The sequence below is a fragment of the Mycobacterium sp. IDUB_5 genome (assembly GCF_055419565.1).
The window spans coordinates 229,412-280,449 of sequence record NZ_JBVAXX010000005.1 but is presented as its reverse complement, the minus strand read 5'-3'; the positions used below and the strand labels follow the sequence as shown (position 1 = coordinate 280,449).

The following is a 51,038-nucleotide window of genomic DNA, read 5'->3' as shown; positions in this document are numbered from 1 at the left end:
CGGAGAGGTCCAAGCCGCCCCAATCGACACCAACACCGTGCTCGGCCACTACACCCACTTCGGCAACCTGCTCGACCTCTGCGGTGTCGCGGTCCCGGTCGGTGTCACCGAGAACGGAAAGCCCTGCAGCGCGATGCTTCTCGGCGCTGCTCTCACGGACGACACCGTGCTGCACCTCGCTGCGCAGATCCTCGACGAATCACGACCCGTCCGTCATGTCTCCCCCACCTCGATTCCCGCAGAGGAGCTGCTGTGAACCCGATCCCGATCGCAGCGGAACCGTCGCCGTTCCCGCTCATCGCCGGCAAGACCGCCCTGATGCTCATCGACATGCAACGGGACTTCCTGCTGCCCGGTGGTTTCGGGGAGAGCCTCGGCAACGATGTCGGCCGTCTCGCCACCGTCGTCCCGCCGCTGGCGGCGCTGCTGGCCGCGGCGCGCTCGGCCGGCGTGATGGTGATCCACACCCGCGAAGGCCACCAGCCGGACCTGTCGGATTGCCCGCCGGCCAAGCTCCGTCGCGGCGCGCCGTCCCAGCGGATCGGCGACCCGGGGGCCTTCGGCCGCATCCTGATCCGAGGCGAGTACGGCCACGACATCGTCGACGAACTCGCGCCGATCGAGGGCGAGGTGGTGATCGACAAGCCGGGTAAAGGCGCCTTCTACGGAACCGACCTGTCCGACGTACTGACCGACGCGGGAATCACCCAGCTGATCGTCACCGGCGTCACCACCGAGGTATGCGTCCACACCACCACACGCGAGGCCAACGACCGCGGCTACGAGTGCCTCGTGGTGTCCGATTGCGTCGGTTCGTATTTCGACGAGTTCCACCGTGTCGGCCTGCAGATGATCACCGCGCAGGGTGGCATCTTCGGCTGGGTCGCCGATACCGCGGCCGTCATCCCCGCACTCCGACAACTCACCACCACGGCCGCCTGAGGAGATCCGATGAGCACTGACGTCACGACAGGCCCTCAGATGGGGACCCCCGAGGAGAAGTCCGCGCCGCTGCCGTGGTGGTCGCGCGGCGATCTCAACGCGTTCTTCGGCCTTGGCTTCAACATCCTGGTCAACGTGCTGACACTGACCGGCCTGATGATCGGCGTGGTCAAGATTCCCGCCGGTGACGTCCTGGGCACCGTGCTGCCCGCTCTCGGTGTCGCGCTGATCCTCGGTAACCTCTACTACACCTTCCTGGCGCGCCGACTTGCCAAGAGGGAGAACAGATCCGACGTCACCGCACTGCCCTACGGTCCCAGCGTCCCGCACATGTTCATCGTGGTGTTCGTCGTGATGCTGCCCGTCTACCTCAACACCGACGACGCGATGCGGGCCTGGGAGGCCGGACTGGCGTGGGCGTTCATGATCGGCGTGATCGTGATGATCGGTGCGTTCGTCGGCCCCTACATTCGCAGGCTCACTCCGCGGGCGGCCATGCTCGGCACGCTGGCCGGCATCTCGATCACGTTCATCTCCATGCGTCCCGCCGCGCAGATGTGGGAAGCCGCGTGGATCGGTCTGCCCGTCCTGGCGATCATCCTGATCGGCTTCTTCACCGACATGAGACTGCCGTTCGGCATCCCCGTCGGGTTGGCGGCATTGTTGGTGGGCACCGCAATCGGCTGGCTCGGCGGCTACATGTCCGCACCCGATGTCAGCCAGGCCGTGTCCGATATCGCGATCGGTGTCCCGGATCTGCGCATCGACATGCTGGTGTCGGGATTGTCGAATCTCGCACCGCTGCTGGGGACCGCGATTCCGTTGGGCGTCTACAACTTCACCGAAGCGATGAGCAACGTCGAGAGCGCGGCTGCCGCCGGTGACAACTACAACCTGCGCAGCGTGTTGCTCGCCGACGGAGCGGGGGCAGTCGTCGGGTCGGCGTTCGGCTCGCCGTTCCCGCCCGCCGTGTACATCGGACACCCCGGGTGGAAGGACGCCGGCGGTCGGTCGGGCTACTCACTGGCCAGCGGCGTCGTCATCGGAATCCTCTGTTTCCTCGGCCTTTTCGGTGTTCTCGACGCTCTGCTGCCGGTTCCGGCGATCGTGCCGATCTTGCTCTACATCGGTCTGCTGATCGGTGCGCAGGCGTTCCAGGCGGTCCCCCGGTTGCACGCGATCGCAGTCGTGGCCGCGATCCTGCCGAACCTGGCTCAGTGGGCCAGCGGCCTGATCGACAACGCGCTCAACGCCGCCGGCACATCGGCCAGCAAGGTCGGACTGGAGGCGCTGGGCAATGCCGGTGTGGTCTACGACGGACTGCTGACGCTCGGCGAGGGTGCGGTGCTCGTCGGCTTGATCCTGGGCACGATGGTCACGTTCATCCTGGAGAAGAAGTTCCTCTTCGCCGCGATCGCGTCGGCCGTGGGCGCGGTGCTGTCGTTCATCGGCCTCATCCACGCGCCTCAGGTCGCGTGGGCGGCGAATCCTCAGGTGGCACTGGGCTATCTGCTCTTCGGCGTGGTCTGCCTGCTGTATTCATTCCTGCCGGGCGCGAAGGAGCCCGTCGAGGTCGACGAGTCCGACGTCGTCGCCGGTCACTGATCCGGGTCGGCCGCCCCCTCGGCCACGAACGGCACCGACGCGTGCTCGTCCAACACGATGTACATGCGCCGCCACGGGTCATCGCCCTCGAGGCGCCACTGGTGACCGGACCCGGTGGTGTCCTCGGCCAGCAGCACGTCGCCGGGTGAGAGCCGGAACTGCTCGCCGTCGCGGGTGGTGAACAGCAGTGTGCCCGCCAGCGTGACGACCAGCTGGCGGACCGGCGCGGTGTGCCAAGCCAGCGTACCGCCCGTCGCCGTCTCCTCCACCGTCACCGACGTCGTAGGGACGCTCGCCGACACCAGATCGTCGTTGCGGCCCGGCTGCATGTCCAGGCGGCCGATCTGCACGTGTGATGCATCGTCGGTGCCGGTCCACAGACGTACGCAACGGATCATGGCGTCACCGTAGCCGTCGCTGAATTATCGTGCCGGGTATGAGCGCACCGCCGATCGAGCCGTACTACGACCTCGGCTCCTACCATCGGCCGACTGACACGCCGTCGCCGAACGCGCAGGTCTGGTTCGACCGGGGCATGGTGTGGGCGTACGCGTTCAACCACGACGAGGCGATCGCATGCTTCGAGCGGGCGCTCGCACTCGACCCTGAATTCGCGCTGGCGCGGTGGGGCATCGCCTATGCGATCGGGCCCAACTACAACAAGGCATGGGAGGCGTTCGACCCCGTCGACCTGACCGCATCGGTGGCGCGGGCGCGTTCCGAACTCGCCCACGCCGCCGACGGGCGCGCCAGCGCGGTCGAGCGGGGGCTGATCGACGCGCTGACGGCACGGTTCCCCACCGACGATCCCGGCGATGCCGAGGCGCTGCAGGCTGGCCATGCCGCCTACGCCGACGCGATGACCGCGCTGGCGCAGGCCCATCCCGACGACGTTGACATCGCAGCGCTGACCGCCGACGCGCTGGTCAACATCACTGCGTGGGCCCTGTGGGACACCCGCACCGGGGAGCCGGCGCCGGGATCACGCGTCATCGAGGCCATGCGGATCCTCGACGCGGCCCTCGCCACGCCTGCCGGACGCGCACACCCCGGAATCCTGCATCTGTACGTCCACGCGATGGAGATGTCGAGCTCACCGCAGAAGGCACTGCCCGCCGCCGACCTGCTGAGAGGACTGGTGCCCGACGCGGGCCACCTGCAGCACATGCCCAGCCACATTGACGTGCTGTGCGGCAACTACCACGACTCCGTCATCGCCAATATCGCTGCGGTGCAGGCAGATCGACGCTTCGTCGAACGCTCGGGTCCGCTCAACTTCTACTCGCTCTACCGCGCCCACAATTTACACTTCGTGGTCTACTCGGCGATGTTCGAGGCCAACCTGACCACTGCCCTGTGGGCCGCCGACGAACTGTCGGACCAGCTGACCCTGGAGCTGCTGAGCATCCCGTCACCGCCGATGGCGGATTGGCTGGAGGCGTTCGTGCCGCTGCGCGTGCACGTGCTCGTCCGCTTCGGCCGGTGGGACGACCTGGTCGCCATGCCGCTGCCCGAACACCCCGACCTGTACTGCACGACCACCGCGACCATCCACTACGGACGCGGCGTCGCCTACGCCGCCACCGGACGGCTCACCGAAGCCCACGCCGAGCGGGAGGCGTTCACCCGGGCCTATGCGCGAATCCCGGAGAGCCGCTACCTCTTCAACAACACCAGCCGGGACATCCTGGCGGTCGCGGCGGCCATGCTCGACGGCGAGATCGCCTACCGGGCTGGTGAATTCGACGATGCCTTCGTACACCTGCGCAAGGCGATCGCGCTGGACGACGCCCTTCCCTACGACGAACCGTGGGGCTGGATGCAGCCCACCCGCCACGCCTACGGTGCCCTGCTGCTCGAACAGGGCCGTATCGAGGAGGCGGCCGCCGTCTATGCGGCCGATCTCGGTCTGGACCCGACGCTGGCCCGGCCGTGCCAGCACCCGGGCAATGTGTGGAGCCTGCACGGCTATCACGAGTGTCTGACCCGGCTGGGCCGCGACGCGGAGGCGGCGATCATCGCCCGCCAGCTCGAGCTCGCGGCCGCCCGCGCCGACGTCCCGATCCGCGCCTCGTGTGCCTGTCGCATGGATGCGTAGACTTCGCCTGTGTCTCTGAGCGCGGCGGACGTCGATCACCTGCGCCGCTGCGTGGACCTCGCTCGGCAGGCGCTCGAGGCGGGTGACGAACCTTTCGGCTCGGTCCTGGTCGACGCCGACGGTGACGTGCTCTTCGCCGATCACAACCACGTCGCCGGCGGGGACGCCACCCGGCATCCCGAGCTGGCGATCGCGCTGTGGGCCGTCGAGAATCTCAGCCCGGCGGACCGCGCTGCCGCGACCGTCTATACCAGCGGCGAGCACTGCCCGATGTGTGCCGCCGCCCACGCATGGGTGGGCCTCGGCCGCATCGTCTACGCGGCCTCGTCGGCACAACTGAGCGGCTGGCTGCACGCGTGGGACGCGCCAGCACCGCCGGTCGCCGCACTGCCGGTGAGCGCCGTCGCGCCGGACGTGCCGGTCGACGGCCCCGCCCTCGAGCTGGCCGACACCATGAAAGCGTTGTACGAGAGGGCGTTTCGCCGATGAGTGAGCCGGACTGGGTCACCCACGCCATCTGGTGGCACCTCTATCCCCTTGGCTTCGTCGGCGCCCACCCGGCCGATCCGCCGCCGGGGCCCGATGAGCATCGACTCCGGCGGATCGTGGACTGGTTCGACTACGCCCGCGACCTCGGCACGTCCGGCATTGCGCTCGGTCCCATCTTCGCGTCGCAGACCCATGGCTACGACACCACCGACCACCACCGCATCGACGGGCGCCTCGGCGACGACGGCGACTTCGACCACCTGGTGACCGAAGCTCATGACCGCGGACTGCGCATCCTGCTCGACGGCGTGTTCAACCACGTCGGCACCGACTTCCCCCGCTACCGTGACGCGCTCGCCGGCGGCGACACGTCCTGGTTCCGGGTGCGGGACGGCGAGTTCGCCACCTTCGAAGGCCACGGCGGCCTGATCGCGCTCAACCACCGCAGTCCCGAAGTCGTCGACTACGTCGTCGACGTGATGTGCCACTGGCTCGAGCGCGGCGCCGACGGATGGCGCCTCGATGCGGCCTACGCGGTGCCCGACCGCTTCTGGGCGCAGGTCCTGCCGCGGGTGCGAGAGCGGCACCCGCAGGCGTGGTTCGTCGGTGAGGTCATCCACGGCGACTACGTGGCACGGGTGAGCGACTCCGGCTTCGACTCGGTGACCCAGTACGAGCTGTGGAAAGCGATCTGGAGCAGCCTCAACGACGCGAACCTGCACGAGCTCGACTGGGCGCTCAAGCGCCACAACGAATTCCTCGACGCGTTCGTGCCGTTGACGTTCATCGGCAACCACGACGTCACCCGCATCGCGAGCCAGCTGGACAATGCCGACCACGTCGACCACGCGCTGGTGATCCTGATGACCACCGGCGGCACCCCGAGCATCTACGCCGGCGACGAGGTCGCTTACCGCGGGATCAAAGAGGAGCGCTTCGGCGGCGACGATGCGGTGCGGCCCGAATTCGGTTCCCCGCTCGAGGGAGTCGGCGCGCACGGGCATCAGGTGCTGGCCGCCCACCAGCATCTGATCGGAGTGCGCCGCCGTCACCCGTGGCTGCACACCGCACGCACCGCACCGCTGCAGGTGACCAACACCGGCTACGTCTACGTCTCCCGAGGCGGCGGTGACATCGACGACGTGCTGCTCGTCGCCCTCAACGTCGCCGACGAACCTCTGCCGGTGTCCTTGCGCGAGTTCGGATTCGGTGCTGCCCAGGTGGTGGCCGGGTCCGGCGCACCGCCGGCGGAGACGATCACCGACACGGCGGTCCCGCCCCACGGGTGGCTCGTCCTCGCGCCGTGCTGATTTGACCCCGGGCTGATCTCAGCGCAGCAACTCCAGCGTCGCCGCATCCTCCTCGCCGCCGTAGAACGCCTCCACCACGTCGGTGAACACCGATCCCCCACCCGCACGGGCGAACAGCGTCATCGACGAACGCACCTTCAGATCGTCGGGATAGCCGAGGATGTCGCGCGCGGTCCGGCCGCGGTGGGTCAGCAGCAGAAGGGTGCACTCCTGCAGGCGCGGTCCGAGCACCGGATGCTCGAGGTAGGCGGTGGCTTCCTGGAGTGACGACACCCCGAACCGGTAGGCGGTGGCACTGTGCCCCAGGCCGCGCATCTGGGGGAAGACGAACCAGATCCAATGGGTGCGCTTGCGACCCGCGCGCAACTCGGCGAGGACCGTCTCGTAGACCCCGTCCTGGGCGTCGGTGAAGCGCTCGAGGTCGAACGGGTCGGCATCAGCTGGCGTCATGTCTGTCGTCATGTTCCGGCCTCGAGTGTGCCAGAGCGGCGCCGTTGATCACTGCGCCGAGTCGCAATCGTTAGCCAACCGCGACCGCGAATGGCTGTGTCGGGCAGTCGATCGGGGACGCCGACCGTGTTCCATGGCGGATGCACACGACGGCACGTTTGCGCGACATGTGGACTTGTAATGAAAGGTGGGTTGGTTGCCGTTATGAAGTTGAGAGAGAAGTTTCGAGGTCGGTGGGTTCGCCGGATGGCGGCCGTCGCCCTGGCTGTCACCACGCTGCCCGGGCTGATCGGCTTCGTCGGGGGATCGGCGACTGCCAACGCGTTCTCCCGTCCGGGGCTGCCGGTCGAATACCTGGACGTGTTCTCCGCGTCCATGAACCGCAACATCCGCGTGCAGTTCCAGGGCGGCGGCCCGCACGCCGTCTACCTGCTGGACGGCCTTCGCGCGCAGGACGATTACAACGGCTGGGACATCAACACCCCGGCGTTCGAGTGGTACTACCAGTCGGGTCTGTCGACGATCATGCCGGTCGGCGGCCAGTCCAGCTTCTACAGCGACTGGTATCAGCCCTCGCGGGGCAACGGCCAGGACTACACCTACAAGTGGGAGACGTTCCTGACCCAGGAGCTGCCCGCCTGGCTGGAAGCCAACCGCGGCGTGTCGCGGACCGGTAACGCGGTCGTCGGCCTGTCGATGGCGGGTAGCGCGTCGATGACCCTTGCCATCTACCATCCGCAGCAGTTCATCTATGCGGCAAGCCTTTCCGGGTTCCTGAACCCGTCCGAAGGCTGGTGGCCGATGCTGATTGGCCTGGCGATGAACGACGCGGGCGGCTTCAATGCCGAGAGCATGTGGGGACCATCGTCGGACCCCGCGTGGAAGCGCAACGATCCGATGGTCAACATCAATCAGCTGGTGGCCAACAACACTCGGGTCTGGGTGTACTGCGGCACCGGTACCCCGTCGGATCTCGACTCGGGTACGGCCGGGCAGAACCTGATGGCGGCGCAGTTCCTCGAGGGCTTCACCTTGCGGACCAACATCAGCTTCCGCGACAAGTACATCGCGGCCGGCGGCACCAACGGGGTGTTCAACTTCCCCGCGCAGGGCACGCACAGCTGGGGCTACTGGGGGCAGCAGCTCCTGCAGATGAAGCCGGATATCCAGCGGGTGCTCGGAGCTCAAGCCTCCGCGTAAACCCTCACACTCAGAGAGCCTGCCGTTTCCCCCGAGCGGCAGGCTCTCTGCTGTGTGCCGGTCAAAGATGACCAGCATGTGACCACCGCTGAGCAGCCGGGTCTGTTGCGTTTGAGGCGACACCGCCGGGGGGTATCTCGGGGCTGGTCGGATGCGACGGTCGCGCCGATGCCGATAAGCCCTCTGGAGACAGCCGTGATCCCGTTCATCTGCCCCACCTGCGGTTCGGTCGACATCGACATCGATTTCGACTCGGCCGGTTGCGGCTCCTGTGTCACCGGCGCCAAGGACGTCGCCTGAGCGAGGTCAGTTCTGCCGGGTCGGCCGGATCGTGAGGTCACCGATCTCCACGTCGTGCGGCTGCTCGATCGCGAAGGCGATGGCGCGGGCGACCGCATCGGCGGGCAGGCCGAATTCGTCCATCTGAGCTCTGATCTGGGCGGCGAGGGCGGAATCGGTGACCGAGCCGTCCAGCTCGGTGTTCACGAAGCCAGGTGAGATCGACGTGGTCCTCACCACGCCGTCCGTCGACTCCTGACGCAGCGCCTCCATCACGGTGCGCACCGCGTTCTTGGTGGCCGCGTAGACGCCCATCGTGGGAGTGATCTTGATGCCCGCAGTCGACACCGTGGTGACGATGTGCCCGTGCCCCTGTCGGCGGAACACCGGCAACGCGGCGGCGATGCCGTACAGAACGGCGCGAACGTTGACGTCGATCATCGCGTCCCAGCCGGCGACATCCCCGGCGGCCAACTCTCCGATCGTCGCGATGCCGGCGTTGTTCACCAGGACGTCGAGCCTTCCGAACCGGTCGACCGCGGTGTCGACGACGCGTTGCACGTCGTCGGCCACAGTGACGTCGGCAGGAACGGCGACCGCGGCGTGCGGCAACTCGCGCACCAGCGCCTCCAGCCGGTCCGTGCGGCGGGCAGCCAGAACCACCTGCGCACCCCGGGCGGACAGCAGGCGCGCCGTCGCCTCGCCGATGCCGCTGCTTGCGCCCGTGATGGCGACGACCTGGCCGGTGATCGGGTCAGTGGTCACGGGCGTAACACCACCTTGCCGCGGCTGTGGCGGGCGGCCAGTTCTGTGTAGGCGGCGCGCACCTCGTCGAGGGGGTAGACCGCAGCGATGGGCAGGTCCACTTCGCCGCGGGCGATGAGGCCGGCCAGCTCGGCCAGGTCTTCGATGCCCGACTCGGCGCTGCCGACGGACTGGACGCCGAACCGTTCGACCGCCGCGAAGTCGATGATCGTGTCCACGCGCGTGGGTGCCACCCCGAGTTCGGTGACGGCCAGCTCGACGTACCCGCCGCCGAAGAGATCGAGGAACGCGTCGACCCGGCCGTCCGGCGCGGCGGCCCGCAACCGCTGCGCGAGGCCGTCACCGTAGTTGACCGGGATGACGCCGTGGTTGCGGAGCCAGTCGTCGTTGGCCGGGCTCGCGATGCCCAGGACGGTCGCACCGGTGCGCACGGCGAGCTGAACGGCCAGGGTGCCCACACCCCCCGCAGCCGCCGACACCGCAACGGTGTCCCCTGCGGTGAGCCCGAGCGACCGCACCGCCGCGCACGCCGTCGTCCCCGCGACGTTCAGCGATCCCGCCTGCTCCCACGACAGTCCCGCAGGTTTTTGGGTGACCTGGTCCGCCGGAACTACGACGTAGTCTGCCTGACTGGACCGCTCGTGTGAGAAGCCGAGGACTTCGTCGCCCGCGGACACACCGGTCACATCCGGCGCCACCTCGACGACGACACCGGCCACGTCGCTGCCCTGACCGGAGGGGAACGTGGCGGGCCACCGATCGTGCAGAAAACCTTCTCGGATCAGGGCCTCACCGGGGTTGATGCCCGCGGCGCGCACCTCGATCAGCACCCGCCCGGGGCCGGGCACAGGTCGCGGAACGTCACGGACCTCGAGGACATCGATGCCGCCGTAGTGGTCGAATTGGACTGCTCTGCTCATGGGAGCTACGACCCGCGTCGGCCCAGGACTATTCCGCGCTCGAACCGGTTATCAGTCAACTCGTGGATTTCGCGCAGCGCACCGTCGATCTCGCCCGCCAGAACGTGCTCGAGGGAGGTCGGCCCTTCGCCACCGTCATCGCCCGTGACGGGCAGGTGCTGGCCGAAAGTCCGAACCTGGTGGCGCAGACCAACGATCCGACCGCCCACGCCGAGATTCTGGCGATCCGCGCCGCCTGCACAGCCGTCGGGTCGGAGCACCTCACCGGCGCCACCATTTACGTGCTTGCCCACCCGTGCCCGATGTGTCTCGGCTCGCTGTACTACTGCTCCCCCGACGCCGTCGTCTTCCTCACCCAGCGCGACGAGTACGCGCCCTACTACCAGGACAACCGCAAGTATTTCGAACTGGCCACGTTCTACGACGAGTTCGAGAAGTCCTGGCAGGACCGTCGCCTGCCGATGGAGCACCGGCCCCACCCCGACGCCCTCGGCGTCTACCGGCTCTGGCAGGAGCGCCGACCGGAGGCCTGATCCGCTCCGGATTCAGCTCTGCGCGATGTGGGGCGTCGCGTTGATGATCGGGACCCGGCGCGGGAACAAAGTCCGGTAACCCAGGGTTGAGCGCATCAGATTCAACTTTGGAGGATTGATGGCTGAAATTCTGCAAGTTCCGGTCTTGTTCGTCAGCGAGCCGATCGTGCTGCCGGGAATGGTGGTGCCGATCGAACTCGATGACGCCGCCCGGGCCGCCGTCGACGCGGCCCAGGCTAGCAAGACCGGCAAGCTGCTGATTGCGCCCCGGCTGGACGACCGCTACCCCACCTACGGGGTGCTCGCGTCGATCGTGCAGGTGGGCCGGGTTCCCGGTGGCGGCGCAGCGGCGGTGGTGCGCGGTGAGAAGCGCGCTCACATCGGCACCGGCGCCACCGGCCCCGGCACGGCGCTGTGGGTCACCGTCGACGAGGTCGCCGACCCGGAGATCACCGACGAGACGCGCGCGCTGGCCGCCGACTACAAGACGCTGCTGCTGGCGATGCTGCAGCGCCGTGAGGCGTGGCAGATCGTCGACGTGGTCAACAAGATCACCGACCCGTCGGCGCTGGCCGACACAGCGGGCTACGCGTCCTACCTGTCGGATGTGGAGAAGCGCGAACTGCTCGAGACCGAAGACGTGGCCGCCCGGCTGCGGCTGCTGATCGGCTGGACGAGCGATCACCTGGCCGAGACCGAGGTCAACGACAAGATCGCCGAAGACGTGCGCGCTGGAATGGACAAGCAGCAGAAGGAATTCCTGCTGCGTCAGCAGCTCGCCGCGATCCGCAAGGAACTCGGCGAGGGTGAACCCGAAGGGTCCGACGATTATCGGGCTCGTGTTGAGGCGGCCGACCTGCCGGAGACGGTCCGTGAGGCCGCGCTGCGCGAGGTCGGGAAGCTGGAACGCTCCAGCGACCAGAGCCCCGAGGGCGGCTGGATCCGCACGTGGCTCGACACCGTGCTGGACCTGCCGTGGAACGTCACGACCGAGGATTCGGCGGATCTTGTTGCGGCCCGAGCGATCCTGGACGCCGACCACCACGGGCTGGACGACGTCAAGGACCGGATCGTGGAGTACCTGGCCGTGCGGGCCCGTCGCTCACAGCGCGGCATGGCCCTCGTCGGTGGCCGCGGCTCCGGTGCGGTGATGGTGCTGGCCGGGCCTCCCGGCGTCGGCAAGACGTCGCTGGGTGAGTCCGTCGCGCGGGCACTGGGCCGTGAGTTCGTGCGCGTCGCGCTGGGCGGCGTACGCGACGAGGCCGAGATCCGCGGGCACCGGCGCACCTACGTCGGCGCGCTGCCGGGCCGCATCGTGCGTGCCATCGGCGAAGCGGGATCGATGAATCCCGTTGTGCTGCTGGACGAAATCGACAAGGTCGGCTCGGACTACCGCGGCGACCCGTCGGCAGCCCTGCTGGAGGTGCTGGACCCGGCGCAGAACCACACGTTCCGCGACCACTACCTGGACCTGGATCTGGACCTCTCCGATGTGGTGTTCCTGGCGACGGCCAACGTCATCGAGAACATCCCGCAGGCGCTGCTGGACCGCATGGAACTGGTGCAGATCGACGGGTACACCGCCGACGACAAGGTGGCCATCGCACGGAACTACCTGTTGCCGCGTCAGGCCGAGCGCGCCGCGTTGACCGCCGAGGAAGTGACGGTGACCGACGAGGCGCTGCGCAAGATCGCCGCGGACTACACCCGGGAGCCGGGAGTCCGCCAGTTCGAGCGATTGCTGGCCAAGGCGATGCGCAAGGCAACCACCAAGCTGGCTGCCGACCCGTCGCCGATCACGATCGACGAACCGGATCTCGTTGCCTACCTGGGGCGTCCACGCTTCACGCCGGAATCGGCGGAGCGCACCGCGGTGCCGGGTGTCGCGACCGGACTGGCTGTCACCGGCCTCGGCGGCGACGTCCTCTACATCGAGGCCGGCTCGACCGACGGCGAAGCGGGATTGGCGCTGACCGGTCAGCTGGGCGACGTGATGAAGGAATCGGCGCAGATCGCGCTGTCCTACGTCCGCGCGCACGCCGCCGAGTTGGGCGTCGACCCGAAGGCGCTGGACCGCCGCATCCACGTGCACGTGCCTGCGGGTGCGGTGCCCAAGGACGGGCCGTCAGCCGGTGTGACGATGGTGACGGCGCTGGTGTCGATGGCGACCGGACGCAACGTGCGCTCCGATGTCGGCATGACCGGTGAGGTGACGCTGAACGGGCGGGTGCTGCCCATCGGCGGGGTCAAGCAGAAGCTGCTGGCCGCGCAACGGGCGGGGCTCTCGACGGTGTTCATCCCGCAGCGCAACGAGCCCGATCTGGACGACGTGCCTGCCGAGGTGCTCGAGGCGCTGAAGGTCCGGCCGATGACGGATGTGGCCGACATCGTCGCGCTGGCTCTGGAGCCTGCGGCCGAGGCGGTCACGGCGGCGGCCTGACAACCGATAGGCGCGAGCAGACGCGAACTCGCACGGAATCACGCGATCCCGTGCGAGTTTGTGTCTGTTCGGCGGAAGGAGTCCTCATGCCCGTACGTGGTCACCCGCTGCGCAAGCTGGGTTTCCTCACCATCGGACGGTTCGACGTCGACGACCCGGGGCCGGGCATCGAGGAGACCCTCACGGTGATCGACCGAGCCGAGGCGCTCGGCTTCGACAGCGTCTGGCTTCGCGACAGGCATCTGCAGCCCGGCATCTCCTCGCCCGTGGCGATCATGGCGGCCGCCTCGCAGCGCACCAGCCGCATCGAACTCGGCACAGCGGTCATCCCGCTCGGCTTGGAGAACCCGTTCCGGCTCGCCGAGGATCTCGCCACCGTCGACATACTCTCCGGCGGCCGCATCAATCCCGGGGTGTCGGTCGGCACCCCCATGATGTACGACCACTACAAGGCTGCCCTCTATCCGGAATCGTTTGACCTGCAGGACTTTTCGAAAGATCGCGTGCTACGCCTGCTACGCTGCCTGCGCGGCGAGCCGGTCAGTGACTTCGCCGGGACGGTGGGCATCGAACAGTTCACCGACCACATCCAGCCTCACTCGCCCGGCCTGGCCGACCGGGTGTGGTACGGCGGCGGTCTGGCCTCGGCGACGTGGGCCGGGGCGCAGGGGATCAACTATCTGACGAGCTCGGTGGTCAGCATCGAGGGCTCGACGTCGCGGGACTTCGCGACCATCCAGGCCGAGCAGATCGACGCGTTCCGGTCCGCGCACCCCCGGCCCGAGCAGGCGCGAGTGTCCCAGGGCCTCGTCGTCATCCCCACGGACTCGGCCACCGAGGATCAGATCCGCCGCTACCGCGAGTACGCGGCCGGCCGCTTCGAACGAACCACGGCACCGCAGGGAGTGCGCGGCATGCTGTTCTCCCCCGACTACGTCGGAACCTCCGACGAACTGGCCGACCAGCTGTTCGACCACGCCGGCTTCCAGCGCGCCGACGAGGTGGCGTTCGCGCTGCCGTTCAGCTTCGAGGCCGCCGATTATGCGCAGATCATCACCGACATGGCCGAGAGGCTGGGCCCTGCTCTGGGGTGGACCCCGGCCGGCCCTTGAGCTGCGCGCGCTCGCCGGGAGAATGGACCCGTGGCCTACGACACTGATCTCGCCGAGCGGGTCCGGGAACTGATCAGCGCCGAGCGCGGCCTCGACGAGAAGCCGATGTTCGGCGGATTGGCGTTCCTGCTCAACGGCAACATGGCGGTCTGTGTGAGCGGCAAGGGCGGCCTGATGGTGCGGGTACCGCCGGACGAGACCGACGAGCTGCTCGCCGACGACCACGTCGAGCCGATGGTCATGGCCGGCCGCCCCACCCGCGGCTGGGTGCGAGTGAGTGCCGACGGGGTGACGGGCGACGCCGCGCTGCGCGGCTGGGTTCGCCGGGGCATCGACTACGCGACCAGCCTGCCCCCCAAAGAGAAGGTTCGCGCGCCGCGGCGCGGGTAGCCGACTGACATGAGCACAGACGACACCGTGCGCCGCCTCCTGACCGAGGCCGGTGACACCTATGCCGAGCAGGCCGGAATCACGTTGGCCGACAAGCCCATGCCGCTCTTCGAGTTGCTGGTGCTGTGCATGCTGGCCAGCAAGCCGATCGACGCGAACATCGCGATGCGTGCCGCCCGCGAGCTCTTCGGTGAGGAGCTGCGCACCCCCGATGCGGTGTTGGCCGGCGAGCGCCGGACCGTCATCGACGCCTTCGGTCGCGCCGGATACGCCCGCTACGACGAGAGCTCGGCCACCCGTCTCACTCAGATCGCGACTGCGGTCAAGGAGGACTACCACGGCGATCTGCGCGGTCTGGCCGAACGCGCCGCCGGCGATGTCCGCACCGCCAAGGAGCTGCTCGAAGAGTTCACCGGCATCGGCGACACCGGCGCCGACATCTTCCTGCGGGAGATCCAGGACGTGTGGACCTGGGTCCGGCCCTACTTCGATCCGCGCGCTCTCGGCGCGGCGAAGGAGCTCGGCCTGCCCGACGATCCCGCCGACTTGGCGCGTCTGGCCGTCGGCGCGTGTGCACCGTTGGCGGCGGCGCTGGTGCGGGTGTCGCTGGATCGGGCCGCGCGCGACGCGGTGCTGGGCTGACCCCCGCGGGAGAACCGGGGTGGCATGCTGGGGCACCGACATGACTGTGATCACCCGACTCTGCGTTGCGGCAGCGCTCGCGCTGTCGGTCGCCGCCTGCACCGGGCCGACCGTCATCACCACCGACGACACCGTCGCCGCGCCGGCCGCCGCACCACCTCCGGCTCCCGAGACCACCCGGCCGAGCAACGCCCACCTCGCCAACGCCTTCGCCTACGCCGCCCCGCTCGACGGCGCGACCGTCTACGCCTTCACGACTCCGAGCGGACGCTGGCAGTGCCAGATCACCCCGCGAATGCAGGCCTCGTGCGGAAAAGCGGGCAGCGCCGCCAGCGCGATCGGCATCACCGGGGCTCCCGACGAAGTGCCCGGATCCGACGGCGACACCACCGCACCCACCGCGATCCTCGTGGACCGCAGCGGCGACCCGCAGTTCGCCGCGCTGCCCGCACCCGCCGTTGCCGACGCGCCGGAGTTGCCGTTCAACCGCATCCTGGCCGTCGCCGGGTTCCGCTGCAACGTGCAGGAAGCCTTCGGGGTGTCCTGCCTGTCGGAGCTCTCGGGCAAAGGCTTCACATTCTCCGCCGACGGATTCACCACCGCCTACACCGACGTGCCCGCCACCGCGCCCTGACTAAGGTGAGCCCCATGTCGGGCCCAACACCAGCTCCAGTCACCGTGACCGTCACCGGAGCCGCAGGCCAGATCGGCTACGCCGCGCTGTTCCGCATCGCGGCCGGGGCGATGCTCGGCCACGACACCCCCGTCGTGCTGCGTCTGCTCGAGCTGCCCGACGCCGTGCGCGCCGCCGAGGGTGTGGTCATGGAACTCGACGACGGCGCCTTCCCCCTGCTCGCGGGCACCGAGATTTACGACGACCCGGTGCGCGCCTTCGACGGCGTCAACGTCGCGCTGCTGATCGGCGCCAAACCCCGCACCAAGGGCATGGAGCGCGCCGATCTGCTGGGCGCTAACGCAGCGATCTTCGCCACCGCGGGCCAGGCCCTGGGCGCCGGCGCCGCTTCCGATGTCCGCGTGCTGGTGGTCGGCAATCCCGCCAACACCAACGCGCTCGTCGCGGCCGCGCATGCCCCCGACATCCCGAAAGATCGCTTCACCGCGCTGACCCGACTCGACCACAACCGCGCCGTCGCCGCGATGGCCCGACACGCGGGAGTACCCGTCACCGAGATCAGCCGAATGACGATCTGGGGCAACCACTCCCCGACCCAATATCCCGACATCTTCCACGCGATCGTCGGTGGCCGCGCCGGCGCCGACTATGCCGCCGACACCCGTTGGCTCACCGACGATTTCATCCCGACGGTGGCGCGGCGCGGCACCGCGATCATCGAGGCACGCGGTGCGAGCTCGGCGGCATCGGCGGCCAACGGCGCCATCGACCACGTCGACGACTGGATCCACGGGACCCCCGACAGGGACTGGACGTCGGTGGCGCTACCGTCGCCCGGCGCATACGGCATCGACGAGGGGCTGGTGTGCTCGTTCCCGTGCCGCTCGGTCGACGGACGCTGGGAGATCGTGGACGGGCTCGACCTCAATCCGTTCTCGCGCAGCAGGATCGACGCCTCGGTCGCCGAACTGCGGGCCGAACGCGACGCTGTCGCCGCGCTTGGCCTGCTGTAGTCACTCCAGCGTCGCGGTGCCGTCGGCGTGCACGCGCACGGCCGCCCCGGCGATGTCGTCGGTGACCGTGGTCCTGGCGGCTTCGGCGTCGGTGATGACCGCCAGCACCCGGTCGTCGCTGGGGGTGCGTACCGCCAGGAACGCCTTTTCGGGTTCACCGTCGCGGTCGAACGGCGTCGTCCACGTCTCCACGGTGCCCACCCCGGTCCAATCCACCACCTCGGTGCGGGTGGGTTCGCGATCCACCTCGTCTTGGACGTTCTCCCAACGGAATTCGCGCTCCGGAGGCTCGGTGCCGTAGACGCCGAAGCTGTGCTTGGTGAGGTAGCCGCCGTTGGCGGTGATCAGGCCGCGCGTTCCCGGGTTCGCGACCAGTTGCTCGGCCATCGTGGCGATGGAGTGCGTGACGTAGTTGTTCCAGGGTCCGCCGGCGAACGTGAGGCCACCAGTGACGGTGAGCGGCCTGCCGGGATCGCCGACCGGAAGGCCGAGTTCAGCCGCGGCCACCTGGACGGCCGACGGGAAGCAGGAGTACACGTCGATCAGATCCATGTCGTCCACACTGGCGCCAGCCAGGTCCAGCGCGCGCCGTCCCGCGATGCGGATCGCCGGCGAGGTGTGGAACTCGGCACGTTCCCCGATGGCATAGGTGTCATGCGCGTCCGCCCCCGCATACGGGAAAACCCAACGCTCCCGCGGAATCTGGAGATACTGCGCCTTCTCCGCGGATGCCACGATCAGGACGGCGCCCTGGTCGACCATGTTGTTCGAGTTCATCAGCTTGGTGTAGGGCCAGCTGATCATCCGGTTCTGCGGCGACGGCTCGTAGATCTCCTCGGCGCTGTAGGCCTGCCGGTTCCACGCATGCCGATTCTGCGCCGCGACAGCCGAGAACTGTGCCCACAGCTCGCCGATACGCTGCCGGTGCGCGTCGGACGACTCCCCCGCCGCGATGCGGACCGCCTGCTCGAACATCGGGTACACGTATGCCGGGCGATCGAGGTGGATCTTCAGGTCGCCGGGCCCGGCCATCGGCATGACCTCGTCCGAGCCGGGCGCCAGCGGCACCGTCTCGTCCTGCTTGGTCCAGTCCGCCTTGGTGCCCGCTGCGCGCATCTTGGTCTTGGTGCGCCACGTCTCGGCACCTGCTATCAGCACGACATCTGCCCGGCTCTGCTGGATGTCCAGGCAGGCGAGGTTCACCAGTGTCTGGGGTACGTTGCCGCCGATCCCGGTGTAGCGCGTGGCGGCCTTCTCCGCGCCGATTCGTTGCGCCACAGCCAGTCCCGCGTCGCGATAGCGCCACGAGAGCAGGTTGACCACCCGTACCGCGTCGACGGCGGCCAGCACCCGCGGATCGGCGGCCTCGCGCGCGGCCGCGACCATCAGGTCGACCGGTTCGGTGTCAGGGTTCTCGGTGCGCTGGTTGACCTGGCCGTAGCCGACGAGGACCGGGGTTCGGGGATCGAGGGTCATGGGTCAACCTTCCTGGTGGTAGTCGAACAGCACACCTGCGGCGAGCAAGGCGTCGATACGCTCGGCCGTCAGACCGAGCACGTCGGTGCAGATCTCGCGGGTGTGCTCGCCCGGCATCGGTGCCGGGCGCAGTGGGGCACGGGGAATGCGACGGTAGGCCGTAGGCGCCGTCTCGGCGGGAATCGGACGCTCCAGCAGCGGATGCACCAGCTCGGTGAACACCTGGCGGTGCACGACCTGCGGATCGGCGGGCACGTCGGCCGCGCGATTCATCGGCGCGGCAGGAATGCCGTTGCACTGCAGCATGTCCGCGACCTCGAGTTTGTCGCGACCGGAGGTCCACGCGCCCAGCGCGGCGATCAGCGCCGATCGCTCCCGGGGCAGGTCCTCGCCCACCAGCGTGGCCAGGGCCGTCCGCTCGGCGTCGCCGGGCACCGAGATCACGCACCACTCGTCGTCGCCCCCGCACGGACAGACCGCATGCACGGTGCCGTCGTCGACGACGGGCACCCCTGCCGCGCGGGCTGATTCGACGACGTATCGGTCGGCCAGCTGATTGATCGCCACCTCGGCCTGCGACAGGTGCACGTGTGCGCTGCCGCCGCCGCGGTCTCGACGGATCAGTGCCGCCAGAGCCGCGACCGCGGTCAGCCGGCCGACCACGTGGTCGGGGAAGATCGTCGTCGCGTCGAAGAACTCGCCGGGCGGGGCGTCCGGGGACGTCCACAGCCGGGTGATGCCGGTGGACGCGCGCACCAGCGGCCCGTAACCCATTTGCGCGCTCCACGGCCCGTGGTCGCCGTAGGCGCTGCTCTCGGCGAGCACGATGTCGGGGTTGATCTCGCGCAGCCGCTCGATCGGGAAGCCCAGGGCGGCAAGCGTTCCGGGCTTGAAGTTGGCGAACACCGCGTCGGAGGTGGCGACCAGGCGGGCGAAGAGTTCCGCCCCCTCAGCATCGCGCAGGTCGAGCCCGAGGCTGTACTCGTTGCGATGGGTCAGCGCCCAGGACCGGCTCAGTGGCATTCCGGCCGGCGCCTGTCGCAGTCCGTCTGGATAGGCCGCACTCTCGATCTTGATCACCTCGGCGCCGAGGTCGGCGAACAGCCGGCCGAGCTCGCCGCCCGCGACGATCACACCGAGATCGAGGATGCGCAGACCGTCGAAGGGATACACCGGCGGGGGCGTCGCCGAAGGGTCCGATGTGGCAGGACGAAGCCACGTGGCGTCATCGGTTGCGGCAGACGGTGCGGGAGAACGGAATCCGAGACGGCCGCCGTCGACGGTGACGGGACCGACGGGGATCGTGAGCGTCGCATCCGGGGTCAGCGGCAGCTCGGCCAACGCTCCGGTGACGTGAAAATGCTCTGCACTCAACGCCTCTGCGGGAGTGCGGACCGCAGCGATCGGCACGCCGCGATCCCGGCCCTGCGCGATGAGCTCGTCCATCGACTGCGATGCGAACCGCGCGGCGATCGCCTCGTTCAGTTCCGCCGAGGCCGCGTATCGCGCGGCGATCGTCTCGAATTCGGGGCCGGCGAAGCGCGGCGGCTCACCCAACCATGCCCACATCCCGCGCCATTGCCGTGGCGACAGTAGGCAGATGCGGACATGGCCGTCGCGGCAGCCGAAGATCGGATAGATCTGCTGATTGCGGGGACGGCCACGCCACAACGCGGTCGGCGGTTTCAGCCCGACCGCGGCCTGGCCTTCGGAGCCGTACGGCGGATCGAGCGCCTGCAGAACCGCCTCGAACCGGGAAAAGTCGATGAAATCCCCTCTGCCGCTGCGGGTCCGATCGAAGTAGGCAGCGAGCACGGCCCACGCCGCCTGCACCATGCCCGTCGCCGATCCGACGCCGACGGGCGGGAGTACCGGCGTGCCGGCGGTCGGCCCGGTCCGCGACAGCGCCGAGGAAAGTGCGTAGAACACCGCGTCGTTGCCCCGCCAGGATGCCCGCGGCCCGGTCAACCCGAAGTCGGTGACCGAGAGCACGACCAGATGGTCGAATCGGTCCGCGAGCTCCCGGGCAGACACCCCGAACAACGCTGCGCCACCGGCGATTCCGCTGTCGATCACGATGTCGGCGCCCGCCGCGAGATCGAGCAGACGGTCACGGTCGGAGGCGTCGGCGGGATCCAGCGTCGCGCAGCGCTTGTTGGCGTTGTCCATCGCGAAACCGATTCCCGCACCGGCGATCGTCGGCGCCGCCGACCGTGCCGGACTGCCCCCGGGTGGTTCCACCTTGAGGACGTCGGCACCGAGGTCCGCCAGGATGCGTCCCACCCCGTCGCCCGCACCGGAGGACAGGTCGAGCACGCGCACGGACGTCAGCAGTGCTGCCTCGCCCATCGATACTGCCTGCCCTTCTCAAGGTGCCCTCGGCGCAAAGATTAACCCGTTGCTCATCGGGTACGGGTTGACGGTCCGCCGATGCCTAGTTGGATGGGGATGAGGGGTGTTGGATGGGGACATGGGAAGGGGATCATGACGACAGCCTGGACGACCGTGGACCGCCAACCGATCAGCGACGAGACGATCGACAGGCTGGACCGTTGGTGGCGCGCCGCGAACTACCTCTCGGTCGGCCAGATCTACCTGCTGGACAATCCGCTGCTGCGCACCCCGCTGGCGCGCGAGAACGTCAAACCGCGCCTGCTCGGGCACTGGGGCACGACTCCCGGTCTGAACTTCCTCTACGCCCACCTCAACCGGGTGATCACCGAGCGACAGCAGTCCACGATGTACCTGACCGGGCCCGGCCACGGCGGGCCCGGCCTCGTGGCCAACGCCTATCTCGACGGCACCTACAGCGAGATCTACTCCGACATCACCGCCGACGCCGAGGGCATGCGCCGGCTGTTCCGACAGTTCTCCTTCCCTGGCGGCATCCCGTCACACGTCGCACCCGAGACACCCGGTTCCATCCACGAGGGCGGCGAGCTGGGGTATGTGCTCTCCCACGCCTACGGCGCGGCCTTCGACAACCCCGATCTGCTGGTGGCCGCGGTCGTCGGTGACGGCGAGGCAGAGACCGGACCGCTGGCGACCAGTTGGCATTCCAACAAGCTGGCCAACCCGGCGCACGACGGTGTGGTGCTGCCGATCCTGCACCTCAACGGCTACAAGATCGCCAACCCGACGGTGCTCGCCCGAATCCCGGAGGACGAGCTGCGCAGCCTGCTCATCGGATACGGGCACGCACCGTACTTCTTCGAGGTGCCCGACGGCCCCTCAGCCGAGGATCACAAGGACGCGCACCGGCGGTTCGCCACGCTGCTCGACGACGTCCTCGACGAGATCGCCGCGATCAAGGCCCGTGCCGCCGACGGCGACGTCGCGCGCCCGGCCTGGCCGATGATCGTGTTCCGCACGCCGAAAGGCTGGACCGGTCCCGCCACCATCGACGGCAAGAAGACCACCGGGTCCTGGCGCGCACACCAGGTGCCGCTGTCCAACGCCCGCGACACCGCCGAACACCTCGCGGTCCTCGGGGACTGGCTGGCCTCCTACCGGCCCGACGAACTGTTCGACGACGACGGCAGGTTGCACGACGACATCGCGGCGCTGGCGCCGACGGGTGCGCTGCGGATGAGTGACAACCCGCACGCCAACGGCGGCCTGCTGCTCAAGGACCTGCGGCTGCCCGACTTCCGCTCCTTCGGGGTGGACGTGCCCGCGCCCGGCGCCACCGTCGCCGAGGCCACCCGCGTGCTGGGACAGTGGCTCACCGAGGTGATCCGGCGCAATCCGGAGAACTTCCGCATCTTCGGTCCCGACGAAACCGCATCGAACCGCCTGCAGGCCGTCTACGACGCAACCGACAAGCAGTGGAACGCCGAGCTGATCGGCCCCGAGGTCGACGAGCACCTGGCGCGCGCCGGGCGGGTGGTCGAGATGCTGTCCGAACACCAGTGCCAGGGCTGGCTCGAGGGCTACCTGCTGACCGGCCGGCACGGCCTGTTCAACTGCTACGAGGCGTTCATCCACATCGTCGACTCGATGCTGAACCAGCACGCCAAGTGGCTGAAGGTCACCGACAAGATCCCGTGGCGCCGACCCATCGCAAGCCTGAACTACCTTCTGTCCAGCCATGTCTGGCGCCAGGACCACAACGGGTTCTCCCACCAGGATCCCGGCTTCATCGATCACGTCGTCAACAAGAGCGCACACGTGGTGCGCGTCTACCTGCCGCCGGACGCCAACACCCTGCTGTCCACTTACGACCACTGCCTGCGCTCGCGCCAGTACGTCAACGTCGTCGTCGCGGGCAAGCAGCCCTCCCCCACCTTCCTGACGATGGAGCAGGCGATCGCGCACTGCACCCGCGGGCTGGGGATCTGGGAGTGGGCAGGCAACGAGGAACTGGGCACCGATCCTGACGTGGTGCTGGCGGCCGCGGGCGACATCCCGACGCTGGAGGCGCTCGCCGCCGCCGACATCCTGCGGCAGCACCTGCCGGACCTCAAGGTCCGGTTCGTCAACGTCGTCGACCTGATGCGGCTGCAGGACGACAAAGAGCATCCGCACGGACTGTCGGATCGGGACTTCGACATGATCTTCACCGCGGACCGCCCGATCATCTTCGCCTACCACGGCTACCCGTGGCTGATCCACCGCCTGACCTACCGACGGACCGGTCACGCCAACCTGCACGTACGCGGCTACAAGGAGGAGGGCACCACCACGACCCCGTTCGACATGGTGATGCTCAACGACCTGGACCGCTACCACCTGGTGATGGACGTGATCGACCGAGTGCCCTCGCTGGGGTCGCGATGCGCCACGCTGCGCCAGCAGATGGCCGACAAGCGCATCGCCGCCCGCGAGTACACCCGCGCTCACGGTGACGACATCGGCGAGGTCAAGGACTGGGTGTGGCCCGCGGCCCGCGAGTCAGGTTTCGGGGTCGCCGGTGCCGACTCCGACACCGGTGGCGACAACGAGTAGCTGACCTGCGCGGATCGCCGGATTCGGTAGTCTGAGCCGGTTATGACTGTCACGACTGGGACCGGCGTGTCCGCTGAGCCGCACCCGCTGGTGGAGCAGCTGGCGGCGTTGCATCACGCCCGCGCCTACGTCGACGTCGGTGTCGTCGTCGTGGTGCTCGCGCTGACGAACCTGATCGCGCACTTCACCACGCCGTGGGCCAATGTCGTCGTGGTCCCGGCCGCCGCGATCGGTCTCGTCGTGCTCGTGCGCTCACGCGGCCTGGGCTGGCATGAACTCGGGCTGGGGCGGGAGCACTGGCGCTCGGGCGCCGGCTACGCGCTGGGCGCCATCGCGGTGGTCGGCACCGTGATCGCGCTCGGGACACTGCTGCCGTGGACCCGGCCGATGTTCTTGAACAACCACTACGCGACACTGTCGGGCGCGCTGCTGGCCTCGATGATCATCATTCCGCTGCAGACCGTGATCCCCGAAGAGCTCGCGTTCCGTGGTGTCCTGCACGGCGCGTTGGACCGAGCCTGGGGATTCCGCGGCGTCGCCGCCGCAGGCTCACTGCTGTTCGGCCTCTGGCACATCGCCACCTCGATGGGCCTGACGGCCAGCAACGTCGGGTTCACCCGCATCTTGGGCGGCGGCCCCTTCGGGGTGATCGTCGGCGTCATCGGTGCCGTCATCGCCACGGCCGCAGCCGGCTTCGTCTTCACCTGGCTGCGCAGGCGCAGCGGCAGCCTGATCGCACCGATCGCCCTGCACTGGTCACTCAACGGGCTGGGGGCGCTCGCCGCGGCGCTGGTCTGGCATCTCAGCTGACCGCGCAGCTGAACCGCGCAGCTGACCGCTAACGCCCCCTAATTGCGCCGCTGCACCATCCCGACGATCCAGAGCAGGATCACCGAACCGAGGACCGCGGTGAACAGCGTGAACCACCATCCGCCGCCCGCGGTGTCCAGGAAGAAGCTGAGCAGGAAGCCACCGATCAGCGCGCCGACGATACCGATGACGATGTTCATCAGGATGCCCGAGCCCGAACCTTTGACGATCTTGCCCGCGATCCAGCCGGCGATCGCGCCGATGATGATGTAACCGATCCAACCCACGCTGGTCTGAGTGGTCGAACGCGCCAGATACTCCGTCGCTGCCACGATCTCGGTGGTGGTCATGTCGATCTCCTGCCTGTCGCAGTCAGGCTCGATTGCGGCCGCAAGCGAGCCTGACTCCGGTATAGCCCCGGCAGGTCACGGTTCGGTCAGTCCATCGGACACGATCGAACGACGCATCACGCAGGCGGCAGCATCCCCGGTGCGGTGTTCGGGTCGACCGGTACCGGCGTGCCGACGGCCGGGCGCGGCGGCGGCGCGTTCGGATCCGCGGGAGGCGGCGGGGCGCCCGGGTCCGCAGGAGGCGGCGGCGGCGGAGGCGTCCACGGCCGGATCGAGTTCGCCAGCGTGACGGCCTCGGCCTGCGGGATCGGACTGGTCGCGGTGCCCAGCCAGACGACGAACCAACGCTCGGGGGCACGTTGCCCGCGCGGGGTACCGGGCGCCGTCGGGTTGCCGACCACGCCGGCCCAGATCTGGCCGTTCGGCTTGTTGGTGTCGGTGAACTTCACCTCGTAGGACGACGCCACACCGGTCATGCCGTTCGCGTTGAGCGGGACGGTCTGCTGGTTGATGCGGGTCCCGGGGAAGGGCATGAAGAACTCGCCCATGTCGGAGGCGAGGCGCTGGGCCGCCTTCGTGTTGTCGGTCTCGGCGCCGGCGAACAGCTTCAGATCCAGACGACCGAGCAGCACGCTGGTGTCGTTCGGCGCCGGTGCGTCCGGCGGCGATCCGGCGGGCGGCAGCTTGCTCAGCAGCGCCTGGCCGTAGGACAGCGAGGCCGCGTCGGCCACCTTCCAGCCGGCGGGCACGACGTAGCTGAATCCGCCGGCGGCGTTGTCCACGCGACCCGGCTCGGGGGCGGGCGGCGGCGGGGGCGCCGGGGCGTTCGGATCGACAGGCGCGGCCGGCGGCACCGGTGCATTCGGATCCGCGGGCGGCGCCGGCGGCGCAGGAGCGGGAGCCGGGGCCGGTGCGTTCGGGTCCACCGGCGGAGCTGCCGGTGCGGGCGCACCCGGAGCTGCCGGTGCTGCCGGAGCAGGCGGTGGCGGCGGCGAAGGTGCCGGCTGCGCTGTCGCCACGGCGGGCAACGTCAACGCGGCGACGGTCGCACCGGTCAGGGCGGCGAGCCCGATCGACGTCGACAGGCCTTTCCGGCGGGGTGACGACATGTCTGGATCACGCATGCCGAAGAAACTACCGTGTTACTGCCGTGACGCAAGTGTGTGCAGCTGAGAATGTACCAAATTGTGACATAGCTATCGCGATGATCACCGCAGCACAAGGCTGTTTGACGATTTGCTGACACAACGAGCACCCCGGCGCGGGGCTCGGGGTGCGGTGAGCGAGTCGGGCGGCGATCCCCGGCGGGCTCAGGGGTTTGATCGCAGCGCCCCGCGCCACCGTTACCGACGTGGGCGCGTCGACTGCGGCCGGCTACCTACCCTCCAGTAACATGGGCGGGACTCGCTGGGGTTCAGCGCCGAACACAACAGGAGGCCGATGATGGATGTGCTGATCACGGGATGCGACACCGACCGAGGCCGCGTCATCGCAGAGAATTTCAGCACCGCCGGCCACCGCGTGATCGTCGCCGGTCGGCGAGCCGATGACGTGGAACTGCTGGCCAAAGAACTCGAGACAGACGCGGTGGTCCTCGACACCACCGATCCCGCGTCGATCGCGGCGGCGAACAATCAGCTCCCCGCCCACCTGGACACCGTGATCAACGTGCCGGCTCCGCTGCGGGCTGCCGGGGACCCGCGGTCCTACACCCTGGTCGACCACGCCGCCGAGTGGCGGAGTCTCTTCGACGCCGGCCTGCTCTCCGGTGTCTTGACGGTGCAGACGCTCGGTGACCAACTGCGGTCCGGCGGCTCCATCGTGACCGTGATCGGTGATGCGATGACCGAAGGCAGTGCCGCGGCCGCGGTCAAGGCAGCGGTGTCGTCCTGGACGGCCGGGCAGGCGCACCACTTCGGTGTCCGCGGCATCACCGTCAACGCGGTGGCGATCGGCCGCGGTACCGAGCCCGGATACGCGGGTCTGGGCTCGTCGTCGCCGACCGTGGACGCCGAGATCGCCCGGCTCGCACTGTTCCTCACGACACCGGCGGCCCGGCACATCACGGGACAGACCCTGCATGTCAGCCACGGCGCACTCGCCAATTTCGGCTGATCGTCAACCGCCCTGAGCGACTGTTTATTCCGTACATCGTCGAGCTTCGCCACCGGCGAAACCATCTAGAACGCCCTGGTCAGACTGCGTAATGTCGGCCGGGTGACGATTCGACTCGGATTTCCCAGTGTTGTGGATTCTTCACTGGTTCTGACGTCGGCGTGTTAGGCCCCCGTGACGGGCGGACGTAACTTACGATTGCGTAGGCGGGATGGTCTTCTGGCCCCGCTGCCAGGAGGGCGGGACGGGGGACAAGCCTGGAGGGGCACCGCCCCCGTTCCGTTCACCGCCTTGTATGTCGGCTGTGAAAGCCAATCTGTTACATGCGTCAACGCGCATACGTCAGATACAAAAAAAGCCCCCCGAGCCAGCCCGAAGGCCAGCCCGAGGGGTTTGGTTCAGCGCCGAGGCGCTCTTACTGCCAGGGTGACCGCCCCCGCGGTAGCGAGGGAAGCGAGCACGAACGTCGCCGTCATCACGGCGGGGTAGGACTTCGGACCGGACAGCGTTTCGATCAGCGCGTAGCCGAACGTCAGCCACAGGGCTCCCGCGACCGCGGCTAGCGCCACGATCCCGAACGCCCTCCCGAAGCTAGGGCCGGACAAGCACAGGCTCTTTCCACGGCAACGAAGCAGGCCCTCCGAACCCGAACGGGCTAGCAGCCTCCTGATGGAGGTACGAGCCGTCGGGGTACGGCAGCCCGTTGCAGTACGGGATGAGCGCCACGTTGCCCAGCCCGCCTTGGCACCAGAGAGTGCCGCCGTTGGGCACGTGCGGATCGGGCTGTGCCGTCGCCGTAGGCGCGAGGGCGACGGCCAGGCAGCCGGTTGCTGCGAGAGCATGCAGGATCTTCACAGCATGAGGCTAGCTCCGGTAGGTGACGTGATTCAGCAGATCGCGGATCTCTTCCGGAGACGCGCCGTTGTCGTTGATGATGAACGTGTGCGGACCGGGCTTGCCTCGCCTGAGTCGGACCGTGAGGTCCCACCCGAAGAGGTTCAGCGTGAAGTGCATCAGGTCCGGTTCCCGGTGATGACCGACAGGCGCCCGGTGATCCGGGAGCCGTCAGGCTGCTCGACGGTGACCAGCACGATCTGATCCTCGTGCCACGAGGCCAGTAGCTGGCCGTCCTGGTTCCACACCCGGATCGTTCCCGGGACGTTCTCCGGGGGCGCTGCGGGGGCAGCAGGACGCGTCTTCGGCCGCCGGGCCTGGAGGGTCTGCAGTGTCTCAGCCATTCGTATCCTTCTTGAGGTAGACGGGGAACCCGCTCTCGGTCTTGCCGACCTCTAGCCAGCCGTGGAGGCTGAACAGGTCGTCCGGGATGACGAGCGGGACGGGGAGGGCGGGCACTTCTACCCGCGGAAGTACATCGGCGATCTTGCGTTCGGCCGCCTCGGACTCGGCGGTGAGCCGATTCGCGAGCACGTCCCAGCTTCGCTCCCAATCGCGCAGCCAGTTTCGGACTCCTGCCTCTCCGATATAGCTGCCAAACGTCCCGGGTGGGACGTAGTCGGCTGGCATCGGGAGCCGGTGCGAGACCGGCTTCTCGCTCGGGACGCCGAGCAGCCACCGTTGCGGATACGCCGGCTCGATCGCCTTCAGCGCCTCGGAGAAGTCCTTTGCGGTGAAGTTGTACGACAGGGTCTTCTGGCCGACCTGGACGGTCCCCGTTGGGACCACGCTGATGTACGCGCTGCCAACCCGCGGGATGCCGTTCGGGTAGCGCAGCTTGGGCTGCGGCTTCTTCTTGAGGTGGAGCGCTTCGAGGATGCGCCACAGCCCGTCCAGGATCTCGCAGAGGACGTCGATGCAGAAGCCGGAGATCTTCTCGATCATCTCCCCCGCCTCCGTCGTCGATCGGCCGCTTGGAGCGAAGCTCCAGCGCTTGGGCGTCGGCGGCTGCGCCGCCTAGCTGCCAGCTTGATCCGGACCATCTCGGACAGGACGTCCAACCAGATCCAGATCACTTCGGCCTCTTAAGCCAGCTGCCTGCGGCAGGTTGCTCAGCCGCCGTCTCCGACGGACGGCGAAGTCCGAAGTGCGTCGAGACACGGCGTCGGGGCTTCGGTGGCGGAAGAGGCGGCAGTTCGCGACACACGAACGAGATCTCGCTCTCCATCCAATCCCGGTACGGAGAGCACTCGTATGATCGCTCGAATCTCGGCTGCGAAGCCAGCAGTCCATAGGGCCGTCCGTGAACGTAGACGGTCCACTGGCCGTTGTCGTCGCGGATGGAAAGCCACTCGCTCACTCGACCTCAGCTCCGTCCCGCGGGTAGAACTTGCTCTCGAACGCCTTGTCCGCTCGCAGCTGGTCGACTTCCATCTCCAGCTCTGCGATCCGGCACACCATCGCGTCCCGCTCTTCGTCAGCACGGTCGGCTTCGTCGTACGCCTCCAGCACCCGCCGGCAGACATCGCCGAACGATCCGTGGACCGCGGTGATGAACGCAGCGTCTTCCTCGGAAAGTCCCTGAGCCACCGGCTCCCGGCGCTCATCGCCGGTATCCGGGTCCACGGTGACGGCCCAGATGTTGAACGTCCCCGGGCCGGTTGCGTAGTACTTCTCGTCCTCTTCCGGCTGCCAGAAGGCAGTCTCTGCCTTCGTGGTCTTCGTCCAGCCGCCGTAGAGCAGGTCGATGAACTCCCGTTCGTCAACTGCCACTTGTGTTCACCATCCTCCAGTAGATCTGGCACAGCTTCAGCCTTCGCTCGGCCGCCCAGTAGTCCTCTTCTATGCGATGGCCCAGCGTGTGCCAGCTCATCTCGTAGCTGTCCTCCGCGCTGACCAGTCCGGGGTCCTCTACGTGGATCTCCCCCACGAAGAACTCGATGGTCAAGCGCCCTATGTCATCCGGACCGCCGGGAATGAATCCGACACCGTCTTTGACGATCAAACCGGGAACGGCAACTCCGTCGAAAAGCACTCCCGTTTCGTTGATCTCGACATCAGGGATTCTCATCGGGGATACGCCATCACGACCGCCCGGACGTAGACGACGTCCTGGCTGTCTTCCGGCTTCAGACCGAGTTCCTCCGCGTCGACCTCTCCGGTCCAGCGGAAGGTGTCGTCGATCCAGCTGCTCACCTCGGGGTTGCGGACGAGCGCGTCGGTAACACGCTGGCGCAGCACGACCAGCTTGGTCAGTGCGTCGAGCCCTTCCCACACGTCCTTGGGGAACGGGTGGATGATCACGAACTCCTTGGGCTGCTTGTAGATCAGCGCACTCATACGACCCCGAACTTGAGCGCGTTGTGCTCTTCGGTCATGCGGGCGAGGCCCTCCTCGTGGCGAGCAACCTCGCCTCGGAGGTACTTCAGCTGCTGGTTACTGGCTTCGATGCAGTTGCCCAGCTCCGCAATGCGTCGCTCCGCGAGCATTCGCAGGTAGTGGTTCACCAGCGGAGCCCCTCGACTTCGGCGAGAGCGCGGAAGAACTCAGCGGTCGACGCGAAGAAGTACGAGTGGCCGTCCCACTCGATGTTGATCTCGTGCCACAGCGCCGTGACGGTGTACTCGGAATATCCGCTCCAGCACTTGTGGACGGTGAGCGTCGGATAGCCGTCGAGGTGCTCGCCGTAGCCGACCTTGCTCCGGATGAATCCCCGAATCTGGTCGACGAGGTATTCCTCGGTCTCCTTGTAGGTGACGTAGCCCTGTCGCCTAGATCCCGCCGGGGACGGTTCGTTGAACCAGTCGGTCTCAACCTCGGTTCTCGTGCTGGGCAGGCTCATCGGAGACGCTCCGGCAGTTCCCAGCCCTCTTCGAGCAGCTTCGCGACGAGGATCTCTCCGAGCAGATGCTGGGAGATTTCATACATACCGCCCATGCGCTGGACGTGCGCGATGACCTCGGCGCCGTGGAACCCGAGCGCCTCCATCTTCTCGGCCTTCTTCTCCCAGCTGTCCGCTACGGCGGGGATGATCTGGCCGCCAGCGGCTCGCGCCACCTCGGCCGCAGTGCGGTACTGCTGTGCAGTGAAACTCATGTTCTCTTCTCTCGTTTAGGGTCAAGCAGCGGTGAGCAGATACGGGTCTGTGTCAGCCGTGATGTCCTCCGGCTTGATGTACAGCGATCCCCACGACCGGCCGCCGACCTCGGGGTCGGTGCCGATGTGGACAGGCCCTGCCTGCTCGGCCATCAGCCGGCCGATCTCTGCGGCCATCTCTGCTGCGCCCTCAGCGGGCACAGAAGCCACGACTTCATCATGAATGGGTAGGCGTACGTACGGCGTCAGACCGGCCTTGTGGAGCCGAATCAGCGCCCGGCAGGTCACATCCCGCGAGGACGACTGGATCATGTAGTTCAGCGCGGAGTACGCCCGATCAGCGTCGACCGGCAGCCGGCGCCCGGTGGGCGTGATGATGAACCCCTGCTTGCCGGCTTCGGCTTGCAGGCGTTTGTTCAGCTTCTCCACGCCGGGGTACTTCGCCGAGAACGCCTCGTGGACTCGCTTGGCGACCGGGAACGGGATCTCCGCCTTCTTCGCCAGCGCAGCGGCCCCGCCTCCGTAGACCTTCTGGAAGTTGGCCATCTTGCCGACCTTGCGGTCGACTCCTGCTGCGTCCGCGGTGATCTGGTGAAGATCGGCATCCCCGAGGAACGCCTCGATCATCGCCCGGTCCCGGGACAGCGCAGCCAGAACGCGGAGTTCTTGGGCCTGATAGTCCACAGAAGCGATCAGATGGCCAGGCTCGGCTAGGAAGCACCTGCGGACCATCCAATCGCCCGCAGGGAGCGTCTGAGCCGGGATTCCGGTGATCGACATCCGGGAGGTACGGGCCTGTAGTGGGTTGATCGACGGGTGGCACCGGTTCTGAGCGTCCCTCGTGTCGAGGAACTTCCGGACCCACGTCTTCTCCCACTTGCCCCACTTCTTGCCCTCGGAGATCGACAGGGCGAGATCGTCGCCTTCGTCGATCAGCTTGTCGAGCAGAGCAGCGTCCACCTTCGGCTGGCCGCCTTCGGTGCGCTCGTTGATCTTCACGCCGCGGGCGATCAGCGCAGCGGCGACCTGGACCGGTGAGTTGACGTTCTCCAGCCCGTAGAGGATGTCGGCCTTCGCCTTGTGGTGCTCGGCCTTGCGGATCATCTCGTCGGCAAGGTTCTCGGAGTACTCGACGTCGAGCAGGAACCCCTGACGTTCGACGTACGAACAGATCTCGGAGATCTGGTGCTCGTAGTCGACGAGCGGCTTGGACACCTCGGGAACCAGCGGCAGGAGCTTCTGGAGCATCCTCGCCGCGAAGATCGGGTCCATGCCTGCGTAGAGCTGGAACTCCGGATGATTCAGCGAGATGATCTTCCAGATGCGGGCTTTGGTCGTCTTGTGCTCTTTGGCCAGCCGGGTCATCAGACCCTTAACCGACTCCGCTAGCTCGCGGTCGATGAACTGGGCGACGAGCTCTTCCAGCGAGTGTCCGAACCCGCCTTTCTCCTTCGGCCGTGGGTCGACCAGCTTGGCCAGCGTGACCGTGTCGGTCACCTTCGGCCAGAGCTCTTCCATCGGGATACCGAGCGTCTGCTCGAAGACCTGGAGGTCGAACGCTGCGTTGTGCAGCACGAACCCCTTCACGGCCCGCAGAGCGATCCGGACGTCCTCGGCGAACCGAGGGCCGTACTCGACCGGGATCACCCACGCCTCGGTCGGAGTGCCGAACTGGACGGTACGGCACCGGAAGTCGGCGCTGTAGATGTCCAGCCCGGTCGTTTCCGAATCGAGCCCGAGGAACGAGAGGTGGCCGCGGATAAAGTTCCGGAACTGCAGCAGGTCGGCCTCGTCCTCGACCACGTTGATCTGCACCCGCTGCCCGGCAACTAGATGTTCGTGGACCTTCATGTTGCTCCTAGCGCTGTGCCGTGCAAGTGTGCGGATAGCCGCCTGCATGGCCGTCGTCGTAGTCGACCCATATCGACTCCGGCTGCGGCTGCAGCCCGGTACGAATCCTGTCCGCCCACGTGGGGACCTTCAGTCCGTTATCCGTGATGAATGCCTCAAGCTCACGAATCCAGGCCACGGCCTCGCCGTAGTACATGTCTGTCTCGCTCACGCCCCGGACCTCGCCCGTGCTCGTCGGGCGGCCCGGCCGGTCAGCGGCCGAGGCGTCGGAAGGCCCTGCCGGCGCAGCCGGAGAACGTGCTCGGAGACACCTTCGTCACGCTGACGGCGACGCTCCAGCTCCCAGTGCCGCTTCTCGGCCTTCAGCCAGTCCCAGATGTTCTGCTGCAACGTCTTCGGGGTCATTTGCTCTCCAGAAACTCGTTGACGAGATCCTCGTGGGTCCGTCCGTCGTTCTTCTTGGGCTTCTTCATCAGGCCCTCGGTATCGAGCCACTCGCTGTACAGCTGGAGGTTCGCGGTGACGATCTCCTTCACCGACGCCAGCGTCGAGAGCATGTCGGGTTCGACCTTGACTGTGATGACGGCTGTCTTCGGTGCCTTGGCCATCAGGCAGCCACCGCCAGCGACTTCGGGATGTCGTCGTTCTCGATGAGGACCTTCAGCACCTTGTCCAGCCGCGGGATGTAGACGATGACACCCTCCGGACGCATGAACCCGGGGGCGGCCTTCGAGCCCTGTGCTGCAAGCGCGTTGACGGTCGCCTGGATCACGTAGGTGTCGAGCTGGTACTGCTCCAGCACCGGGACGACCCCCAGGCCGTCCACGGAGAACTCAGCGCCCTTCCAGCGGTGGGTGTTGAACAACGAGAATCGCTTCTCCCCGTTCTGAAGTCCGTACCCGCGCTGGATACCCGAGCCCCACCACTCGCCGTAGTGGTAGCCGGGGCCGAGCTCGTCGGCCAGCGCCCCGGCGTTGTCGTAGACCCACCGGGCGAAGCCGTAGTTGTCGGATTCCGGTGTGATCAACCGCTTCCGGGACTGCGCTCCGACCTCGGAGCCGTCCTCGGAGACGATGACACAGGCGTTCGTGCCGTCGATCTTCTCGGTGATCACCATGCTCGCGCCGCGGAGGCGCGGAGTCTTGGGCCACTCTCTGAACTCGAACGGCATCAGGCAGCTGCCTCGATCGCACGGTCGATCAGGGCGAAGACCTCGTCATCCGTGCGTCCGACCTTGTCGTTGAACTGGTAGACCTTGCCCACCGCCCCGTCGAAGTCCGGGGCATCAGGCAACTCTGCTGCCAGAGCGATCACAGCTGGCCAGGCGGTGCCCTGCTCCAACTCGTAGAAGGTCGGATGCTGGGCGTAGCTGTCGCCGTACGCGGCGATGCCGACGGCGCCCAGCAGGCAGACGTGGCCGGTGTCGTATTCGACCAGGTCGCCGACCGCGCGACCGCGGGTCTTCAGCTCTTCCTTCGCTTTCGCGAGTGTCTCAATGACGTTGCTCATCTGCTCTCCTATCGGGAACCCACGGGCGAGCCGGGGTGGTATTGGCCGCGGACGATCCGCGAGACGGTGGCCGGGTTCACGTCGTACGTGCGAGCGATCTCGGCTTGGGAAAATCCGGACCGCTTCAGCTGCCGGATGTGGTGTGCGTCAGCGGCGCTGAGCTTCTTGGCGTTCTTGCTCTCCGGCCGGCGAGGTTGGTACTCGGCGGGGGCGGCGTTGGCGAGGAGCTTCTCGAACGCAGCGGCCAGGTCGGCGATCGTCTCGCCGAGCCGCTTAACCGGGTCCTCGCTCACAGGAATCCGCTCTCTCGAAGGGCTTCTTCCGCTTCCGGGTCCAGCGTTTCGACGATCACCGTCGCCACGTGGTCCCAGTTGAAGATGACCGTCGACTCCCGGTCCTCGGACGGGATCGTCAGAGTCCCTTCGTCGGTGTCGAGCAAGTACTCCGGCGTGAAGAAGTTTCCACGGCTGCCGTCGACCGTGATGACGGTGATGTCCTTCATTTCTGCTTTCTGAAGTTGTGGGCTTATCCGCAGGAGGCCCCGCCCCGAAGGGCGGGACCATCCCGTACAGGGTCAAGTACGACGCGGACTACCGCGGCGCGTTGAAAAACTCGGCCTTGCGCTGGTCCCCCTGCGTCGGAGGCATCCATGCGTGCCAGGTCTGGCCGTTCTTCTTCGAGACACCGGTCTTGTAGACGAAGTCGGCGTACGGCTTCTCCGGCGCCCACGACGGCGGCTCAGTGGCTCCCTGCGGGGCGTTCGAGCGCTGCTGGGCACCTCCGCCCCCACCGCGGTTTCCGCCGCCCTGAGAGGCTTCTCCGCCTCGGTAGAAGCCGGCGACCTTCTTGGTCTTGGCCATCAGCTCCTGCAGGGCCTCGTGGCCGTCGAGAATGGCGTTGGCCGCCGCGACGGACGCGGCGCGGATGACGATCCACGAAGCGTCGAAACCGGCGCTCTCTTTGAACGTCAAGGTGATCTCGTCACCGGCTGCGGCCGGTGCGATGTTGGTGACGGCGGCCGTCGTCGGAGCTGCGGGAGCAGGCTCCGGGGTGGGCTCGGGGTCCGGGGTAGCCGGAGTGGTGGCCCAAGGATCTTCGGTGATAGCGGTCAAGTCAGTTGCTCTCTTTCTTGTTGGGTGTGGCTGGTGCTAGGCGGCTTTGGCATACTCGCCGCCGCAGTCGGCATCCGGCGGAGCCGGTGCCTCATAGCCGGGGGTGTACTCTCCCCCGGCGTACATCTCGCGGTCCTGCAGTGGCCAGTTCTCGATCAGCATCTTTTTTTCGTGTGGGAACAGTTCCGGGGTGACCTGCGCCCGGTACATCTCGGACCGGGGCATCCCGTTGAACGACCCGTCGAAGATGTTCATCACCGGCGAGGGTCCAACGCCGAGTCGATCCAGTGGAACGACTGCTGCAGGTTGGTCAGAGCCAGCGAGCGGCAGCGGTTGTCGGGGACATTCTCCAGAATGACCTCAGCGAGCGCCTGGAAGGCGAGAACCACTGTCTCCTGTGTCTCCTCCAGCTCCTCGCTGTCGGTGCCGTAGTAGCCGAGCTCCAGCTCGTAATCGAAGTCGGGCATGTTGTGCCTTTCAGTCGTTGGTGATCGCCAGCGCGGTCCGGTTGGACATCGCTTTGCGGGTGCCCGGACCGTCCGGGCGCTCTGCGTGCTGCTGTTTGTGGCTGCGGTTCATCAGGTCGGTCAGCTTGGTCATCGCCCGCTTGTGGCGGTCTTTGTCGGCGCCTGTCGAGAGGTGATTTCCGTTGACGTACTTGCGGACCAGCACGTCGTGGTACTGCGGGGTCTCGCTGTGCAGCCGAGTCATCGCCCGACGTAGATCGGTCTCGACCGAGACGGCCATCAGGACTTTGTCCTCGAACTCACCGCCCGAAGTCCCCAGGTCGGACTTCCAACCGGAGCCCACGTTGGCCACGCCTGCGCCAGGCTTGAGGGCCTGCTCGACGATCCGTTTGACCTCGTTCACCGAGTACTTGAAGTTCCCGGTGAAGTGGTCGTACTCGTTCCGCTCGTTGCTGGCGATGCGGTGCCCGATCTTCGAGATCGTCTGGTAGCGGGCGTCGTTGCCCATCTCGCGGAGCGTGGTCCACGTGTTGGGACGCTCCACGATGTGCAGCCAGATCATCTGAGCGAGGTCGTCGGCTTCGACGACCCCCGGCCACTGGTAGGCGACCGACCGAGCGGCCCGGACGATGTCCGCGGTTATCGGGTCATCCACGCGCCGCCCTCTGCATCTGCACGGCGTGCCACGCAGCTGCGCCTTGCTCCTGGCCGTAGGCGTAGAACCTCGACGTCGGAGGCTCGCTGTCGTCGACCGCGGCCCCGGACACCTGGAGTGACCGAGGGTTGCGATGCAGATACGGCAGCCGCTTCCCGTTTAGAGTCAAGGGGCCGGCGTGCGACACCCCGGACCGGGTGGCGATGATGATCGGACGGACCGCCTGCATCAGAGCTCCCAGACGTGGCCGTCGACCGCGAACTTCCCGCCCGCGATCTGGACCAGCTCCGGCTTGACGTACTGCCCGTCGACCGTGAGGAGACCGAATCCCTGCTGCCAGTTGCCGGTTCCTCCCTTGAGGTAGGTCGCCAGCTTCATGTTCATCAGGTTGCCCACCTCCATACCGGTGACGATCTTCGACATGTTGGCGTCGTACCCCGTGGTGTGCGACGACAGCCCCAAGCGGTGCGTGTGCCCGCAGATGACCGAGGTCCCGAACTTCTTCGCAGCGCCGAGCGCTGTACCGCCCGCGGTCTGCGTGAGCCGGATACCGCCGAGGTGGCCGTGGGTGGTGATCCACCCCGGAGCGACCTTGTTGAACGCCGGCAACAGCTCGATCCCGAACCCGTCGAAGTCGAGCAGGTTCTCGATGTTGAACTGCCCCTCGAACTCGACCAGCGCCGGAGCGTACTTGCCGAGGTACACCCGGGGACGCTCGTCGTGGTTGCCTTCGTGGAACCCGACGGGGCCGTCGTAGACCTCGCGTAGCGGCCCGAGGAGACGGGTCTTGGCGTGGTCGATGTCCGACTTCAGACGGAGTGCGAACTCCTCGGCCAGGCCCTTGGTCCACCGGCCCTGAGCCGGGAAGTCGCAAACGTCACCCACGTGAATCACTCTGTCCGGCTGGAGATCTCCGATAGCCCGGATGACAGCCCGCAGAGCGCGCCTGTCGTCGTACGGCATTTGAGTGTCTGGGATTATCAGCGTGCGCTCGCTCATTCGACAACCTCGGTGAACGGACCGAAGTCGCCTGACTTGTCTCGAACCTCGTCCCTCGTGAGGAACCTGTCGTTCCCGTGCCAGAACCACCGATGTCCGAGGTACTCGTAGAGGTCGCCTTGAGCGTCGGTGACCTTCACCTTGAACGGCACGGTGTACAGCGATGCCCATTCCCGGGGCTGCACGGCCTCCTGAGCCACGTTCTCGTCCTTGGCGAGGAACAGGCGCGGCCCCACCTCTGCGTAGCCTGCGATGTCCACGTAGGAATCCCGGTGGAACTTGCCTTTCGTCCGGGCGACCTTCAGCAGGATCATCAGGTTGGCGTAGTCGAGGACCGTCAGGTCGATGCCGAGGTACGAGGACCACAGCGCGACGATCGTGTCGTCGGTGCCTTCGTAGGTCTCCAGCCGATCGCCGTTAACGAGCGAATCGGCTTCTTTGAGAATGCTGCTCAAGGGTTGAGCCTTTCGGTAAATGGTCCGAGCTCTTCGTTGACCTTGTACAGAGGCATGTTGGCCCACGAGAAGCGCTGCTTCTCCTGCCCGACGAGGTGATACAGAGTCCCGCCGGATCGAACGAACAGGGAGCCGTCTCGGTCGGTGACCTCGACTTCGCTAGGGACGTTCTCGATGCGGTGCCACACCCGGGGAGTGGGATGGCCAACCTCGGCGCCTACTGCGCGCTCGCGGATCTCGACGTGCAGCCATTTATCCGCCTGGAAGGCGGCCACGTAGTCGTCTTCTTCGGTGCCGACCCACAGCTGGTTATCCTCGTCGACTTTGAACTCGTCTTGCTCATACGAGAACTCGCCGTGCTCGGCGTAGACGATGACGGTCATTCGGCGGCCTGCTGTGCGTACGCCTGCTCGAAGCCATCGGCCAGCGAGAGCAGCGTGTCCTCGCTGCCCGCGGACTTCAGCGCGATCAGCGCGTTCACCGGGTCGGTGTAACCGGCCACGGTCACCGAGACCTCTTCGCCTCCGGCGAGGACCTTGATGGTCAGCTGGTCGGTCTCGGCGTCGGTGACGTACCGACGGTCGATGCCGTCGTCAGCGGGACGCTGCAACAGCTCCGACAGATCCGGGAGCGAGGGCTCGTCGAGCTCGGAGAACTCCAGGCTGCCGCTCCCGATCGAGTCGAACGGGTCGATGGTCATGCGGTTTCTTTCTGTTCGTCGGCTTCCGCCGTTTGGGGTCCAGTCAGCGACGCTGCGATGAGCTCTTTGATCTGGTCTGGCTGGTAGCCGAGGATCGGCTTGTGGGTCCACGAGGTGACGACCGGAACCGACATCGCCCCAAGCTGGTTGGTGACGAAGTCGTACGCGGACTGGTCGGTCGAGATGTCGATGACCTCGGGCTCAAGCCCTGCGTCGGTGAGCATCTTCACGACCCGCTTGCACGGCCGGCAGCTCGGTTTGGTGTAGACCTGGATCAAGCGGGGACCTCGACGTAGTCCGAGTAGTCCGGGAGGGGAGGATCTTCGCGATACTCGCTCAGGGCGTACCAGCCGTGGCCGTTGGCGTAGCGGCGCATCCACGCTCCGCGCTCCTCGTCCCAGCGGAGGTCGTCGCCGTCTTCGTCGCGCCAGATCGTGCCGTCTGCGTGCTCGGCGGTCAGCGGGCGCACTCGACGGGGCTCCTGAGACTTCTCGGTCTCTGGCTCCGGCGCGTTGTCGAGGGCGTAGACCCACTGGCCCACTGCGAAAGTGGCGACGACCTTGTTGTCGGCGTCGAACACCTCCAGCACGTTGTTGAGCTCGCCGTGCGCCTCGCCGCGTGCGAACGCGAACTCCCCGCCGTCGGGGGTAACTACTGTGACGCTCATCTGATCCTATCCAGGAGAGCTGCGCTCCCCCATTGTGTGACAACGGAATTGACATCGTGACCATCCGGCATAGGGATGATCTTGGCGTTGGGCAACGTGCCCGCGACCTTGTTGGCGAACTGCATCCCGGCCTCGTCTCCGTCCGCGAGGACGAACACGTCTCGATAGCCGAGGAACAGCTCACGCATGAACGGCTTCCACATCTGAGCCCCGGGCAGGCCGACAGCCGGCAGCCCGGAGAGCTGAGAGGTGATCGCGTCCAACTCGCCTTCGGTGATCGCTATCCGGGGCGAGTGCCGGATCAGCGCTGCGGTGTTGAACAGCCGCGGGGTGTCACCCGCGACGGTCTCGTACTTGCCGTGGCCGTGGTGTTCGCACCCCGGTATCAGGCACCGGAACCGGATCGAGACCGTGGACCACTTCCGCCACGGCGACCAGCGCAAGTACGGAATAGCCAAGCGGCCTTTGTACATCTCATGTCCAGGCCGAGGGTCTGCTACGTACCCCAGGCCGAACGGCGCCGCCTCCGGCCCCGTCAGACCCCGACTCGAAAGGTATTCGTCGGCCGGGCTTCCGGGCAGGCTTAGCCGGTAGTGCTGTGCTGCTTCCTGCAAGAAGCTCCTCTGCGATTCGCTGAGCTTCTGGATATGTCACCTCCTCTTGGGATCGGATGATCGAGATGGCATCGCCTTTCACCGAACAAGCCATACAGTTGTAGGCGTTGAGCGTGAAACTGACTGCTGCGGAGGGCGTATCGTCCCCGTGAAAGGGACAGAGACACTTGATCCACGTGCGGCCTGTGTCCCTCGGCGGTTCCCAGTCCGGGAAATATCTTCTAATGGCTGCGACGATCAACGAGTCACTCATCTCGGTAGTCCCTCGTGGATTTGACGTATGCCGTTGCCTTAGCGAGACGCTCGTGGTCGTCGAGGATGTGGATGGCTACATTGCATCTATTGCAAAGTGCGCCTCGAACGCGGCCGGTGGCGTGGCAGTGGTCGATGTTTATCTTCTGCTTGTGTTCACCACACAGGTCACACGCCGATGCGTACAAGAGCGCTGCCGTCTCAGGGCGGATGCCGTATCTGATTCCGGCTCTGCGGTTCCTCTTGGACTCCGCGTGTCGGCGATCATGCTCTCTCTTAAGCTGCCGATGCCGTTCCGGGTTGGAATCGCTCCAGGCTTTGGCCGATGCAGAATTGCACGCCTTACACCAGGTGTGATGTCCGTCCCTGCTGGCTTTCTTCTTTGAGAACTGCTCTAGGTGCTTTACTTCCTTGCAGTTTCGGCACGCCTTCTCGTGGATAGCCCGCACGATCTGCGAGTCAGAGCTCATTTCTCCGCCGCTCGAAGCGGACGGTAACGCCGTCGGCAAGGTCCATCGTCTGTGTCTGCACGACCCGGACGCTCTCCGGAGCGTGGATCGTCAACGTGTCAGCCTCGTAGTCCCAGTAGATCTCGACCTGGCCAACAACGGAGTTGGCCCGCTTCGCTTCCAGTTCCTTGATGCGGGCGATGTCGTCAGGTAGGAGCATCAGACCTCCTCGACGAACAGGTCCTCTACGTCGACCCCGGCCGCTTCCAGCGTCCGGTTGATCAGGTCGAACAGAACGAACTGGTGGGCCTCGCTGTGGATGACCCCGCTCAGGTGGAATGTCTTCATGCTGCCTTCTCGTGTAGGGTCAAGTTGTCGCGCTCGATAGGCGCGATGCGCCGGCCGATGACCGCGAACGCGGGTGGGTTCTTCAGGTACTCGATGCACCGCTCGAAGTACTCGATCTCTTCGCGTGAGTGGCCGAGCACATCCCGGTTATCAGGGCTGCATAAAAGTCCACGCACCCAACCAGTCTTGTGATCGTGATCGACGGAGAGCTTCTTTTTCCCGGTGCCCGTTGCTCTCTGGCAGATGTAGCACCGGCCACCTTGGGCCTCATATATCTGCCAATATTCTTCCGCCGTGATGCCGTAGACGGAGATCAGCCGGCGTTCCCACGCGGTGTCCCGCGTGTGGCTCTTCCTGGCCCTGTGGTGCGTCGTACAGCGCTTTCCGGGGACGGGGGTACCGTTCCTGTGGGTAGCGACCTTTCGGACGTTGGTGACGCCTTCAGACCGGCAATCCACGCACACTACTTCTGCCATATGATCGCCCCTCCCAGGCCGATCAGCAGAAGCACGCTCTTGGCGACTATCAGAGTCACCATCGCGACTTCAGCCGTCATCGTCGTTGTCCTCTTCGAGCTCGATACACAGCCAGATCGCGATGCCCCACACGGCTATTCCGAAAGCGAACAGCTGCTGCAGGGTGATCGTCACCCCGGGAACATCCGCTTCACCCATGCCCGAGACACCCGCTGGACGCCTTTCTCGACGACCGTCTGCGGGGCAGCCGGAGCGGGCCTTTCGTCGAGTTCCAGCTCAACGTTGGCGATCTCGAATCCGAGGATGTGGAATCGGAGCTTCACAGGTACACCGTCGGCTCGTCTTCGACGTACCGCATCCACGATGCGCCTCCGTTGCCGGTCCAGACGACTGACTCACGTTCTGACTTCGCCCATTCGGAAACGAGCGTGCCCTGGTCGTGTTGTCCGTAGTTATCGCTACCCGTATGCATCGGCATACTCCTTTGCTTGTTGTGTGAACGGCTGCCAGCCGTGGTTGTGGACGGGGATGCCAGCGGCGAACGCACGGCTCATGCAGTGGCGTGTACCTGTCCCGCTCGACAGCGGGAACGCATGGCAGACGTCGGCACCTAGGCTGACCATCCGCTGGTTCCGCTCGGGGCCGGCGCGCTTGCCAAATGACTCCCAGTCGGCACGGTGGACTTCCAGCAAGACGTTGTAGCCCTCTTGAGCCTTGCCGTATGCCCAACGGGTAGCGATGTCGTCGGCTCCCGTAGGGCAATCTCCGACGACGATCGTCAGCTCACGGTGCTCTTCTAGCTCTCGGTTGAGCACGTTCCAGATCGTGCTGCGCTCCAGCCAATAACGAGATCCTGTTATCAAAATTCTTCTCACTGAAATGTCTCCCAGTAGCCGTCCAAGATCTCCTTGACCGTCTGAAGTCGATTCCCCAACCGGGTCTTCCCGGATCGGGTCTCGTGCTGCTCGACCAGGCCCTGCTTCACCAGGTAGACCAGGAAGTCTTCGAGGAGCTGATCTGCGGTCTCCATCAGGCGACCGCCTTAGCTCCGCCGCGCCAAGCGAAGTACACGCCCCATCGCCAGAAGATCACCGTGACGCTGTGGTCGTGCCAGCGATCGGTGTCGTCGTAGTCGAAGTGGCCGACGTTTTCCCACAGTCGCACGTCGATGCCGAACTGAGCGCCGACGAAATCACCGTAATCGTGCTCAGCCTCGGCCTGCAGATCACCAGCTAGAAGTCGCCAGCGGGATTCGGGGCCATAGCCAGGGCCGCCGTTACGCTCGTAGGTGCGCTGATACCAACGGCGCGAGCAATCGTCATCCTCGGGCAGAATTGAGAACCACTCGCTCGGGTGCCTCATGCGGCCCTAGCCCAACGCTCGGCAGCGCGTTCGACGTTCTCCGCGGAGACGTGCCCGGCCAGCGCTGGCACGGGGACCTCTACCGCGTGGGTCTTGTACACCGGGAGCGTGTACCGCTCGCCGGTCTGCTCATCGCGGACGTAGACCTTGCCGTCTGACTTTGTGCGGGTCTCGATCCGGGTGACGGGCTTGTTGGCCACCAGGTGGCCGAGCAGCTGCTGGTGCAGCAGGTTCGCACGGGCCTGCGGCCTCGGGCGATCAGAGCCGCCAGCTTCGCTGGAGGCGTTGGCCTTGGCGGAGGGCTTGGGAGCTGTCATGGTTGACGCCTTTCGTTTAGAGTCAAGTCGGAGCCGTCGGAGATGGGCTCCTCTGAGCCAGCGGCTACGCCGCGGGCGTCGTGGACGTGGGAATGTCGCGAATCCGCATGCTGTCGCCGTCGAACTCCAGCGAGACGAAGTCGTAGCCGGAGGGGTCCATCTTTCCCGAGCGATTCTTAACCGTAGACACGTTCAGGATGCTCGGTCCGTACTCGTCGTTGACCCGGTGCAGCGTCAGGACCATCTCTGGCACACGGGTTATCTGTCCTTTCACACCGGACAGCGGGATCGGTTTGTTGGCGTCGTTGTATCCGCCGGTCACGTGGTGCAGTCCGATGACGCAACTGCCTGTCTCGCGGGCCATCTCGTGGAGGTAGTCCATCAGCGACTCCAGCCCCGAGAACGGGTCCTCGTCGTTCTCCCCGCCCGAGCGGACGTTGGTGATGTTGTCCACCACGACCAGCCCCGGGTAGTCCTCGTAGAGCGCGTAGTACGCCTTGATCGAGTCCTCGATCTGATCCAGGTTCGGAGATGCCTTGTAGTTGAACCGGATCGGGATCTCGTCGAGCGCGGTTGCCAGTTCTTCGATGTCCTCGTTCCGGACCCGGGCAGCGGCTTTGTCCATCGTCCACTCGCCGAGGATCGCGGCTGTGCGGACGAGTTGAGTGAACGCATCGCTATCCGCGCTGAAGTACAGCGTGGGCGCCTTCGAGCGCAGCGCGTACGTCAGGACAAACGCCGACTTCCCGGAGCCGGGGCCGGCGCAGACCAGCGCGAGCTGGCCGCGCAGAAACCGAGTCCCTTTGCGTTCCAACGCCTCGAACACCGGAGGGAGTGGATCACCCGCTGAGCCTTTGATGTACAGCGACTGGTTCAGCGTGTAGATGTTGGCCTCGCTTCGAGCTGGTAACCGACCAGACCAATGGTGCTTATCAGTCCGGGGAATTGAGCTAGCCGGTTGGCGTTGCGGATCGCAGAGGCCCAGTTGTCGTAGATCAGAACTTCGGTACCCCACGCTCGCTCAAACTCGACCCGCCAGTTGTGTCGCGCTCCCGCGTATCGCGGTTTGCTCCGCCACTTGGAGCGCCTGACTCTCACTCTCCTCATGCGAACCCCAGCCCAGCGATACGCGCCGCGACTGCGTCGCACACTTTCATCGTCTTCTCCTGGCCGTACGAGGGCAGAGAGCCCTTGCGCCGCAGGATTTCCTGCACTACACCCGCCTCCTCGGCGGTGAGCTCCAGCTTGATCATGCTGCTGCCAGCCCGTCGTCTTCGGGCTCGTCCCAGATGGGTGAGTGGATCTTGCGGCCAGCAGCCGCAGCCTGGTTCTCTTCGGTCATCGCCTTCCGCAGCATCTCGGAGAGCTGCGAGCCTTTGATCTTCGGCAGCGCCTTCAGCGTCGCAGGGCCGAGCCAGCCGGCGTGCAGCATCCGCAGCACCGCGGGCGGCTCGTGAGCCGGTCCCAGCTGCTTGAGCATCGGGTGGTCGGGGTTCCACGGGCGCGGGTTGTCCGGGCCGTAGCAGGGTGTGTTCATCAGTGCCTCTCGTTTAGAGTCAAGTATTAGACGGAGTAACTGACGGCCTCTGCCCGCGTGATGAAGAAGTGGATGCCCGGGGCGCACTCTTCCCACATGTTGTCGTCAAACGGATTGGTCGGAACGACCGTCTCGCCGACTCGGTAGACGAAGTCGGGGTCCCAGCCGCTGCGGGCGGATTCCGCTTCGGTGCCGTCCGAGTTGAGGATTGCCAACACTTCGGCGCGCTCGGCGCGGCACTTGCGCCCGGTTGCGTGAGACCGCTTGGCATCTCCCGGAATCCGGAGCTTGACGATCTTGCCCTCCAGCGCCTTCTTCCATCCGATGACGTCTCCCTCGTCGGGCAGGATGCGCGTCTGGGCGACGACCAGCTCGGCGTCTTTGGCGCCACGGAGGTCGGCGCCACGGAGGTCGGCGCCACGGAGGTCGGCGCCATAGAGGTCGGCGCCACGGAGGTCGGCGCCATAGAGGTTGGCGCCATAGAGGTCGGCGCCACGGAGGTTGGCGCCATAGAGGTCGGCGCCACGGAGGTCGGCGCCATAGAGGTTGGCGCCATAGAGGTTGGCGCCACGGAGGTCGGCGCCATAGAGGTTGGCGCCATAGAGGTTGGCGCCTCCCCTGACGGCTTCCTCGACCGCGGCGCGGACACTCGAATGGTTTGAGACGAACAGGGTGTCGCCGTAGAAGTTCCTGATGGTGGTCATCGGTTGCTGCCTCACTGTTGGTTGGATGTTGCTGTTTGAAATTCGTGTAGAGTCAAGTATCAGACCGCTTTAAAACCACAGGCGAACGACACGTCGCAAAACATGCACTTCGACGGCTCGGGGTCAGGGTCGAACCGCTCCGCCTCGATGTTGGCCTGGAGCTCGCGGAACTTCTCGGTGACCGCTTCCTCGTCCCAGTCGGCGAGGTCGTACGGCACGGTGGGCTTGCCCTTCTTACCCTTCTTGCCGGCCATGTAGTAGTCCCCGAGCGTCGGCTGTTCGACGCCGTACTTCTTCGACACAGCGAGCGCGTACACCCCAAGCTGGAAGTCATCGCCGGGCTGGGCGCCCGTCTTGTAGTCCCGGACGCGGAGGGTGCCGTCCTCGGCCACCACGATCGCGTCCACGAAGCCTCTGACGAGGACAGGCGTTCCCCCGCAGCGGCAACCGGCGCAGCCGGTGCCTTCTAGGCTCACAGCTCCGCTGGAGCCGTCGCAGTCATCGTCTGCGAGGTTTCGTACGTGTACGGGGCAGCTGGGGTCCATTCCGAGGATCATGTCGAACGTCATCTCGATACCCGGCGTCTCGGGCCGGCAGTCGCAGTGTCCGACGTGGACGGTCTCGCCCGTGGCGAGAGCCTCGGCCTCCCCGAACGAGATCGCCTGGGCTTCGTCTCCGGGGACCAGACACCGGGGATCGGTGTACGCCGGAGCGACCCAAATCGTCTGGCCGTCGGACGCGAGGAAGTCGAAGAACTTCTCGATCTGCTCCAACCCGATGTGATACCTCCGGGTGACGTCCTCCTCGCCTTTGTACGGCCCGGACGAGAACCACCACCCGAAGTTCGGGGTGATGTCGGTCATCGCCGAGATGTCCTTGGCGTACTGCTCTTTGAACAACTCCAGCGCCTCGTCGAGGCTCATTGGATTGCCGGCGAGCTGACGCTTCTCGATCTCCTCGAACACAGTGTGGACCGCGGTCCCCTGCGGCAGCCACGCGGCAGGCCGCTTCCAAACCTTCTCGATTCGAGCGAGATACCAACTGTGCGGGCACTTCTCGTATTGCTTGTACTGAGAGACCGACCGAAGCGGGAGCTTCGGCTTACGCGGCTGTGTGGTCGATGTCATGCCTGTCTTTCTGAAGGCTGTTGATCATCGTGTGGACGAACACGATGTTGGTGTGCAACGGCAGCGGATCGCGACGCAAGCCTCTGAGGATCGAGAACACCTCGTGAAGCCTCAAGTCGATCGGATTCCAGATGGCGTCGGCTGCTTCGTGCAGCAGATGGAGTGACCACTCGGCCTGTGCCCACATCATCCGTGGGTCTTCGACGACGGCCTGGGCGATGAGGTCAGCCCGGCCGGCGCGGTCGATGAGATCGGTGATCGAGGCCAGGATTCCGTCACCTGGCCTGATCCACGTCGATTTGTACACCATGAGGCCGGTGCAGCCGTGAGACAGGTTGATGGTTTCTGCGAATATCCAGGACGGCTTGTTGGCCCGAACAACGGGTTCTGGGAGGCCCAGCGCCTGGGATACGACTCGGAGGAGGGGCACCGCGTATCTCTTTCTTGATACTTAGTCCATCGGCGGAGGCAGCCGCCAGATCGACTTTTGTTCGTCTTCGAGGTCGGTCCGGGCGTGTTTGTTCCACCGGACCAGGTAGTCCCCGTCGGAAGCGCGACGCTTCCGGTAGGTGAAGCCTCCTACGGAGCTCACCCCGGGCTCGGGCGGAAGAGAGGGGTCGAACTCGACCACCAGATTCTGCTCACGCAGCTTGCGATACCACGACCGCAATCGCTTGAGCTTCTCCTCTTTCATTCCGATGCCTCGGGTGGCAACGAACTCGCCGTGGTTCCGCAGAAGTCGATACTGCGTGGCCCGCGTGTGCTTGTCTGCGACCTTGAACGGAAAGCTCTCGTTCGCGATCTCCCGAGGCGTCATACGCCCACCATAAGTGTGTTTGATCCAAGAGACGTACTGCTTCGTCACGCCGTACGCCTCCGCGATCTCGCTCTGGTTCAAGCCTTTATTCTTGAGGGCTTCAACCACCGCGAGAGTGAGCCTCACGGGCTCGCTGTTTTCGAGTGATGTCATTTTGGATAGCTCCCCAATGTTTTATGTCCCTGGAAAGAAAGACGTTACGAGTAAAGTCTTGGATTTTCAACTGATGCTCCCTCAGACCCCCACGGAGTCCGTGCTGAGGCGCGTCCTGGCCGCGGTTTGCGGTCAGGTATTCGGTTGTGGTTTTCCGGAGGCTGTTCCCCGCCCCCTCGGCAACAGTAGCAAGCTCGTTTACCGTCGTGAAGATAACTCTCAGAAATCTGGCAGCTTGCGTCAAGTCACCGACCGGTAGCCGCTCTTGAGCTGGGGGTTAGTCAAGTCTTGTGATTCATGTCACACTTTGCGATACCTCATGTAGCGGTTTAGAGTCCAGAGCTGGGCCACGCCTTCTACCGGTGCTTTCACACCCTTTGGGCACTAGATCTGCATACCCCTATGTGGTAGCTCTGGTTTGATCTTCAGGCAGAAATCGCTCTATCGAGAGCGTTGGCCAGAATGTCACCGAGGTCAGCCAGATTATGGTCATACTCGGTCATCATCTCGTCCCAGACCTCGTACCCGCACACGGGTTCGTCGGTGTGGGGGGCGGTGTTTTTGTCGATGAAGCCTTGTTTGCGATCCTGCGTCAACCGGAAGTTGGTCAGCGCGGGGTATACGCCTGCAAGCCTCGAAATGTTCACCGCGAGTTCATACGCTGCGCTGGCGAAGTCGGACAGAAGGTCGGCTGACGTCTCATCGTCGCCGTCCCAGTCGACCCACTCGTCGTGTTTTCGGATGACGCGCTCTGCGTCATCGGTGAGAGCCATCGGTGGTCATGCCTCCTCAGCAGTACCAATGTTTTCGGCAGTAGCGTGACTTCGAGTCGTCACTCCGTCGCGATCCCTCGTCGCTCTGAGTGTCGCTCTCGTCACGGCTCTGTTGCTGGTCAGACGCCTGACCGTCACAATTCGGCAGCTGGCCGTGTGCTACGTGCCAAGCAGAGTCAGCCGCCAAGCCTCCGTGCTCGGCGACGTGCGCGGCGGAACGGTGCTCGCAGGGGAGATTCAGCGGAGCTGGAATCTCAAGAGGGGACAGCGCTGCGCCTGCCCCCGTAGCCGCTGAAGCCTCCGGAGAGGCCAGCAGCATCGCGCCTGCGGCTGCGAGAGCGGCTAGGGCCGCGGTCAGCTTCAACGCGATACCTTTCTGAGCGCGACGAGAGCCGCGGCCTTGGCTGACTCTCGGCTGCTGCCTCCGTTCAGCAGGCCGGAGAACTTCAGCTGTCGAAAGTCGGCGCTCAGCAGCTCTGCTTGAGCTGTCCAAACCTCCGAGAACTCGTTGGGCGAGTGGACGGTTAGCTTGTGCATCTGCCCGTTGGGCAGGTCGATGCGGGTAAGCGAGCACGTGGACTCATCTCGCCACACGATGTCTTTCACGCCTGCGCTCATCGTCAACGCTCGATGAAGTAGTCAAGGAACGTGTCGAACTCGTCGCCGTGGCGGGTCGACGTACTACTCCCCCAGTAGCCGACCAGCTTGGCGCGCTCCAAACCTTCTGCAACAACCTCGATGTGAGGGCCGCCGGTCGAGATCACAACCGCGAACGGCCGGCCACGCTCGTCGATGATCTCCAACGGAAACTCGTTGATCGGAGTCTCATCCACGGTGGGCTCGTCAGCCGGCACGAGCTCGGCTGTATCTGCCTCGAAGCCTTCGAGAAGGTCCTCGACCTCGGACATGGCCGTGTGGCTGTCCGATGCCTCGATCGTGTGGACGTTGCCGTTCACGTCCGAAACCTCGTAGGTGTGACCGTACTGGCCCGAGAGTAGCTGCTCGACGTAATCGCGAATCGTGTCCGCGACGGCGTCCACCTGGTGGGCGAGCTGGTCGTACTCGGTGTTACTCATGGCGGTACCTTTCGTTTAGAGTCAAGGCTCTTATGCGTGCCCGCTGCGCGAATCGAACGCGCACCTCCGCGCGCTCCGGGGTAAGAGCGCCTAGTGCCCCCAGCGGGGCATTGCTTGAAGAGGAACCGTTGCGGGCGGTTTGTGAGGCCGAAGCCTCTACTTGCTCAGCGCCTCAGCGCGTTTGGCCGCTGCGTCGAACGACTTGAAGACCTTCTTGAGCATCCGGTACGAGCCGGAGTTCTCCATGACCCTGAAGCCTTCTCGGCCCGGAATGGGCAGCGTCACGAGGTAGTCGCCGACGATCCGAGCTGTGCCGCTCGGTGCCAAAGGGTAGTCGTCCACGATCATGCCTTTCTGGGCTCGGGCTGGAGGCTGGCCGGCAGATCTACCCACCAGGGCAGGAGCAGCACGGCTAGCGCGTGCATCACGTTGTGCATGTCATACCTCGTACAGAGTCAAGTCTTATACATGAGTGGACGGTCGGGAATCGAACCCGAAGCCTCGTATCGGCGCTACCCCGCGAATCGCGTGCTTACCATCGCTTCCAGGGAGTCCGTCCTAAGTGTTGTCGCGACCGCTACCGTTGCCTGCTGAGCCCAGTTCTGTGGGTCCCCGCGTCTGCCATCGGGTCATCGCGTTGTTACTCGCTAGCCGAGGCGTATCTCTGACGTTCGCTGTATTCATGTAGGCAGTGGCCGTACCCGCCCGTGTTATTCGGTTGTGGCGCTGGGAGCTTGCTCCCTGTCGCTGTCTCTGACTCTAGCGTGATTCTCGTGTAGAGTCAAGTCGCTTTGCGAAGCTCTCGGTCGGTGGATGTCCCGTGCAGCGGCTAGGTTCAGCGTGCCAACCCCTATGCGTGAGGGGGTCCGTTTCTCGTCCCGGTGGAGCTTCTCTGTGCTGTTGTGACTTCAGCGTATCAGGTGGCCCGTGTAGAGTCAAGTCGTAATTCCGAGGAATTTCTGGCTGCGTAGTGTTGCGTGCTCTGTGCGCTCTCAAATCCGCTGGCTTCCGGATTCCCGCTGCCTGTCTGACTCAGGGCCTCTGTGCTGTTGTGTCGCTTAGGAGCGGAGCTCCTGCGCTTTGCGTGATCTTCGATCTCGCTGACTTTACTCTAAACGACGGATGCCGGCTGTGTCAACCCCCAATCGGAGATTGCCCCACACAGCAGAAAGCCCCAGCTCGGAAGCTGAGGCTCTCGTGGTGGACAGGGTCAGCGGGTGATGGGGTACGTCTGGTCCTCACCGATGATCAGGTACGACAGGCCGGTGCGCTTGCTGGTCCAGACGCCAACCTGGCCAGGCTGATCGGAGCAGTCCTCCTCAGCGCACACGCGGTAGTCGCGACCGTCCACGGTCACGAGCTCGGAAGGTTGTGCAATGGCGATCGGCGCGGTAGCGCCGGCCAGTGCGGAAAAGGCTAGTGCGGTTGCTGCGACGTACTTCCGTGTGGTGTGCATGACTTGACTCTACACCACATGTACACATAGCGCAACACCCCCGCTGTAGGCGGGGTGGGTGCAGGCAGGGGCACAGCTACCCCCTGTGTGTGGGCGTGTGCGTGGCACAGGCGGTAGGGGCATGGGTGTAGGTGGGGTGAGGGGGCACACCCCCTCGGGTAGGCGTGCAGGGTGTGGGGCACGTGCCTGGGGTGTGGGTTGGGTGCGTGTGTGCGCGTGGGTAGGACGCTGTGTGCGTGCTCGCCTGGACTCACCCCCTGCACGCCTGCCGGCGTGCCCCCGCAGGCACCCCCACGGGGTATGCCCTCCCCCGCCCCCGGAGACCGGTTGGTTATGCGGCTGAGCCATCCTGTACGGGTTTTGAATATCCGAACCGGGGCAGGTCGAGCCAGAGGGGCCATTCCCGGGGCTGAGAGCCCCGTAGGGCCACGAAACCGCAGCCAGAGGGTCACAGTGCCCGACCGACAGAGGGCCGCTGAGGGCGGCCTGCCGCCTCTCCATACTGTGAGCTTCGTCACAGCTAAGGGTCGGTCTGGCCCAAAATCGACAAATGGCACGCATATACCTATGAGAGAGAAAAAGAGAGAGCCCTTCTTTAGAGGGGCCTGACGGCCCCAGCCGGCAGGACCCTCTCGGACTGTCGTCCTCGACG

80 protein-coding genes (1 of these 80 cut by a window edge) are annotated in these 51,038 nt (G+C 66.1%); 18 read left to right on the top strand and 62 right to left on the bottom strand.

All coding sequences use genetic code 11. From position 1 onward, the window contains the following. The 3 genes in view from ACZY1G_RS18065 to ACZY1G_RS18055 are tightly spaced (at most 9 nt apart) and all read left to right on the top strand, a layout consistent with a single transcriptional unit that may run on beyond the window. Positions 1-256: the end of an allophanate hydrolase gene (locus ACZY1G_RS18065; protein WP_463816088.1), read on the top strand. Its footprint begins 1,145 nt before the window's first position; only the last 256 of its 1,401 coding nucleotides appear in the window; its start codon lies beyond the left edge, outside the window; it ends in the stop codon at positions 254-256. Beyond that, the gene (locus ACZY1G_RS18060) at positions 253-942 is read left to right on the top strand and encodes a cysteine hydrolase family protein (protein ID WP_463816087.1); all 690 of its coding nucleotides are present in this window, start codon (positions 253-255) and stop codon (positions 940-942) included. The genes ACZY1G_RS18065 and ACZY1G_RS18060 overlap by 4 nt, the downstream gene beginning before the upstream one ends. Positions 943-951: 9 nt before the next feature. Continuing rightward, positions 952-2,547, top strand: a complete 1,596-nt coding sequence (locus ACZY1G_RS18055; RefSeq protein ID WP_463816086.1) for a SulP family inorganic anion transporter — start codon at positions 952-954, stop codon at positions 2,545-2,547. Here ACZY1G_RS18055 and ACZY1G_RS18050 read toward each other — a convergent pair. After that, entirely contained in the window at positions 2,541-2,945 is a 405-nt protein-coding gene (locus tag ACZY1G_RS18050; RefSeq protein ID WP_463816085.1) for a cupin domain-containing protein, read from the bottom strand. The two genes, ACZY1G_RS18055 and ACZY1G_RS18050, sit on opposite strands and share 7 nt — an antisense overlap. 38 nt (positions 2,946-2,983) lie before the next feature. On the opposite strand from ACZY1G_RS18050, the gene ACZY1G_RS18045 reads away from it, so the two are divergent. From ACZY1G_RS18045 to ACZY1G_RS18035, 3 genes are read left to right on the top strand one after another with little or no spacing between them, the layout of a single operon-like run. Next, the gene (locus ACZY1G_RS18045) at positions 2,984-4,645 is read left to right on the top strand and encodes a tetratricopeptide repeat protein (RefSeq protein ID WP_463823194.1); all 1,662 of its coding nucleotides are present in this window, start codon (positions 2,984-2,986) and stop codon (positions 4,643-4,645) included. A gap of 9 nt (positions 4,646-4,654) precedes the next feature. Next, the gene (locus ACZY1G_RS18040) at positions 4,655-5,134 is read left to right on the top strand and encodes a nucleoside deaminase (RefSeq protein WP_463816083.1); all 480 of its coding nucleotides are present in this window, start codon (positions 4,655-4,657) and stop codon (positions 5,132-5,134) included. Next, positions 5,131-6,444 carry an alpha-amylase family protein gene (locus ACZY1G_RS18035; protein ID WP_463816082.1) on the top strand — a complete coding sequence of 438 codons (1,314 nt, stop codon included), beginning with the start codon at positions 5,131-5,133 and terminating at the stop codon, positions 6,442-6,444. Before ACZY1G_RS18040 ends, ACZY1G_RS18035 begins: the two co-directional genes overlap by 4 nt. 18 nt (positions 6,445-6,462) lie before the next feature. On the opposite strand, the gene ACZY1G_RS18030 is transcribed toward ACZY1G_RS18035, so the two are convergent. Then, positions 6,463-6,894: a DUF1810 domain-containing protein gene (locus tag ACZY1G_RS18030; protein ID WP_463823193.1), complete on the bottom strand. Its 432-nt coding sequence runs from the start codon at positions 6,892-6,894 to the stop codon at positions 6,463-6,465. A gap of 204 nt (positions 6,895-7,098) precedes the next feature. Between ACZY1G_RS18030 and ACZY1G_RS18025 the strand changes: the two genes are divergently transcribed. Together ACZY1G_RS18025 and ACZY1G_RS18020 are read left to right on the top strand one after the other, a co-directional pair. Next, positions 7,099-8,094 (top strand): esterase family protein, encoded by a 996-nt coding sequence (locus tag ACZY1G_RS18025; RefSeq protein ID WP_463816080.1) that lies wholly within the window; start codon positions 7,099-7,101, stop codon positions 8,092-8,094. 168 nt (positions 8,095-8,262) lie between these two features. Next, on the top strand, positions 8,263-8,394 hold the full coding sequence (locus ACZY1G_RS18020; RefSeq protein ID WP_463816079.1) for a hypothetical protein: 132 nt from the start codon (positions 8,263-8,265) through the stop codon (positions 8,392-8,394). A gap of 6 nt (positions 8,395-8,400) precedes the next feature. Here ACZY1G_RS18020 and ACZY1G_RS18015 read toward each other — a convergent pair whose 3' ends face one another. Together ACZY1G_RS18015 and ACZY1G_RS18010 are read right to left on the bottom strand one after the other, a co-directional pair. Further along, positions 8,401-9,138 (bottom strand): SDR family oxidoreductase, encoded by a 738-nt coding sequence (locus ACZY1G_RS18015; RefSeq protein ID WP_463816078.1) that lies wholly within the window; start codon positions 9,136-9,138, stop codon positions 8,401-8,403. Next, positions 9,135-10,058 (bottom strand): NADP-dependent oxidoreductase, encoded by a 924-nt coding sequence (locus tag ACZY1G_RS18010; RefSeq protein ID WP_463823192.1) that lies wholly within the window; start codon positions 10,056-10,058, stop codon positions 9,135-9,137. Before ACZY1G_RS18010 ends, ACZY1G_RS18015 begins: the two co-directional genes overlap by 4 nt. Before the next feature lie 62 nt (positions 10,059-10,120). On the opposite strand from ACZY1G_RS18010, the gene ACZY1G_RS18005 reads away from it, so the two are divergent. From ACZY1G_RS18005 to ACZY1G_RS17975, 7 genes are all read left to right on the top strand, one after another. Next, positions 10,121-10,591: a nucleoside deaminase gene (locus ACZY1G_RS18005; RefSeq protein WP_463823191.1), complete on the top strand. Its 471-nt coding sequence runs from the start codon at positions 10,121-10,123 to the stop codon at positions 10,589-10,591. Positions 10,592-10,709: 118 nt separating this feature from the next. Continuing rightward, positions 10,710-13,031, top strand: coding sequence for an endopeptidase La (gene lon / locus ACZY1G_RS18000; protein WP_463823190.1), 2,322 nt, complete (start codon positions 10,710-10,712; stop codon positions 13,029-13,031). An 86-nt stretch (positions 13,032-13,117) separates the two neighbouring features. Then, positions 13,118-14,143: an LLM class flavin-dependent oxidoreductase gene (locus ACZY1G_RS17995; RefSeq protein ID WP_463823189.1), complete on the top strand. Its 1,026-nt coding sequence runs from the start codon at positions 13,118-13,120 to the stop codon at positions 14,141-14,143. Between the two features lie 30 nt (positions 14,144-14,173). Then, complete coding sequence (locus tag ACZY1G_RS17990; protein ID WP_463823188.1) at positions 14,174-14,533, top strand: TfoX/Sxy family protein; 360 nt, start codon at positions 14,174-14,176, stop codon at positions 14,531-14,533. 9 nt (positions 14,534-14,542) lie between these two features. Beyond that, entirely contained in the window at positions 14,543-15,175 is a 633-nt protein-coding gene (locus tag ACZY1G_RS17985) for an endonuclease (RefSeq protein ID WP_463823187.1), read from the top strand. Between the two features lie 40 nt (positions 15,176-15,215). Beyond that, a complete protein-coding gene (locus tag ACZY1G_RS17980) occupies positions 15,216-15,809 on the top strand; it encodes a hypothetical protein (RefSeq protein ID WP_463823186.1) in 594 nt (197 codons plus the stop codon). Positions 15,810-15,823: 14 nt separating this feature from the next. Next, positions 15,824-16,822 (top strand): malate dehydrogenase, encoded by a 999-nt coding sequence (locus ACZY1G_RS17975; protein ID WP_463816070.1) that lies wholly within the window; start codon positions 15,824-15,826, stop codon positions 16,820-16,822. Here the strand turns inward: ACZY1G_RS17975 and ACZY1G_RS17970 are convergent, their stop codons facing one another. Together ACZY1G_RS17970 and ACZY1G_RS17965 are read right to left on the bottom strand one after the other, a co-directional pair. After that, complete coding sequence (locus tag ACZY1G_RS17970) at positions 16,823-18,298, bottom strand: acetyl-CoA acetyltransferase (RefSeq protein WP_463816069.1); 1,476 nt, start codon at positions 18,296-18,298, stop codon at positions 16,823-16,825. It lies immediately after the preceding gene. 3 nt (positions 18,299-18,301) lie between these two features. Then, positions 18,302-20,647 (bottom strand): CaiB/BaiF CoA transferase family protein, encoded by a 2,346-nt coding sequence (locus ACZY1G_RS17965; RefSeq protein WP_463823185.1) that lies wholly within the window; start codon positions 20,645-20,647, stop codon positions 18,302-18,304. Positions 20,648-20,782: 135 nt separating this feature from the next. Between ACZY1G_RS17965 and ACZY1G_RS17960 the strand changes: the two genes are divergently transcribed. After that, entirely contained in the window at positions 20,783-23,245 is a 2,463-nt protein-coding gene (locus tag ACZY1G_RS17960) for a phosphoketolase family protein (RefSeq protein WP_463823184.1), read from the top strand. Positions 23,246-23,287: 42 nt separating this feature from the next. Then, positions 23,288-24,055 carry a lysostaphin resistance A-like protein gene (locus ACZY1G_RS17955; protein ID WP_463816066.1) on the top strand — a complete coding sequence of 256 codons (768 nt, stop codon included), beginning with the start codon at positions 23,288-23,290 and terminating at the stop codon, positions 24,053-24,055. A 38-nt stretch (positions 24,056-24,093) separates the two neighbouring features. Here ACZY1G_RS17955 and ACZY1G_RS17950 read toward each other — a convergent pair whose 3' ends face one another. Together ACZY1G_RS17950 and ACZY1G_RS17945 are read right to left on the bottom strand one after the other, a co-directional pair. Then, the gene (locus tag ACZY1G_RS17950; RefSeq protein WP_463816065.1) at positions 24,094-24,405 is read right to left on the bottom strand and encodes a GlsB/YeaQ/YmgE family stress response membrane protein; all 312 of its coding nucleotides are present in this window, start codon (positions 24,403-24,405) and stop codon (positions 24,094-24,096) included. A gap of 116 nt (positions 24,406-24,521) precedes the next feature. After that, positions 24,522-25,529, bottom strand: coding sequence for an APA family fibronectin-binding glycoprotein (locus tag ACZY1G_RS17945; RefSeq protein ID WP_463823183.1), 1,008 nt, complete (start codon positions 25,527-25,529; stop codon positions 24,522-24,524). 319 nt (positions 25,530-25,848) lie between these two features. Here ACZY1G_RS17945 and ACZY1G_RS17940 point away from each other — a divergent pair, with 319 nt between their 5' ends. Further along, the gene (locus ACZY1G_RS17940; RefSeq protein ID WP_463816506.1) at positions 25,849-26,520 is read left to right on the top strand and encodes an SDR family oxidoreductase; all 672 of its coding nucleotides are present in this window, start codon (positions 25,849-25,851) and stop codon (positions 26,518-26,520) included. Between the two features lie 398 nt (positions 26,521-26,918). On the opposite strand, the gene ACZY1G_RS17935 is transcribed toward ACZY1G_RS17940, so the two are convergent. The 54 genes from ACZY1G_RS17935 to ACZY1G_RS17670 form a co-directional block, all read right to left on the bottom strand. Further along, positions 26,919-27,125, bottom strand: a complete 207-nt coding sequence (locus ACZY1G_RS17935) for a hypothetical protein (protein ID WP_463823182.1) — start codon at positions 27,123-27,125, stop codon at positions 26,919-26,921. Further along, positions 27,112-27,375 carry a hypothetical protein gene (locus ACZY1G_RS17930; protein ID WP_463823181.1) on the bottom strand — a complete coding sequence of 88 codons (264 nt, stop codon included), beginning with the start codon at positions 27,373-27,375 and terminating at the stop codon, positions 27,112-27,114. The genes ACZY1G_RS17935 and ACZY1G_RS17930 overlap by 14 nt, the downstream gene beginning before the upstream one ends. A gap of 9 nt (positions 27,376-27,384) precedes the next feature. After that, complete coding sequence (locus tag ACZY1G_RS17925) at positions 27,385-27,534, bottom strand: hypothetical protein (RefSeq protein WP_463823180.1); 150 nt, start codon at positions 27,532-27,534, stop codon at positions 27,385-27,387. Further along, positions 27,534-27,758, bottom strand: coding sequence for a hypothetical protein (locus ACZY1G_RS17920; protein WP_463823179.1), 225 nt, complete (start codon positions 27,756-27,758; stop codon positions 27,534-27,536). The genes ACZY1G_RS17925 and ACZY1G_RS17920 overlap by 1 nt, the downstream gene beginning before the upstream one ends. Further along, entirely contained in the window at positions 27,751-28,359 is a 609-nt protein-coding gene (locus ACZY1G_RS17915; RefSeq protein ID WP_463823178.1) for a hypothetical protein, read from the bottom strand. Before ACZY1G_RS17915 ends, ACZY1G_RS17920 begins: the two co-directional genes overlap by 8 nt. Positions 28,360-28,770: 411 nt before the next feature. Beyond that, entirely contained in the window at positions 28,771-29,187 is a 417-nt protein-coding gene (locus ACZY1G_RS17910; protein WP_463823177.1) for a hypothetical protein, read from the bottom strand. Continuing rightward, the gene (locus ACZY1G_RS17905) at positions 29,177-29,485 is read right to left on the bottom strand and encodes a hypothetical protein (protein ID WP_463823176.1); all 309 of its coding nucleotides are present in this window, start codon (positions 29,483-29,485) and stop codon (positions 29,177-29,179) included. Before ACZY1G_RS17905 ends, ACZY1G_RS17910 begins: the two co-directional genes overlap by 11 nt. Next, a complete protein-coding gene (locus ACZY1G_RS17900) occupies positions 29,482-29,754 on the bottom strand; it encodes a hypothetical protein (RefSeq protein WP_463823175.1) in 273 nt (90 codons plus the stop codon). Before ACZY1G_RS17900 ends, ACZY1G_RS17905 begins: the two co-directional genes overlap by 4 nt. Beyond that, the gene (locus tag ACZY1G_RS17895) at positions 29,751-29,921 is read right to left on the bottom strand and encodes a hypothetical protein (protein ID WP_463823174.1); all 171 of its coding nucleotides are present in this window, start codon (positions 29,919-29,921) and stop codon (positions 29,751-29,753) included. Before ACZY1G_RS17895 ends, ACZY1G_RS17900 begins: the two co-directional genes overlap by 4 nt. After that, complete coding sequence (locus ACZY1G_RS17890) at positions 29,918-30,256, bottom strand: hypothetical protein (RefSeq protein ID WP_463823173.1); 339 nt, start codon at positions 30,254-30,256, stop codon at positions 29,918-29,920. Before ACZY1G_RS17890 ends, ACZY1G_RS17895 begins: the two co-directional genes overlap by 4 nt. Next, positions 30,253-30,510 (bottom strand): hypothetical protein, encoded by a 258-nt coding sequence (locus ACZY1G_RS17885; protein WP_463823172.1) that lies wholly within the window; start codon positions 30,508-30,510, stop codon positions 30,253-30,255. Before ACZY1G_RS17885 ends, ACZY1G_RS17890 begins: the two co-directional genes overlap by 4 nt. A gap of 21 nt (positions 30,511-30,531) precedes the next feature. Further along, positions 30,532-32,361 (bottom strand): DNA polymerase, encoded by a 1,830-nt coding sequence (locus ACZY1G_RS17880; protein ID WP_463823171.1) that lies wholly within the window; start codon positions 32,359-32,361, stop codon positions 30,532-30,534. A 7-nt stretch (positions 32,362-32,368) separates the two neighbouring features. Beyond that, the gene (locus tag ACZY1G_RS17875; RefSeq protein WP_463823170.1) at positions 32,369-32,572 is read right to left on the bottom strand and encodes a hypothetical protein; all 204 of its coding nucleotides are present in this window, start codon (positions 32,570-32,572) and stop codon (positions 32,369-32,371) included. Further along, positions 32,569-32,766, bottom strand: coding sequence for a hypothetical protein (locus tag ACZY1G_RS17870; RefSeq protein WP_463823169.1), 198 nt, complete (start codon positions 32,764-32,766; stop codon positions 32,569-32,571). Before ACZY1G_RS17870 ends, ACZY1G_RS17875 begins: the two co-directional genes overlap by 4 nt. Further along, positions 32,763-32,969: a hypothetical protein gene (locus ACZY1G_RS17865; protein ID WP_463823168.1), complete on the bottom strand. Its 207-nt coding sequence runs from the start codon at positions 32,967-32,969 to the stop codon at positions 32,763-32,765. Before ACZY1G_RS17865 ends, ACZY1G_RS17870 begins: the two co-directional genes overlap by 4 nt. Beyond that, the gene (locus tag ACZY1G_RS17860) at positions 32,969-33,532 is read right to left on the bottom strand and encodes an RNA ligase family protein (protein ID WP_463823167.1); all 564 of its coding nucleotides are present in this window, start codon (positions 33,530-33,532) and stop codon (positions 32,969-32,971) included. Before ACZY1G_RS17860 ends, ACZY1G_RS17865 begins: the two co-directional genes overlap by 1 nt. Continuing rightward, positions 33,532-33,870, bottom strand: a complete 339-nt coding sequence (locus ACZY1G_RS17855) for a DUF6197 family protein (protein WP_463823166.1) — start codon at positions 33,868-33,870, stop codon at positions 33,532-33,534. The genes ACZY1G_RS17860 and ACZY1G_RS17855 overlap by 1 nt, the downstream gene beginning before the upstream one ends. A gap of 8 nt (positions 33,871-33,878) precedes the next feature. After that, complete coding sequence (locus tag ACZY1G_RS17850; RefSeq protein WP_463823165.1) at positions 33,879-34,163, bottom strand: helix-turn-helix domain-containing protein; 285 nt, start codon at positions 34,161-34,163, stop codon at positions 33,879-33,881. Then, positions 34,160-34,372 carry a hypothetical protein gene (locus ACZY1G_RS17845; RefSeq protein WP_463823164.1) on the bottom strand — a complete coding sequence of 71 codons (213 nt, stop codon included), beginning with the start codon at positions 34,370-34,372 and terminating at the stop codon, positions 34,160-34,162. Before ACZY1G_RS17845 ends, ACZY1G_RS17850 begins: the two co-directional genes overlap by 4 nt. A gap of 88 nt (positions 34,373-34,460) precedes the next feature. Then, complete coding sequence (locus ACZY1G_RS17840; RefSeq protein ID WP_463823163.1) at positions 34,461-34,982, bottom strand: hypothetical protein; 522 nt, start codon at positions 34,980-34,982, stop codon at positions 34,461-34,463. A gap of 36 nt (positions 34,983-35,018) precedes the next feature. After that, positions 35,019-35,237, bottom strand: a complete 219-nt coding sequence (locus ACZY1G_RS17835; RefSeq protein WP_463823162.1) for a hypothetical protein — start codon at positions 35,235-35,237, stop codon at positions 35,019-35,021. Further along, the gene (locus ACZY1G_RS17830; protein ID WP_463823161.1) at positions 35,237-35,449 is read right to left on the bottom strand and encodes an Acb2/Tad1 domain-containing protein; all 213 of its coding nucleotides are present in this window, start codon (positions 35,447-35,449) and stop codon (positions 35,237-35,239) included. Before ACZY1G_RS17830 ends, ACZY1G_RS17835 begins: the two co-directional genes overlap by 1 nt. Positions 35,450-35,459: 10 nt before the next feature. After that, positions 35,460-36,104: a hypothetical protein gene (locus ACZY1G_RS17825; protein ID WP_463823160.1), complete on the bottom strand. Its 645-nt coding sequence runs from the start codon at positions 36,102-36,104 to the stop codon at positions 35,460-35,462. Beyond that, a complete protein-coding gene (locus ACZY1G_RS17820; protein ID WP_463823159.1) occupies positions 36,097-36,333 on the bottom strand; it encodes a hypothetical protein in 237 nt (78 codons plus the stop codon). The genes ACZY1G_RS17825 and ACZY1G_RS17820 overlap by 8 nt, the downstream gene beginning before the upstream one ends. Further along, positions 36,333-37,103 carry a metallophosphoesterase gene (locus ACZY1G_RS17815; RefSeq protein ID WP_463823158.1) on the bottom strand — a complete coding sequence of 257 codons (771 nt, stop codon included), beginning with the start codon at positions 37,101-37,103 and terminating at the stop codon, positions 36,333-36,335. The genes ACZY1G_RS17820 and ACZY1G_RS17815 overlap by 1 nt, the downstream gene beginning before the upstream one ends. Beyond that, positions 37,100-37,558 (bottom strand): DUF6378 domain-containing protein, encoded by a 459-nt coding sequence (locus ACZY1G_RS17810; protein ID WP_463823157.1) that lies wholly within the window; start codon positions 37,556-37,558, stop codon positions 37,100-37,102. The genes ACZY1G_RS17815 and ACZY1G_RS17810 overlap by 4 nt, the downstream gene beginning before the upstream one ends. Continuing rightward, positions 37,555-37,941, bottom strand: coding sequence for a hypothetical protein (locus ACZY1G_RS17805; RefSeq protein WP_463823156.1), 387 nt, complete (start codon positions 37,939-37,941; stop codon positions 37,555-37,557). The genes ACZY1G_RS17810 and ACZY1G_RS17805 overlap by 4 nt, the downstream gene beginning before the upstream one ends. Next, positions 37,938-38,258, bottom strand: a complete 321-nt coding sequence (locus ACZY1G_RS17800) for a hypothetical protein (RefSeq protein ID WP_463823155.1) — start codon at positions 38,256-38,258, stop codon at positions 37,938-37,940. The genes ACZY1G_RS17805 and ACZY1G_RS17800 overlap by 4 nt, the downstream gene beginning before the upstream one ends. Continuing rightward, complete coding sequence (locus ACZY1G_RS17795) at positions 38,255-38,536, bottom strand: glutaredoxin domain-containing protein (RefSeq protein WP_463823153.1); 282 nt, start codon at positions 38,534-38,536, stop codon at positions 38,255-38,257. The genes ACZY1G_RS17800 and ACZY1G_RS17795 overlap by 4 nt, the downstream gene beginning before the upstream one ends. Next, positions 38,533-38,925 carry a hypothetical protein gene (locus tag ACZY1G_RS17790; RefSeq protein WP_463823152.1) on the bottom strand — a complete coding sequence of 131 codons (393 nt, stop codon included), beginning with the start codon at positions 38,923-38,925 and terminating at the stop codon, positions 38,533-38,535. The genes ACZY1G_RS17795 and ACZY1G_RS17790 overlap by 4 nt, the downstream gene beginning before the upstream one ends. Further along, positions 38,922-39,383, bottom strand: coding sequence for a toprim domain-containing protein (locus ACZY1G_RS17785; RefSeq protein ID WP_463823151.1), 462 nt, complete (start codon positions 39,381-39,383; stop codon positions 38,922-38,924). Before ACZY1G_RS17785 ends, ACZY1G_RS17790 begins: the two co-directional genes overlap by 4 nt. A 16-nt stretch (positions 39,384-39,399) precedes the next feature. After that, positions 39,400-39,792 (bottom strand): CHC2 zinc finger domain-containing protein, encoded by a 393-nt coding sequence (locus ACZY1G_RS17780; protein WP_463823150.1) that lies wholly within the window; start codon positions 39,790-39,792, stop codon positions 39,400-39,402. Continuing rightward, positions 39,785-40,261, bottom strand: a complete 477-nt coding sequence (locus ACZY1G_RS17775; RefSeq protein ID WP_463823149.1) for an endonuclease domain-containing protein — start codon at positions 40,259-40,261, stop codon at positions 39,785-39,787. The genes ACZY1G_RS17780 and ACZY1G_RS17775 overlap by 8 nt, the downstream gene beginning before the upstream one ends. Beyond that, positions 40,251-40,460 carry a hypothetical protein gene (locus tag ACZY1G_RS17770; RefSeq protein ID WP_463823148.1) on the bottom strand — a complete coding sequence of 70 codons (210 nt, stop codon included), beginning with the start codon at positions 40,458-40,460 and terminating at the stop codon, positions 40,251-40,253. Before ACZY1G_RS17770 ends, ACZY1G_RS17775 begins: the two co-directional genes overlap by 11 nt. Further along, positions 40,460-40,588 carry a hypothetical protein gene (locus tag ACZY1G_RS17765; protein WP_463823147.1) on the bottom strand — a complete coding sequence of 43 codons (129 nt, stop codon included), beginning with the start codon at positions 40,586-40,588 and terminating at the stop codon, positions 40,460-40,462. The genes ACZY1G_RS17770 and ACZY1G_RS17765 overlap by 1 nt, the downstream gene beginning before the upstream one ends. After that, positions 40,585-41,046, bottom strand: a complete 462-nt coding sequence (locus ACZY1G_RS17760) for an endonuclease VII domain-containing protein (protein WP_463823146.1) — start codon at positions 41,044-41,046, stop codon at positions 40,585-40,587. Before ACZY1G_RS17760 ends, ACZY1G_RS17765 begins: the two co-directional genes overlap by 4 nt. Positions 41,047-41,234: 188 nt before the next feature. After that, positions 41,235-41,387: a DUF7429 family protein gene (locus ACZY1G_RS17755; protein ID WP_463823145.1), complete on the bottom strand. Its 153-nt coding sequence runs from the start codon at positions 41,385-41,387 to the stop codon at positions 41,235-41,237. Between the two features lie 135 nt (positions 41,388-41,522). Further along, positions 41,523-41,939, bottom strand: coding sequence for an SLOG family protein (locus ACZY1G_RS17750; RefSeq protein ID WP_463823144.1), 417 nt, complete (start codon positions 41,937-41,939; stop codon positions 41,523-41,525). Then, a complete protein-coding gene (locus ACZY1G_RS17745) occupies positions 41,936-42,094 on the bottom strand; it encodes a hypothetical protein (protein ID WP_463823143.1) in 159 nt (52 codons plus the stop codon). Before ACZY1G_RS17745 ends, ACZY1G_RS17750 begins: the two co-directional genes overlap by 4 nt. Further along, a complete protein-coding gene (locus ACZY1G_RS17740; protein ID WP_463823142.1) occupies positions 42,094-42,426 on the bottom strand; it encodes a hypothetical protein in 333 nt (110 codons plus the stop codon). The genes ACZY1G_RS17745 and ACZY1G_RS17740 overlap by 1 nt, the downstream gene beginning before the upstream one ends. Further along, positions 42,423-42,743 (bottom strand): hypothetical protein, encoded by a 321-nt coding sequence (locus ACZY1G_RS17735; RefSeq protein WP_463823141.1) that lies wholly within the window; start codon positions 42,741-42,743, stop codon positions 42,423-42,425. The genes ACZY1G_RS17740 and ACZY1G_RS17735 overlap by 4 nt, the downstream gene beginning before the upstream one ends. 64 nt (positions 42,744-42,807) lie before the next feature. Further along, on the bottom strand, positions 42,808-43,569 hold the full coding sequence (locus ACZY1G_RS17730) for an AAA family ATPase (RefSeq protein WP_463823140.1): 762 nt from the start codon (positions 43,567-43,569) through the stop codon (positions 42,808-42,810). Between the two features lie 277 nt (positions 43,570-43,846). Continuing rightward, entirely contained in the window at positions 43,847-43,996 is a 150-nt protein-coding gene (locus ACZY1G_RS17725; protein WP_463823139.1) for a hypothetical protein, read from the bottom strand. After that, positions 43,993-44,280, bottom strand: a complete 288-nt coding sequence (locus ACZY1G_RS17720) for a hypothetical protein (RefSeq protein ID WP_463823138.1) — start codon at positions 44,278-44,280, stop codon at positions 43,993-43,995. The genes ACZY1G_RS17725 and ACZY1G_RS17720 overlap by 4 nt, the downstream gene beginning before the upstream one ends. A 26-nt stretch (positions 44,281-44,306) precedes the next feature. Continuing rightward, on the bottom strand, positions 44,307-44,984 hold the full coding sequence (locus tag ACZY1G_RS17715) for a DUF5758 domain-containing protein (RefSeq protein WP_463823137.1): 678 nt from the start codon (positions 44,982-44,984) through the stop codon (positions 44,307-44,309). 59 nt (positions 44,985-45,043) lie between these two features. After that, positions 45,044-46,111: a RecB family exonuclease gene (locus ACZY1G_RS17710; protein WP_463823136.1), complete on the bottom strand. Its 1,068-nt coding sequence runs from the start codon at positions 46,109-46,111 to the stop codon at positions 45,044-45,046. Further along, on the bottom strand, positions 46,086-46,541 hold the full coding sequence (locus tag ACZY1G_RS17705; protein WP_463823135.1) for a hypothetical protein: 456 nt from the start codon (positions 46,539-46,541) through the stop codon (positions 46,086-46,088). Before ACZY1G_RS17705 ends, ACZY1G_RS17710 begins: the two co-directional genes overlap by 26 nt. A gap of 21 nt (positions 46,542-46,562) precedes the next feature. Next, entirely contained in the window at positions 46,563-46,928 is a 366-nt protein-coding gene (locus ACZY1G_RS17700) for a hypothetical protein (RefSeq protein ID WP_463823134.1), read from the bottom strand. Positions 46,929-47,506: 578 nt separating this feature from the next. Beyond that, positions 47,507-47,854, bottom strand: coding sequence for a hypothetical protein (locus ACZY1G_RS17695; protein ID WP_463823133.1), 348 nt, complete (start codon positions 47,852-47,854; stop codon positions 47,507-47,509). A gap of 16 nt (positions 47,855-47,870) precedes the next feature. Beyond that, positions 47,871-48,173, bottom strand: coding sequence for a DUF7199 family protein (locus ACZY1G_RS17690; RefSeq protein ID WP_463823409.1), 303 nt, complete (start codon positions 48,171-48,173; stop codon positions 47,871-47,873). A gap of 41 nt (positions 48,174-48,214) precedes the next feature. Continuing rightward, positions 48,215-48,460 (bottom strand): hypothetical protein, encoded by a 246-nt coding sequence (locus ACZY1G_RS17685; protein ID WP_463823132.1) that lies wholly within the window; start codon positions 48,458-48,460, stop codon positions 48,215-48,217. Between the two features lie 14 nt (positions 48,461-48,474). Then, positions 48,475-48,930 (bottom strand): hypothetical protein, encoded by a 456-nt coding sequence (locus ACZY1G_RS17680; RefSeq protein WP_463823131.1) that lies wholly within the window; start codon positions 48,928-48,930, stop codon positions 48,475-48,477. A 156-nt stretch (positions 48,931-49,086) separates the two neighbouring features. Then, positions 49,087-49,272: a hypothetical protein gene (locus ACZY1G_RS17675; protein ID WP_463823130.1), complete on the bottom strand. Its 186-nt coding sequence runs from the start codon at positions 49,270-49,272 to the stop codon at positions 49,087-49,089. Positions 49,273-50,140: 868 nt separating this feature from the next. After that, positions 50,141-50,386 carry a hypothetical protein gene (locus tag ACZY1G_RS17670; protein ID WP_463823129.1) on the bottom strand — a complete coding sequence of 82 codons (246 nt, stop codon included), beginning with the start codon at positions 50,384-50,386 and terminating at the stop codon, positions 50,141-50,143. Positions 50,387-51,038: the final 652 nt, after the last annotated feature.

Bases quoted from the DNA above. Each gene is read 5' to 3' on its own strand.
- ACZY1G_RS18055 (WP_463816086.1), top strand. From the start codon at position 952: ATGAGCACTGACGTCACGACAGGCCCTCAGATGGGGACCCCCGAGGAG.
- ACZY1G_RS18050 (WP_463816085.1), bottom strand. From the start codon at position 2,945: ATGATCCGTTGCGTACGTCTGTGGACCGGCACCGACGATGCATCACAC.
- ACZY1G_RS18045 (WP_463823194.1), top strand. From the start codon at position 2,984: ATGAGCGCACCGCCGATCGAGCCGTACTACGACCTCGGCTCCTACCAT.
- ACZY1G_RS18035 (WP_463816082.1), top strand. From the start codon at position 5,131: ATGAGTGAGCCGGACTGGGTCACCCACGCCATCTGGTGGCACCTCTAT.
- ACZY1G_RS18030 (WP_463823193.1), bottom strand. From the start codon at position 6,894: ATGACGCCAGCTGATGCCGACCCGTTCGACCTCGAGCGCTTCACCGAC.
- ACZY1G_RS18025 (WP_463816080.1), top strand. From the start codon at position 7,099: ATGAAGTTGAGAGAGAAGTTTCGAGGTCGGTGGGTTCGCCGGATGGCG.
- ACZY1G_RS18020 (WP_463816079.1), top strand. From the start codon at position 8,263: ATGCCGATAAGCCCTCTGGAGACAGCCGTGATCCCGTTCATCTGCCCC.
- ACZY1G_RS18010 (WP_463823192.1), bottom strand. From the start codon at position 10,058: ATGAGCAGAGCAGTCCAATTCGACCACTACGGCGGCATCGATGTCCTC.
- lon (WP_463823190.1), top strand. From the start codon at position 10,710: ATGGCTGAAATTCTGCAAGTTCCGGTCTTGTTCGTCAGCGAGCCGATC.
- ACZY1G_RS17995 (WP_463823189.1), top strand. From the start codon at position 13,118: ATGCCCGTACGTGGTCACCCGCTGCGCAAGCTGGGTTTCCTCACCATC.
- ACZY1G_RS17985 (WP_463823187.1), top strand. From the start codon at position 14,543: ATGAGCACAGACGACACCGTGCGCCGCCTCCTGACCGAGGCCGGTGAC.
- ACZY1G_RS17980 (WP_463823186.1), top strand. From the start codon at position 15,216: ATGACTGTGATCACCCGACTCTGCGTTGCGGCAGCGCTCGCGCTGTCG.
- ACZY1G_RS17975 (WP_463816070.1), top strand. From the start codon at position 15,824: ATGTCGGGCCCAACACCAGCTCCAGTCACCGTGACCGTCACCGGAGCC.
- ACZY1G_RS17970 (WP_463816069.1), bottom strand. From the start codon at position 18,298: ATGACCCTCGATCCCCGAACCCCGGTCCTCGTCGGCTACGGCCAGGTC.
- ACZY1G_RS17965 (WP_463823185.1), bottom strand. From the start codon at position 20,647: ATGGGCGAGGCAGCACTGCTGACGTCCGTGCGCGTGCTCGACCTGTCC.
- ACZY1G_RS17960 (WP_463823184.1), top strand. From the start codon at position 20,783: ATGACGACAGCCTGGACGACCGTGGACCGCCAACCGATCAGCGACGAG.
- ACZY1G_RS17955 (WP_463816066.1), top strand. From the start codon at position 23,288: ATGACTGTCACGACTGGGACCGGCGTGTCCGCTGAGCCGCACCCGCTG.
- ACZY1G_RS17950 (WP_463816065.1), bottom strand. From the start codon at position 24,405: ATGACCACCACCGAGATCGTGGCAGCGACGGAGTATCTGGCGCGTTCG.
- ACZY1G_RS17945 (WP_463823183.1), bottom strand. From the start codon at position 25,529: ATGCGTGATCCAGACATGTCGTCACCCCGCCGGAAAGGCCTGTCGACG.
- ACZY1G_RS17940 (WP_463816506.1), top strand. From the start codon at position 25,849: ATGGATGTGCTGATCACGGGATGCGACACCGACCGAGGCCGCGTCATC.
- ACZY1G_RS17925 (WP_463823180.1), bottom strand. From the start codon at position 27,534: ATGCACTTCACGCTGAACCTCTTCGGGTGGGACCTCACGGTCCGACTC.
- ACZY1G_RS17920 (WP_463823179.1), bottom strand. From the start codon at position 27,758: ATGGCTGAGACACTGCAGACCCTCCAGGCCCGGCGGCCGAAGACGCGT.
- ACZY1G_RS17915 (WP_463823178.1), bottom strand. From the start codon at position 28,359: ATGATCGAGAAGATCTCCGGCTTCTGCATCGACGTCCTCTGCGAGATC.
- ACZY1G_RS17905 (WP_463823176.1), bottom strand. From the start codon at position 29,485: ATGAGAATCCCTGATGTCGAGATCAACGAAACGGGAGTGCTTTTCGAC.
- ACZY1G_RS17900 (WP_463823175.1), bottom strand. From the start codon at position 29,754: ATGAGTGCGCTGATCTACAAGCAGCCCAAGGAGTTCGTGATCATCCAC.
- ACZY1G_RS17890 (WP_463823173.1), bottom strand. From the start codon at position 30,256: ATGAGCCTGCCCAGCACGAGAACCGAGGTTGAGACCGACTGGTTCAAC.
- ACZY1G_RS17885 (WP_463823172.1), bottom strand. From the start codon at position 30,510: ATGAGTTTCACTGCACAGCAGTACCGCACTGCGGCCGAGGTGGCGCGA.
- ACZY1G_RS17880 (WP_463823171.1), bottom strand. From the start codon at position 32,361: ATGAAGGTCCACGAACATCTAGTTGCCGGGCAGCGGGTGCAGATCAAC.
- ACZY1G_RS17870 (WP_463823169.1), bottom strand. From the start codon at position 32,766: ATGACCCCGAAGACGTTGCAGCAGAACATCTGGGACTGGCTGAAGGCC.
- ACZY1G_RS17865 (WP_463823168.1), bottom strand. From the start codon at position 32,969: ATGGCCAAGGCACCGAAGACAGCCGTCATCACAGTCAAGGTCGAACCC.
- ACZY1G_RS17860 (WP_463823167.1), bottom strand. From the start codon at position 33,532: ATGCCGTTCGAGTTCAGAGAGTGGCCCAAGACTCCGCGCCTCCGCGGC.
- ACZY1G_RS17855 (WP_463823166.1), bottom strand. From the start codon at position 33,870: ATGAGCAACGTCATTGAGACACTCGCGAAAGCGAAGGAAGAGCTGAAG.
- ACZY1G_RS17845 (WP_463823164.1), bottom strand. From the start codon at position 34,372: ATGAAGGACATCACCGTCATCACGGTCGACGGCAGCCGTGGAAACTTC.
- ACZY1G_RS17835 (WP_463823162.1), bottom strand. From the start codon at position 35,237: ATGAACATCTTCGACGGGTCGTTCAACGGGATGCCCCGGTCCGAGATG.
- ACZY1G_RS17830 (WP_463823161.1), bottom strand. From the start codon at position 35,449: ATGCCCGACTTCGATTACGAGCTGGAGCTCGGCTACTACGGCACCGAC.
- ACZY1G_RS17820 (WP_463823159.1), bottom strand. From the start codon at position 36,333: ATGCAGGCGGTCCGTCCGATCATCATCGCCACCCGGTCCGGGGTGTCG.
- ACZY1G_RS17815 (WP_463823158.1), bottom strand. From the start codon at position 37,103: ATGAGCGAGCGCACGCTGATAATCCCAGACACTCAAATGCCGTACGAC.
- ACZY1G_RS17805 (WP_463823156.1), bottom strand. From the start codon at position 37,941: ATGACCGTCATCGTCTACGCCGAGCACGGCGAGTTCTCGTATGAGCAA.
- ACZY1G_RS17800 (WP_463823155.1), bottom strand. From the start codon at position 38,258: ATGACCATCGACCCGTTCGACTCGATCGGGAGCGGCAGCCTGGAGTTC.
- ACZY1G_RS17790 (WP_463823152.1), bottom strand. From the start codon at position 38,925: ATGAGCGTCACAGTAGTTACCCCCGACGGCGGGGAGTTCGCGTTCGCA.
- ACZY1G_RS17780 (WP_463823150.1), bottom strand. From the start codon at position 39,792: ATGAGTGACTCGTTGATCGTCGCAGCCATTAGAAGATATTTCCCGGAC.
- ACZY1G_RS17775 (WP_463823149.1), bottom strand. From the start codon at position 40,261: ATGAGCTCTGACTCGCAGATCGTGCGGGCTATCCACGAGAAGGCGTGC.
- ACZY1G_RS17770 (WP_463823148.1), bottom strand. From the start codon at position 40,460: ATGCTCCTACCTGACGACATCGCCCGCATCAAGGAACTGGAAGCGAAG.
- ACZY1G_RS17765 (WP_463823147.1), bottom strand. From the start codon at position 40,588: ATGAAGACATTCCACCTGAGCGGGGTCATCCACAGCGAGGCCCACCAG.
- ACZY1G_RS17745 (WP_463823143.1), bottom strand. From the start codon at position 42,094: ATGGAGACCGCAGATCAGCTCCTCGAAGACTTCCTGGTCTACCTGGTG.
- ACZY1G_RS17740 (WP_463823142.1), bottom strand. From the start codon at position 42,426: ATGAGGCACCCGAGCGAGTGGTTCTCAATTCTGCCCGAGGATGACGAT.
- ACZY1G_RS17735 (WP_463823141.1), bottom strand. From the start codon at position 42,743: ATGACAGCTCCCAAGCCCTCCGCCAAGGCCAACGCCTCCAGCGAAGCT.
- ACZY1G_RS17725 (WP_463823139.1), bottom strand. From the start codon at position 43,996: ATGATCAAGCTGGAGCTCACCGCCGAGGAGGCGGGTGTAGTGCAGGAA.
- ACZY1G_RS17720 (WP_463823138.1), bottom strand. From the start codon at position 44,280: ATGAACACACCCTGCTACGGCCCGGACAACCCGCGCCCGTGGAACCCC.
- ACZY1G_RS17715 (WP_463823137.1), bottom strand. From the start codon at position 44,984: ATGACCACCATCAGGAACTTCTACGGCGACACCCTGTTCGTCTCAAAC.
- ACZY1G_RS17710 (WP_463823136.1), bottom strand. From the start codon at position 46,111: ATGACATCGACCACACAGCCGCGTAAGCCGAAGCTCCCGCTTCGGTCG.
- ACZY1G_RS17700 (WP_463823134.1), bottom strand. From the start codon at position 46,928: ATGACGCCTCGGGAGATCGCGAACGAGAGCTTTCCGTTCAAGGTCGCA.
- ACZY1G_RS17695 (WP_463823133.1), bottom strand. From the start codon at position 47,854: ATGGCTCTCACCGATGACGCAGAGCGCGTCATCCGAAAACACGACGAG.
- ACZY1G_RS17690 (WP_463823409.1), bottom strand. From the start codon at position 48,173: ATGCTGCTGGCCTCTCCGGAGGCTTCAGCGGCTACGGGGGCAGGCGCA.
- ACZY1G_RS17680 (WP_463823131.1), bottom strand. From the start codon at position 48,930: ATGAGTAACACCGAGTACGACCAGCTCGCCCACCAGGTGGACGCCGTC.
- ACZY1G_RS17670 (WP_463823129.1), bottom strand. From the start codon at position 50,386: ATGCACACCACACGGAAGTACGTCGCAGCAACCGCACTAGCCTTTTCC.